This is a genomic window from Streptomyces sp. NPDC007095 (assembly GCF_040634475.1).
GTDB lineage: Bacteria > Actinomycetota > Actinomycetes > Streptomycetales > Streptomycetaceae > Streptomyces.
On sequence record NZ_JBEYFS010000045.1, the window covers coordinates 1 to 57,671 of the forward strand.

The window sequence follows — 57,671 nt, forward strand, 5'->3', positions numbered from 1 at the left end:
GATACGCGACGACATCCACGAAGCCTTCCTCAGCCTGGCCTGCAGCATCATCTGCTGGCGACGACTGAGGAACCTCTCACTTTGTTAGGAGTTCTAAGTGCCTCCGTTCGATGTGCTCTGTCCGTCGCGGTCTTGGGATTGCGTCAGGCCAAGGAGCGATGGCCGCGCTCCCGTGTCTCCGGAATCGGAAGGGATGGCGAGAAAGTGGACGAGTCCGGCTGCCCTCTAAGGCAGTTCGATCGGTCCGTAGCGAGCGTGCGACTCCTGCCGCATCAGCGCGTCGTACCGGTCCGCCACCGAGAAGTGCCAGAACTCGGTTCCATAGTTCGTAAAGCCCGCGTTCTCCATGGCGTTGAGCAGCAGCGTGCGGTGGTGACGCGCCTGATCGCTGAGGTTCGGGGCGTGCGTGAAGCAGGCCCCGTCGCTCTCCTCGGGGGAGGCATTGACACGGGTGCCGAGGTCGAGTTCGTGGCCGTCCTGGTCGACGAGGGTGACGTCCACGGCCGCGCCCGCGGAGTGGGGCGCGATCTCCGGCGGTGACACGTAGCGGCTGGCGGCGTGGTGCAGTTGCTCAGCTGTCCAGCCGGGCTGAGCGGCGGCCAGCTCGTCCCGGTACTCGGTGAAGTAACGATGCTGGAGGGAGAGCGGCCGGTAGCCCTCGATGAACAGCAGGTCGGTGCCAGCGGGCAGGAGCGAGCGGGCGTGCTTCAGCCGGGCCAGGACGCCCTCGCGGACGTGGGTGAACGCGCCCAGCGGATCCTGCTTGCGGGGATCGACGCGGAAGTTGTAATCGCGCACGTCGACGAGCGGCTCCCCGCACTCGCGCACCGGGATCGCGGCGACCCGCGGATCGGACATCAACACCAGAGGCTTCATCGAGTCTCCCTGTGACGGCTGGCACTGCGGTGGCGGGACGGGAGAGGCAGAGGCCAGGTCGGTTTCGCGCAGGATGCGCGCGACGGTGTCCTGCAGCGTGCTGGCGGCCGGGATCACGGTCTCCAGACCGCCGGGCAACAGATCCAGCTCGCGGTACCAGGAGGCGAGGTGGGTGTCGGTGACTTGCTCCAGGTACGCGGCATCCGCCTTCGACGCGTGTCGGACAAATGTCGTTTCCAGCGGCACGTTCAGGTAGTAGCAGCTGGAGACGCCGCGGTGGTCCCGTACCAGGGACGTGATCATGTGGCCGTAACGGTCGGCGTACAGGATCCCTTCGAGTACGACGTGAAAGCCGGCGTCCAGGGCGTCACGCGCGATCCTGCCCAGCAGAGCGATGTTGGCGCCGCGCGCGGTGTCGTGTTCCCTGAGCACGTTCCGGCGGATCACGTCCTGGCCCACGATCGCGATACCGCGGCCGTAGTGGTCTCGCAGGCCCTGGGCCACGCTTGACTTGCCTGACGCCGAGTTGCCGCGGATCACCACGAGGCGAGTGCCCGGACGTCCGGCCGCAGTTGCAGCGGACACGTGACAGGGTGCGCCGCTCGGTGTGCCGGTCATGCGGGCCAGCCCGTCTCGCTGTACAGCTCCCCGTTCTGGATCTTTCCGATGGCCACCCGGGTGTAGGAGACGAGGTTGTCGGGGAGCGCGACCGGGTCCCAGAATCTCCACTGGGTGCACTTGTCCGGCTCACGCAACTCCGGCTCGCCGCTCCAGATTCGGGTGCGGAAGAACAGGCCCATGCGGGGCCGGTCCCCGGCCTTGTCGATGTGGTGGACGACGTGCACGAGTTCGACGTCCTGGCGCTCGATGTGCAGGCCGGCTTCCTCCCGGGCCTCCCTGATCAGGCTGGCGATGGCGTTCTCCTGCTCGCAGTGGCCGGCCAGGACGTGCCAGGTGGACGGCGCGAACGCGGAGTCGGGGTGGCGCAGCCCGAGCAGCACCGTCCCGTCGGGCCGCTCCAGGTAGAGGTGGACGCCGATGACGTTGAGGACCGTGCCGTGCGGGGAGGTAGACCGGCACTCCTCGTGGGATGAGAGCCCGCTCTGTGGCGCGGTGCCGGCGGGGCGGCTGGCGGCGTGGCGCCGTACGAGGTCGCTGGTGGTGTCTGCGATACGGAGGCGGTGGAGGTCGTCGGGGGTGAACCAGGCCAGCATCACCCCTTCCGTCAGGTGGAGTTCGCGGGGATCGCCGTTCCAGCGGCCCGCGTAGATGGCGATGGGCACGGTCGCGCCGGCGTCGTCGGTGGCGTACTCGGTGCCGAACGGGGTGAGATCAGCGATGTCGAGGCCGGCTTCCTCGACCAGTTCGCGCCGCACGGTGTGTTCCAGGGTGGCGTCCTGGGGCTCTCGGCCGCCGCCCAGCAGGGACCACATGCCCGGCTCCCAGATCCGGCCGGGGAAGTAGTCGCGCAGGTGGAGCAGGTACTCGCCGCGGTCGTTGTAGATCAGGGCGGAGGCATTGGCCGTATCCGGTTCGGTCTTCGGCGGGAGCTTGAGCAGCTTCTCGCGCAGGGACGGGGAGGTCACCCTGTCCACGGGCCGCCACTCGATGCCGCCGACCTCTTCTTCCTGCAGCACCACCGGCACATCTGTCGCAGTGTGCAGGCGGAAGAGGAACCGGAGGTCGAAGTGCTGGTGTCCGGGTTCGCCTTTGCCCGGGTGGGCGTCGATGTCGTGGATGTCGATGTCGAACGGCACGGCCTCGTAGCCGGGCCACGGCGTGACGGCCTGGGGCGGGATCCCGGTCTCCTCGTGCAGCTCCCGCAGCGCCGCTGCTGCCAGGGACTCGTCGGCGGGCTCGGTGTGTCCTCCGTTAGGAACAGTTCGCATGTCTCAGTTCCCCACCTGTCTCACTGACACCCTGTGGAGGCGCCTGAACGATCTACTGCTGAACCATGCGGCAACTGTCTCAGGAAGAGACAGCAAGTTTTGCCTGTTTGTGACCTTAGTGCGGGGGTGGCCCGGTCAGTCCTCTGTTCCGACGTCACCAGGCGGGTCGCGTCGAGGCCGGCCGGTGCGCACTCGGCCCCTGTGCCTGATCCCGGGCCGGCCTCACGGGGCAGAACACCTAGGCTGCCTCGTCCGTTCGAGGGCTGTCCTCCGCCCGGTCCCCCACCGGTAATGGCACGTTCACGTACACCGGCGCGCTCGCATCGTCGCGTCCACGCCAACGTGCGTACCTGCCCGCCCTCGCCCAACCTCGTGATCAGGCGCTTCCCCCCTCATCACTTCAGCCTTGCCACCGAAATCCAGCCGCATTTCGTACCGCGCGTTACTTCGGACGCTTTTTGGATCAACATCACCGAGTCTCTGCGCACTGCTGCCTGACAGGTAATTCACCATGTGCACACAAGCGCGAAGACTCGTCACGGCCTTCCTGGCCTTCATTCTCCTTGCGATATCGGCTGCCGCCCCGTCCTGGGCGGCTCCCCGGGACCAGCCGGGCGGTGCTGCGGCAGGCGTCGCCCAGGTCAAGGCCCGTACGGCCGAGGACCTGCCCGATCCACCCAAGGCGATGACGCTGGCCGAGCGCCGCAAGCAGGTCGCGAAGGACCGGCACGAACTGTCGCCCATGCGGGGCTACATGAACGCGCCGGAGCGGAAAGCCAAGGGCACGCCTCACGGTCGGCCGGACACGGAGCGCATCAAGCGTGGCCCCGCCGCCGAGACGGGCGCGGCCGCGCAGCGCCTCGCCGCCGCGCCCGGGAACCCGGTTTCGGTGTCGGCCTGGGCGGAGGCGTACCCCGGCATGCTGTCGATCGGCGGACAGGTGAAGCTGCCGCAGCGGGGATCGACGTACACCGGGATGTGGCTGTATGTCCTGGACGAAGCGGGCTCCCCCGTCGTCCAGCAAGAGATCAAGAAGTCCACCGATGACCCCAGCGGGGACACCCCGGACACCGGCGCCTGGTGCTACGACTGGTGGTCGAGTAACTCCTACCCCGCCGACCAGTGCTTCTGGTGGGCCGGCAGTGAACTGGGCGGAATCCTGGAGGACGGCAAGAAGTACTACGCCTGGGTCTTCCTGAACAACGCCGACGGCTCAAGCCCGGGCGGGACTACCTCGCCACTGGTGGAGGCCTTCTACACGCCCGGCATTCCCGGCGCGGCGGCGGGCATCTGCACCTGTTACGCCCAGGTCCACCGCGCCGACCCGGTCAACACGGCGACCGGCATGTTCTACGAGCAACTCACCGATGCCGCGCTGACGGGTCCGGGGGTGCCGCTGACCCTGGAGCGCACGTATCGGTCCGACTCGACCTCCACCGGTCTGCTGGGGCGCGGCTGGGCAATGCCGTTCGACGCGCGGCTGACCCTCGCGACGGGGAAGGTAACGTACCGGACGGGCGACGGGGCGTCGTTCGTGTTCACGCAGGCGAGCGACGGCACGTACACCGCCCCGGCGGGCACGACGGCCAAGCTGGTCAAGGGGACGACTACGTACACGGTCACCACCCCGGACCACACTGTGCGGACCTTCGACAGCGCCGGTCTGCTGACGGCCGTGGTCGGCGCGGCGGGCAAGGGCCTGAGCCTGACGTACGCTTCGGGCAAGCTCGCCTCCGTCAAGGACGCCGCCGGTCGCACCACCTCCTTCACACCCGGCGCCGACGGACTGCTGTCCAAGGTGAGCCTGCCGGACGGCGCGTCGGTCTCATACGGATACACCGACGGTCTGCTGACCTCGGTCACCGACCCGGCCGGCAGGACGTCCTCGTACGCGTACGACACGAGCAAGCGGCTGTCGTCCTACACCGACCCGGCGGGCGGCAAAGTCAGCAACGTCTACGACAGCGCGGGCCGCATCAAGTCCCAGACCGACCAGAACACCAAGACCACCACGTTCACCTGGGACGGCAAGAGCGAGTCTCACACCACCGCGCCCGACGGCGGCGTGTGGACCGACGTCTACGCCAGCAACGTCCTGATGGAGACGATCGACCCGTACGGCAAGAGCATCACCTACGACTACGACCGTCAGCTGCGCCCCGCCGCCATCACCGACCAGCGCGGCAACACCACGGAGATGACGTACGACACCGCGGGGCGGATGCTCACTCGCACCGCACCGGCCGCGCTCGGTTACAAGGAGAGCTGGGGCTACGACACCGCGGGCAACCTCACCAGCCACACCGACGGCCGCGGCAACAAGACGACGTACGCGTACACCGCGAACCGGCTGACGTCGGCGACGGACCCGACGGCTGGCAAGACCGTCTACACGTACACCGCGCTCGGCTCGCTGGAGACCGTGACGAGCCCGCGCGGCAAGGTCACCACATACGGGTACGACACTGCGGGCAACCGGACGTCGGTCACCACGCCACTGGGTGAGAAGACGACGTTCACGTACGACAAGGCGGGCCGCGTCCTGACCAGGACGGACCCGCGCGGGAACGTCTCAGGCGCCGACCCGGCCGCGTACACGACGAAGTACACCTACGACGGCCGCGGTCTGCTCAACTCGGCCACAGACGCCCCGGGCCGTACGACGACCTACGAGTACAACGGCGCCGAGCAGTTGACGTCGGTGCGCAACCCTGCGGGCGACACCGCCACGCTCGGTTACGACGACACGGGGAACCTGACCCGGACCACCGACCAGGCAGGCAAGTCCCTCACTCGCACCTACGACGCGAGCGGACGGCTCGCCTCCGAGACCGACGCGGCCGGCGGCCAAACCACCTACACGTACGACAAGGTCGGCCGGCTGCTCAGCAGCGTCTCGCCGCGCGGGAATGTCTCCGGCGCCGACCCGGCCGCCTACACCACGTCCTACGTGTATGACGCGGCCGGCAACGTCACGGAGACCACCGGTCCCACCGGCGCGACGACGAAGACGACCTACGACGCGATCAACCGGCCGCTCATGGTCACCGACCCTCTGGGCCACACCACCGGTTACACCTACGACGCCAACGACAACGTCACCAAGACCACTGACACCGCAGGCAGGACGACCACCGCCGTCTACGACAAGAACAACCGCCTGAGCAGCAGTACCGATCAGCTGGGCAAGACCACGACCTACGCCTACGACGCCGACGGCAATCTGCTCAGCCGCGTCTCCCCGCTCGGCCACAAGTCGAGCTGGACCTATGACGGCGACGGCCACCAGGCCACCGCGGTCGATGCGCGCGGCAATGCCACCGGCGCCGATCCCGCCCAGTACACGACGACGTACGGCTACGACCCGGCGGGCTACCCCACCAAGGTCACCGACCCGCTCGGCGGGATGACCACCACCGCCTACGACGCCATCGGCAAGGTCGTCGAGCGCAAGGACGCCGACGGACGCACCACCTCCTACGGCTACGACGACCTGGACCGACTGACCAGAGTCACCGCCCCCGACGGCGCGGTCACCACCTACGGTTACGACAAGCTCGGCAACCTCACCGAGCGCACCGATGCCAACGGCCACGTCACCGCGTACGGCTACGACGCGGTGCACCGCCTCACCTCGGTCACCGACCCGCTGGAACGGAAGACGGCCTACGCGTACGACGCAGAGGGCAATGTCACCGGGAAGACCACCCCCCGCGGCACCACCGGCTACGCGTACGACCCGCGCGGTCTGCTCACCAAGATCGACTACTCGGACACCACCCCCGACGCGACCTTCGGCTACGACGACGCCGGACAGCTGACCGCCCGCGCGAACTCCAAGATCTCCGAGGACTTCGTCTACGACACGGTCGGCAATCTGACCAAGACGCGCGGCTTCGCCTACACCTATGACGCCGCCGGGCAGATGCTCACCCGCAAGTACTCCGACGGCAACACGATCACGTACACGTACGACGCCGACGGCCGCACCGCGACGATGGCGGCCGACGGCAAGACCACCACGTACACCTGGGACCCGGCGGGCAACCTGGTCACATCGGCCCTGCCCAACACCGAGACCGAGAACCGCACCTACGACCGGGCGGGCCGGGTCACCTCGGTGACCGCCACCAAGGCGGGCACCACGGTCACCAAGACGGCGCTGACACTGTCCGCGGCGGGCCAGCCCTCGCGCGTCGACGTCACCCGGGCCGGCGTCGGCACCGGCGGCTACGACCTCACCTATGACCCGGCCGGCCGGCTCACCTCCGGCTGCGCGCCGCAGCCCTGGGTTACCGGCTGCGCCGCCAGCCGCATCACGTCCTACACCTACGACAAGGTCGGCAACCGGCTGACCTCCACCCTGGGCACCGCCTCGACCAGCTACGCCTACGACGCGGCCGACCAGCTCACCGCGACCACCACCGGCACCGCGACCACCGCCTACGACCACGACGCCGAGGGCAACCGGACCAAAGCCGGCGCCGACACCTACACCTACGACCTGGCCGGACAGATCTCCGCCGCCACCGTCGGGGGCGCCGCCTACACCTACGACCACGACGCGAGCGGCAACCAGGTCACCACTGTCAAGGACGGCGCGGTCACCAACCGCACCCAGTGGGACCCCAACGCACCCCTGCCCATCCTGGCCACCGAGTACGACAGCGCCTGGGCCGTCAAGCAGTCCTACCGCTACGACCCCCTCGGCCAGCCCACCGCCACCAAAACGGGCGCCGGGGCGCTCTTCTACTACCACCACGACACCCAGGGCTCCCCGGTCGACGTCGCCGACAGCACCGGGACCCTCTACCAGCGCTGGGCCTACGACTCGTTCGGCACCCGCGTCCTGAACACCACCACCAGCGGCGCGCCCGGGAGCACCCCGTCGTACACCGGCGCCCGGTACGAGACCAGCACCGGCAATCTCGATCTGCACGCCCGCCAGTACGACACCGCCACCGGCCGCTTCACGCGGTCCGACCCGGCCGACAGGGACCTGTCGACGCCGTATGTCTCCGCGTACGCCTACGCCGACAACGTGCCCAGCGTGCTCACCGACCCCAGCGGTCTGACCCCCGACGACCCGAACAATGACCGAGTCGACAGCCTCGGCGAAGCGCTCGGCATCTTCGGCGATGCCTTCGTGGACGTCGCCAAGTCGCCGTTCGTGTTCCTCGGGGATTTGGAGGACGCGTTCACAGGTGAAAACGGTGGCGCGGGCGCGTTCATCGACAAGTACCTTCCCGTCCGCCCCGCCTACCGGCTCTACCGCGCCGAGTACATGCTCCGGCAACAGGGCTGCGACGCGCTCGCCGACCTGTACGCAGAGACCGCCGACGAACTCGCCCAGCAGCTGGTCCTCACCGGGGTCGGCGGGCTGACCGGGTGGCGGCGGACCGCGGTGGCCACGGAGCGGGAGCTGCAGTCCGGCGGTTCGGCCTTCCGGCGGCCGCGCAGCGAGATGGACTTCGAGCTGGAATGGGCGGACCACGCCTACGACGCGATCCGCGCCGACGCCCAGCTCGACCGCGTGGCGCAGACTGCGGCGTCGCATGGCTATTCCGCGGCCGACATCAATCAGATCTACAACCACCTGTTCGTCGAATCGCATCAGCTCGACGCGGGAATGCTGCGATTCGACGCTAATCCGCGTATCGCCAGGGCCTGGGAACGCCTTCAGAACGGAAATCCGCATCCCAGCGATTTCGATCTGCTCGCGCATGAACTGTACGAGTCGAACTGGATGCGTCAGCACGGCGACCAGAACTATCGCCGCGCCCATCAGGCGACCCTGGACGCTGGCCACACTTGGGACGAGTATGCACCCGCGGCGGACGGTATAGGATTCCGGTGATCAAACCCCCTGGCGCGAGCGAATTGGTGGAAATCCCCGTGACAGCATCACTGACGTGCAGGAAGACCGCTTCTCTCGAAGTGGGATCCGTCTACGTCTGGGAAACTGCAGAAGGTGTCACCGGGAACGTCCTGATCGACCCGGAGGGATCAGTCGCCCGCCCCTGCACGCTGGAGGGAATAACCTTCGGCGACATGCTCCTCGACAAAAACGTCGGGAATGTGGAAAATCCCGACCCGGACCCGAATCTCCGTCGCGCTTTCCTGATCGCGGCATCAGCGATCTTCCAGGAAGGAGAGCGGCAGGGGCGACTGCCTGACAAGATCACGCGCACCTACTGGTAGGCGCCACGTCACCACCCGAGAGGCCGTGCTCTCCCCAGAGCCCGGCCTCTCGGCATTTCACTGGGGATGTGCTTCGGCTCAGTGGACTTCCCACCTGCGGAGTTACTCCAGCCAGGGGTCCGACGCAGGCAGGACGGCGATGCGGCGCTGTCCCTGGACGGACGTCTTCTTCTTCAGCTCAAGGTTTTCGTAGTAGAGGTTCGCCGTCACCGTGGCGAGCGCGTCGAGCTTGCCCTGCAGCTCTGTCGCCCTGGTGGTGGCCTCGCGGAGCCTTTTGCGCAAGTCAGCGATGGTTTCGTCGCGCTGGACCTCTCCTGGCGTACGGAGCACAGGCCGGGAGATCTTGGAGTTCCACTCAGTCAGGATCTCCTCGGCCCGGTGCACCGTGGCGTGGCTGACCTTCGCCTCGCGTGCCAGGTTCTCCTTGGTCAGCGCGCCGTCGGTGTGCAGCGGCTCGCCGGCCAGCAGTCGAGCCATGGCCTCGCGGAGCTTGGTCTCTGTGGCGGCGGACACCGGCATCAGGCGTTCTCCCTCATCTTGTCGAACTGCATGGTTGCCGAGCGGACCTCAGCGAGCCGGGTCAGGGCTTGCTCGCGCAGCGGCTTGGACAGCTTCTTCTTCAGCAGAGACACGAGGTCAGCCTCCTCCATCCGCCAGATCCGCTCGTGGGCGAGTGTCAGCACCGAGTTGCGGCATCGGGCGGGCTGGCACGCCCCCAGGAGTGGGGTCTGGCCACGCTGTTCGGGCGGGAGTTGGTTCTGACACTCGGCCGTGGGGGCGTTCCATAGGCAGTGGTTGACCGTGCCCAGGTGTAGATCAGCGAACTCGTCCCGCAACAGGGTGATCTCCAGACGTTCGTCGGCAAGTTGGGCACGGAGCACGGTGCTCTGCTCGATGACGTCGTTGACCTTGTCGAGCCCGGCGTGGAAACGTGCGGCGCCGGGACCGACCGCGATGACCTTCCCGGCCCGGCGGGCCTGAAGCAGGGAGACCAGCTTCTTGGCCGCGGCGACCTGCAGCTGGTTGTCGAACTCTTTGGCCCATCGCGCGTCGGGCTTGCCGTAGGCGAGGGTGGTGCGGTTCGCCATCGCTCGCCGGGCGGCGTGTTTGAGCTGCAGTCCGAGCGCGATCTCGCCATCGGGCTCCTGGGCCGCGATGATCGACATGGTGTGCCGGAACATGTGGGGTCGCACCAGCGCTTCGGGAATCTCTTCCAGGCCGGTGTGCTCGCGGTTGGCATTGACGGTGGCGATGAAGTCGTCGATGTCGCGAGCGGCGTCGAAGCCGCCGTCGCCGCCCTGGGCCAACCCGGCGGTGACGGCGGTGAAGACTCTGGTGTCGTGCCAGGTGAGCTGTTCGGCAACCGCGATGGCTTGTGCGACGGGCGCGATGATCCACCAGTAACCGCGGGGCCGGGAGTCGTCGCCCTTCACTTTCCGGGAGGCGAGTGCAGGGGCGCCGTAGTACTGGGCGAGGGCCCCGCGTTCGATCTCGTGGATCTCGCTGTCGCGCATGGCGGTCAGCGCGGCGACGAAGACGTAGCAAGCAGCCCTCAGCATCCGGGGGTTGAGCCCATGATCAGTCGCGATGGTGCGGTTCGGATCACGGGCCACCTCACACACCCACTGACGGCGGAGCTTGGCCTTGTCCTTGCTGCCGAGCGCGAAGACGTTGATGTGCCGGCCGTAGACCAGTCGGGCGAGTTCCGTCCAGTTCGGCTCTCCGGCCCACGCGACCTGATCGTCTGCCGGGTGGACGGGAATCAAGTTGTCCGGGCTGTCCAGCCACTCGAGCAGGACTCGGTCGCGGTGGGTGAGTTGCTTCTCGGCAGGCGGGGTGAAGGACGGTTCACGTACCGGGCCGATGTGACTGCGTCCGGTCTCGGCGAGCCATTCGAGCACTCGCCGGCGCCGCTTGAGGCCATGGGGTTTCTCGGCGGCGAACAGCACCGGGGTGTGGCCGTTGGTGGCGAGCTTGCTGGCCCGCCGCCAGTTCACCTCGCCGCGGCGGGCCTGGCCGCGGTTACGTGGGTTGAGCGGGATGCTTGTGCCGGGATTCGCCAGCCACGCCTCCAGCTCGCGGTCGCTGTCCATCTGCGGCGGCGGTCCGCTGACTGGTTCGGCCTGGCGACGGTCGCGTTCGACCAGGATGTCGGGGGCGAAACTGTCGATGTACGCCCAGGCCGCCCGCAGCAGCGGCCACCAGACCTCGGGTGGGATCGCCGGGGTGGACAGCTCGTCGGTCCATACCGATTCGGCGACCTGGGCGCTCGACTTCCCCGGCCAGGGATCCTCCAACGTGGGGACGCCGGTGAGAACCGGCGAGAAGATCATCAGGTGCCGTACCGAGGAGACCACCTTGCGTACGGACGAGGGCTCGGTGACGCGTGAACGCGAATCGATGAACGCCTGCCAGTCCGCCGGATCCCACAGGCCGAAATCGTCCGGCATGTCCTGCTCCTGGGCCCAGGTCCTCAATCTCGCCAGGTCAAAGCAGCTCTGCGCGGTCCTACGCAGTCCCCACTTTCCAGGAGGCAGGAAGATCCCGGCCTCCTGCAGCGCGGAATGTGTGGGGTGGAGCATGCAGAAAGCCACCTCCCGTATGAGCAGGTTCCCTGTCGGATCGCCGGGGAAGTCGCACCGCCACGCGGCCTTCACGGTGTTGGCAGGTCGGCGGACGTTGTCCCCCGGCCACATGTCGGGACGGCCGAACGTCGGCCCGGTCACGCCGGGGATCTGGCCGGGAAGATCGGAGTAGACCGGTTCATGGTCGGCGAAGGTCGCGGACTTGAGCGCGAGCGGGCGGGCGGGCGTGTTCAACGGTCGTACTCCGTTCGCATCCCCAGGGGAAGGTTCAGGGTGAGGGACTGCTTTTCGATGGTCTTGCGCGCGTCCTCGATGTGGTCGGTGCACTCCTCGAAGACCTGCCTCAGCGCGGCGTCTTGCCGCCCCCAGACGCTGTGCCAGGTCTTCGGCGGCAGCACGTCGCGCATGTGCTGGATGTGGTCGAAGAGCATCAGCTGCTGGGGCAGTTGGGAGACGAAGACGACGGCGTTGTCGCAGACCATGCACATCGCCGGGGCGACGTGGCAGAGCTTTCCCGGCACCGAGTGGGGAGAATTGTGCGGGTCCTTGCAGTTCGACACGCCCATGTCGAGCTCACCGTCGCGCAGCTCGGCGCCTTGCTCCGGAGTGACTCCGAGCGCGGTGGCGACTTCGGGCTCGCCCAGGCGGGTTTCGTCCTCTGGCCGCACCAAGGTCGCTCTTCCGGTGACCGTGGCGAAGACTTTCGACTGGGCGCGGTTCATTGCGGCGCCCGCCAGTACGTGGGCTGTGGTGCCGTGGGCGTAGTACTGCTGGAAAACACGGACGCTGTGGTCGTCGCCGGCCAGGTCGGTCAGGGTGCCGCCGAGCGCGACCACCCGGGTCGTCTTCGCGGTCTTCCGCAGCCGCCGGACGTCGTGGGGCTGTGAGACTCCCTTCGGGAACGGCCGTTCAGGACCGCTGTGGCCACCGAGCCAGTGGGTGAAGCGCCGGCCCGGGTCGGCGAAGGCGGCCAGCGCGGCTTCCATGCGCACGCTCCTGCGGGACTCCACCGCGGTGAACAACCACGGCTCGCTGTCGAACACCGTGCGCGTCAGCGCGTTGACCTCAAGGAGGCGTCGCAGCAGGCCCGGCACATCCCATGCGCCGCGGCCCGGATACTCCTTGTCGCCGGGCTCCTCGGGCATGCCGTAGGAGGCATCGGTCAGGTGGAAGTCCGCGCGGATGCGTTCGGCGCGCTCCTTGGACTGGACGATGCGCACGCCCTCGGCGCTGAACTCCAGATCGGGCACCTGAAGGGCGTGCAGTTCCTCCGAGGTGCAGTCGGTCATCGCGAGCAGAAGCAGGACGCGGAACGGATGAAGGTCGATCTCCCGGGGAAACAGCATGCGGTGCAGACAGCCCATCAGGCCGATGCCGGGCCAGATACCGGTGCTTTGGGCGAACTCACGGAGTTGCGAAGGCCAGTTGCGGGTCAGCGGAAGGTTTTCGCCCAGAGTCTGGCTGTCCACCAGCCCGTTTCGGGTGGCCCAGATCAGGTTCGGCAGTTCCAGCCATCCGTGTTGGTGCGGATCCTGCCCGGCCTCCAGGAGCTCACGCCCTTGGGCGAGCCGCTTCTCGAGCGAGCGGACATCGTCCTGAGCGGCCTTGCGCATGGCCACCCGTTCGGCGTTGCTGAACTCGTCCAGGACCTGCCCGGTGGCCTTACGTACGCCGGGAGGGGCCGCAGCGCGGCGCCGCACACGATCGGGAATGTTCAGATCGCGTTCGGCCCCGTGGCTGAGCAGGGCGAGCAAAGCGCGCTCCAAGCCCCAGGGGCGCCGGGAATACTCGGGGTACTCCTGGAGGAGGCTCTGCCCCCAGGCATGGAGCAAGGCCGGCAGATCAAGCCGCTCGTCTTCCAACCGGGCCTGTGCTGGGTCGATGCCCTGCGCCGACAGGCGCTTGTCGAGGAACTTCGCGAAGGAGCGGATGGCGGTCGGGTAGGCGTGAACGGTCTTGAGTGCGTTCTTGCGGTGGTAGTCGATCCACAGATCCGCGAGCTGCCCGGCCAAGGTGGAGCAGTCGAACTGGGACGGGTCAAGTCGCGCATGGACAGGGCGATCTCGTTGGCGAAAGACGATCTCACGTATCCCGATCCGATTCGGCGAGGGCTCGACGGACCGGGGCCGACGGACGCCGGAGGTGCTGCGGCGTTCTCCTCGGCGGGGCATCAGCCGTTCCCCCGTCCACCGTGCCGTGCGGCCAACTCCGCGTATGTGACGTCCTGTTCGTTCCACTCCCTGATGGCCTGCGCGACCAGGAGGTTCGACTTCTTCTTGTACGTCAGGTACCGCATCGTCGACTCTGGGCGGCGGTGTCCGAGAAGCCGCATCACGGTCAGGAAGGGGTTCCGTGACTGGTGGTCGGCTGCGTAAGCCGGGACACGGCCTGAGCGCGCGAACTCCTCCGCGTCCTGCTTGCGCAGCCGCTCGGTCAGCAGTTCCAGCATGTAGATCGCGAACGTGTGCCGTAGGTCGTGGATCCGGACCTGATTCGGCATCTCCAGTTCCAGGCCGTACTCCTCGATGATCCGCAGCGTGCGCGCATGCGCGTCGAGGAATATCTGCTCCCACCGCTGGTTGGAGATCATCCGTCCATGGCGGCCTACGAACAGAGCCATCGGCTCCAGCCCGTGCTCTCCCTCGATCATGGTCCGCGCTCGCAGGTCCACGCCCATCGCTTTGATGCTTCGGGTCCGGCGCCTGCCGTGCTCGACACCACGCAATTTCATCTGTCGCTTGTCGACGTCATCGACGACGAAGAACTCCTCGCGGCGCCGCCACAGATTCCTCGATGCTCGGCGCACCATGGCGGCGCGCTCGGTCCGGCGATACCAGTCGATCTCCCGAAGCATCTCGTTCTGAATCTCGACGGTCCGCGGCAAACCGAACTTGGCGATGGCCTGTAGCTCCACCTCCTTCGCCGTATCGTCTCGGCGTGGTGGGCCGACCTCGATGTCAAGCAGGGCACGGAACTCACGCAGCCGCAGGCCGGTAGTGATGGACAGATTGCCGCCAGCGCTGTCGCGCAGCGTGTGCGCGGAGCGGAACGACGGGTCGGCCGTGCCGTCCGGAAGGAGCCCGCGAAGGCCGACACGATCCAGGAACCACCACTGCTCGTAAGTGAGATGCCGTACGTCGAGCGTCGCGGTGGCGCCCCAGCTCAGAACGTCCCGACCATTGGGGCGCCGGTAGTAAGGGCGCCTCACCAGCAGCTTGGCTTCGTCAACTGCCCAGTCGTAGAAGCTGCCAATCGTCACGCGGCGGCGCTTCCAGGTGGCTGGCGACATGGGCTCGTCCCGGTGCTCGGTGCAGTGCTCCCGGTACGCGAGCAGGTCGTCCTCCACCGCCGACAGCACGTCACTCGGCGGATCGAGGCTCTCCAGGAAGTTGCTGAAGTCCAGGAAGTCGTAGGTGTAGTCCTGCAACGACTTCGCCTTGAGCGTCTTGGCCAGATCCAGGAAGTAGGAGCAGTGCGGCTCCAAGGGCCGCATGTCCGAACCGAGGAAGAACGGGGTGCCGTCCTTGAGCGCCCGCTCCCGGGTTACGTACCGCAGGCCGTCAAGGTCGGTGCCGTCGGGCGCCGCACCGTAGCGGCGGACCTTGTCGCGGGAGGTAAAGAAGTAGTCCACAGGGCTCCTTGAGACAGGTGGGAAGCCCTGAACCTAACCGTCTGCTGGACACAAAGAAACCCTCCGCGAAGGGAGGGTGAGACAGTCTCAAATACTTGGCCTAACCGCCGGGGGCGAGGACCTTCCCGCTCGCCAGGTGCAGCACGTGCAGGACGCGGCCGAGCGGGTCGACGACGATCGCGCCGCAGGTGACGTGTCCGGTGAAGGTGGAGCGGCCGGCGATGTCGGTGGGACGGTCGAGGGCGTCCAGGAGGCCGCCGAGCTGCTCGCGCTCGTGAGGGTGGCGAGCGAGGTAGGTCTCGACGGTGGTGCGGATGTGGTCGTGCGACAACGGCATGGGGCTACCTCAGAGGGACGTGGAGCGGGACGAGTCGAGGCGGGGCGGTCGTTCGGGTCAGCTCAGCCGCATCCCCTCCGCCGGGATCTCCTCGATGGAGGCGGCACGGGCCGTGGGCAGGCCCCACCGATCCCGTGCTGTTTCCCCTGCGAGCTGGGCTTGCCGCGCGCCGGGCGGGCCCCAGCCCAGCAGGGCGGCTGCCTGGGTGGGGGTGGTGAGCAGGCGGGCGAAGGGGTGGCCGGTGGCGGGGTCGACGGCCGCCGGCCCGATGGCGGTGACCCGGGCGGCCAGGCGCAGCCGGGCGTTGGGCCCCACGCCGCCGTAGACCTCGCCGGTCTCGTCCAGCACCCAGCCCAGTCGCACCGGATCGGCCAGGGTGAGCTGGGCTTCCTCGGCGGCTTCGCGGTGCAGGGTGTCCTCGGGCGTCGCGTCGGTGCTCTCCACGGTGCCGCCGGGCAGCATCGGCAGCGCGCCCCGCGGGCCGGGGTCGGCCACGAGGACGACCCGGCCGTCGGGGACGAAGCACCACGCCCAGGCTTGCTGTACGGGCAGCTGCCCGGGGACGGGGCCGCGGTTGAGAGGGCTGTCCCACAAGGGCCGGTAGCGGACGTGCACGTCGTGGCGGTCCAGCGCCGGGACGTCGAGGATGTGCCGGCCGTCGGCGAGGTGAGCGGTGGCGGTGTTCCCGAGCCGGGCACGGTAGGCGGCGAGCATGATCTGCCCGTCCACGGGGCGCAGCCGCTGCACCGCTTCCCGGCTCTCCAGGAAGGCGTACTCGGACAGCTCCTCGTGCGGCAGGCGGATCGCCTCCGCCTGGTCGGGGGTGAGGGTTCCCCCGTCGAAGACGAACCGGACCTCTCCGGGGCAGGGCGTGCCGGGTTGGAGGTCGGGGTGGCGCGGGGAGAAGGAGTGGACGGCGAGCACGGCCGACAGGGGCAGATCCAGGCCCAGTTCCTCGGTGATCTCGCGCCGGCAGGTGATGTGCGGGTGTTCGCCGGGTTCGACGACGCCTCCGGGCAGCAGCCACGAGTCGTCCTTGCGGTAGGTGGGGTGCACCAGCAGGACCCGGCCGACCTCGTCGGTGATGATCGCGGCGGCGCCGAGCCACGCCGCATGCCGGGATGCGGCGTACTGCGCTGCGGGCAGAGCCGTACGCGGTGTGACGTGATCCGAAGGGGAGACGGGAGAGGTCACGTATCTCTGCCTTTCGCGACGGTGGACGGGCGAGTGCGCAGCGCGGACCGGCGAGCGGTGATCAGGAGGCAACACCGCTCATTCGGCGCTGCAGCTCCCACAGGGTCCGGAACAGACCGGGCTCCTGGGTGAGTTGGGCGTAGGTGCCCTCCTGGACGATCCGCCCTTCATCCAGGACCACGATCCGGTCGGCGACAGCCACGTTCTCTGGGGGTTCCCCGGCTGTGGTGTGACGTCTTACCAAGCCCTCTCGTTGGGGAGGTGGTGACGGTTCTCAGGGGGTGTGGCTCTGCGGTGGATCGTTGCGATCGACTCGTGGAGTAGGGGTACCAAGTGCGTGCATTCCCTGTACAGATGCCGTCGGGCACCCGGTACTGGACCGTGGTGGACGACGAGTTGGGGGTGGTGGAGGAAGTCGACTGCTTCCTGCGGGAGTTGAGGTTGGCCCGGGGGCGGGCGGAGACGACGACGAAGGCGTACGCCGAGGCCGTGGTGCTGTTCCTGGTGTGGTGCGTGAGCACCGGGCGGGAGTGGCGGACCGCCGCCCGGGACATGGGCCTGTTCATGCTCTGGCTGAAGTGGACCCCGCGGAGCGACGGCCGACTGCGCGTCGTGGTGCCCGGACCGGGCGCGAGGCCGGTCCGGGGCGAGAGCCGGATCAACAAGGTGCTGACGGCAGTGCGGATGTTCCTGGTGCACGCCGTGGTGAACAAGGCCGCGCCGACCTGGGTGCTGGAGCAGATCTACGAGCTCGGCGACGTCCGTGACCTGCCCCAGGAGGCTCGCGGCGAGAGCGGCGCCATGCGGGTACCGGATGCGGGCCCGCCACCGGCTCCAGGAGCCCGAGACCGCCATTGACCGGGCCAGCGACGAGGAGATCGTCGCCATGTTCCTGCAGTGCCGCTCCGCCCGCGACCGGCTCATTCTCCTGCTGCTGTCGCGGGTCGGACTGCGCCCGGGGCAGGCTGCGGGCCTGCGCCGCTGCGATCCGCACCTGCTGATGGACTCCCGCTCGCTGGGCTGCGACGCCGAGGGCGCCCACGTGCACGTCGTCCGGCGTGAAAACGAGAACCGTGCCTGGTCGAAGTCGAAGAAGTCCTGGGCCATGCCCGTCGACTTCCTCGTGGTGCAGGCTTTCGACCACTACGCGCTGGAGCGCCACGAGCGCCTGGGAGCCAGCGGCAGCGACTTCCTGCTGGTCAACCTGTTCCGGCCGCCCTACGGGGCACCGATGACGACGGATGCGATCGGCGAACTGTGTGAGTCGCTGTCCCGGCGGGCCGGGCTGGGCCGGAAGATCGGCCCGCGGATGTGCCGGCATGCGATGGCCAGCAACGTCGCCGATGCCGGCGGCAAACTGGACGAGATCCAGGCCCTGTTGGGTCAGAAGAGCGCGGAATCGCCGCGCCCCTACCTGCACCCCAAGCCCTCGCGGCTTCGCGAGGCGGTTGAGCGGGTGCCTCTTCCGCGTGTGAACGCCAAGGAGGGCGATCGATGACGCTCGCCCCTGTCGAGAATCTGCCAGCAGAGCAGGACGACGTCACCGACGCTCTCATGAGGGCGGTGACAGTGGAATTCCAGCAGTTCATGAGCTGGGATGGCGAGGACCGCCAGCTGGTCTTCCCCCGTGACCATCCTCTGCTCGGTGGCCCGGAGTGCCTGGTGACGGGCTGCGACAAGGTCGTCTTCCATACCAAGGACCATGGGCTGTGCGTGGGCTGCGCGAAGCGACTGAAGGCCAGCGGGCAGAGCTTCGAGGAGTTCGTGTCCACCGTCAAACGGCACTGGCGCTCGATCGGCGTCGCTGACTGCCGCGTTCCGGAGTGCGGGCGCCCGTCAAAGACGTCACGCGTCGGGTTGTGCAGCGCCCACCTGGGCCAGAAGAAGTCCTTGGGCCTGCCGGTGGAGGAGTTCATCTGCCATCCGTCCGTCAAGGCGCTGCCCGGCTTCGGCCCCTGTGAGGTCGCTTCGTGCCCCCGGTCCCGTGACGGGCACAGTCGCCGGTACTGCATGGCCCACTACCAGCGCCGACTGCTGGAGATCAGCAAGGGCAGCACCCTCGATGAGGAGACCTGGCGGCTGACCACCCCGGCCATCGCCCAGGCCGGGAGGGTGAGCCTGCTCGGCCTGCCCGACCGGGTCGTGGCCGAGATCCTCTACGGGCTGCAGGAACGCGTCGCCGCCGGCATCCGGCACAAGGACCACCACATCCGCCCGTTCTGCGATCTCCTCCGCTCCCGGCAGGTCGGCTCGCTGGCCGAACTCGACCTCTCCGGCCTGGGCAGGATGAACGCCGCGCTGGCGAAGGGGTTCCTCAAGCACGTCATGCGTTGGGGCATGTCGCCGGAGACTGAGCGGCACAAGGACACCTGGGACGGTGCCGCCTTCGGCATGACCGGCTACCTCCACTTCGAGAAGATCAGCCAGCCGTGGCTGCGCAGAGCCGCCCAGGACTGGGCGGTCGACGATGCTCCCCGCCGCCGGGGCACCAACCCCCGTGGAGCGATGCAGACGCAGATCAACTGCATCGTCAGGCTCTCCGACAGCCTCCGGCTGAACCGGCCGGACCAGGGCACGGACCCGCGGCGGCTCGGCCGCGACGACATCGTGGCCTTTCTCAACCGGATGCGCTACCTGGTGCAGCGGGGAGAGGTCGCCGCCGCGCGCCACGTCGTCGATGTCCGGCACCTGCGGCGCATGCTCAGCCGCATGAGAAGTCTCGGGCTGACGCAGCCCGGACAGCCCCTGCACGGCCTGTCCGAACAGTTTACGCTCCGGCCCGAGGACATCCCGGATGACCCGGAGGACACCGACGCCGGTCGCGACCTCCCGCTGGAGGTGATGCGGCAACTCTGCGACCACCTGGATACGTTGGGAGCTGGTGACCCGCAGGCCCGCACCGCGGTCGAACTGCTGATGGACACCGGCCGCCGCCCGGACGAGATCTGCAAGCTGCCCTTCGACTGCCTCGAACGGGACGGCGACGGCGAGCCCGTCCTGGTCTACGACAACCGCAAGGCGTTCAGGAACGGCCGGCGGCTGCCGATCGCCAAGGCCACCGCGGCCCTCGTCGTCGAACAGCAGCAGTGCGTCCGGGACCGATTCCCGAAGGCCCCGGCCAAGGACCTCGTCCTCATGCCGTCACCGGTGGCGAACCCGCACGGCACGAAGTCGCTGACCGCCAGTTGGCTCGGGGACCGCCACCGAGGTTGGGTTGATTCCCTGCCGGACTTCCTCGTCCCCACCGTCGTCGAGGTTGCCGGTGCACGCGTCACGAAGATGCTGCCCTTCGACAAGGCGAAGATCTTCCCCTACGCCTACCGCCACACTTATGCGCAGCGTCACGCCGACGCCGGTGTCCCCGTCGACGCCCTCCGGATTTTGATGGACCATCGCCAGCTCGACACTACACAGCGTTACTACCGGGTCAGCGAGAAGCGCCAACGCGAAGCAGTCGATCGTGTTACTGCGATGCAGTTCGACCGGCGCGGTAACCGTGTCTGGCGGCAGGCCAAGGTTGTCCTCGACGCCGAGCACGCCCGCCGGGCGATCGGCGAGACCCAGGTTCCCTACGGTACCTGCACCGAACCGTCGAACGTCGCCGCCGGCGGTCAGGACTGCCCGGTCCGGTTCCGCTGCGTCGGCTGCAGTCACTTCCGCACCGACGTGTCCTATCTGCCCGATCTGGAAGCCTATCTGGCCGATCTCCTGCGCAACCGCGAGCGCCTGGCCGCGTTCACCGACGCCGACGACTGGGCCAAGGGAGAGGCGATGCCCTCGGACGACGAGATCAGCCGAGTGCGCCGCCTGGTCAAACGCGTCCGCGAGGAACTCGGTGACCTCACCGACGAGGACCGGGCCCAGATCCAGCAGGCCGTCACCGTCGTCCGCAGGACGCGGGCGGGCGCCGTCTCGCTCGGCATGCCGACGGTGCGGCAGCCCCGGCCCGACCTGCGCCCCGGGAGGACCTCATGACTTCCAGCATGATCGACGGCAAGCGAGCCGACTCCGCACGGCGCCGACAGCGTGTGATCAAGGCCCTGGATGCGGCTCTGCGCACCGGAGGCGACATCACCGTGTCAGCCCTGGCCCGGGACGCCCGAGTCGACCGCAGCTTCCTCTACCGTCACCGTGACCTGCTCGAACGCGTTCACGCAGCTGCCAACACGCCAGTCGAGGATGGCCAGCTGGCCGCAGTCAGCCGAGCCTCCCTGCAGACCGACCTGGCCAACGCGCTGCAGCGCAACACCCGTCTGGCCACACGAGTACGCCAGCTGGAAAAGAGGCTCTCCGGGCAGCTTGGCCAGCAGGCATGGAACGAATCCGGACTCGGGGTCCAACCGGACATCGAGCAATTCCAGCGACGCATCACCATGTTGGAACAGGAAATCGCCGAGACACGTGGTGAGCTTGAGGAAAGGACGGAAGAACTCGAAGCATCTCGGGCCGCTAACAGGGAGCTCACCCGTGCCTTGAACCAGCCTCACTGAGCCGCGTTTCATCTTGAAATTGCGGGTCACGGCGTCGAGATGGGCTGGTCACAGGGGGTCGCTTTCCGGAAACGCGCATCACCCATGTCGTCGACGGCTACGGTCCTCAGGACGAAGAGAGATTGCAGGGTGGGAAGAGAGACGCTGGTGGCTGACGTGCCGATCTGCCCGATGCAGCGGCGCAGCGCTGTCCTGGCATGTGGCGTAGCAGTGCAAGAAGCTGGCGCGTGTAGGAGACCGGGATGGCCCGGATGTAGTGAAAATGGCCACCAATATGCGAGTGTCACCTTCATCTTATCGGTGACCAGTTGAGGCAGGTCACACCGCCCTGGCAGCCGGGGCAAGCCCGGCATGCGCGATCAGATTCGGGGCGTCGAACGCGGCGAACCCCGCACCGGGTTGTGGGAATATTTCACTTACGAGGCGCTTTGCTGGCCCTGACGAAAGCGTGAGAACTCCCATCATTACAGGTAAGCAGACACATCTTCTCGTTTCCCCACTCGCAGCCCGGCCATTACGAGGTGGATCGAGGCTCAGGCTTCGCTCTTCGCCGTCATTTCACGGAAGGAGCGGCTGATCCGCTGGTCGATTCCCCGCCTCGCCGTCAAAGGTCAAGATTCCGTGTATGCGGCGCAGGGGCTGGGTATTCGCCTCGCGATTCGCAAAAACATCCAGAAGTTCGTATCCAGCGACCAGTACTACCTCGTTCCCCTCGTACGACTCCAGGTTAATCACTGCGGCTTCAAGTAGGCCAACCTCGCTGACAAGCAGGGGGATATTGTCACCGCCTTTCGTCAAGGTCAATCCAGCTCGCGCATACAGTGATGGGATGAGTGAGGTTCCGCTGGCGCGGGCGATAGTCTCGTCGTTGACATCGCTCAACTCTGCGATTCTATTATGGGCATGCTCAAGAACTCCCACAAGGGCAATTAGCTCCCGAACGGTAATCTGGATAACATCCGAGGCCGTCGAAGAATTCGAAGGCGGTTGAGGATCATCACGATGACGGCGGCGTATCAAAAGGTACTCCCGGAAGGGCCTGCGGCGGGGCCACTGAATCCCCGCTGGTATTCCCGGTTTGCCACAGGACAGTTGACGGGATGGGGCTGCGCCCCAGTAGTCGTGGGTCGCCCTGGGGCCGCCCCTGAAAGGCTCGGAGACCCGCGAAAAACTCGGCCAACAACTATCAAGTCCACATTCCGATACACCTCGGGCTGCTGGCCGATATCTGAAGTATAGCGAAAGCGCCTTTCCTTGTCGACCCAATCAGTCACGCTTTGCTTCGGCATGTCCTATCTTTACCATCGGTAATGCCGGCGCAGGCCCGTCTGCGTGACTCGCCGACTAGATGCCGTATGCCACGCCCGCACTGACCGAAACGATACCCACGCGGTGGCGTGCTGCGCTTCTTTCAAGGGACAGCGAGCTGTCGGATGCCGGGGTTATCTGCTCGCAGTAATCGGCCCCGCCGAGCCGAAGCCGGCGGGGCCGAGAAGAGCCTGCCTCCGAATTGACCAACAGTGTCAAAGAAGGTTTCTCCGGGGGGCGCCTGTTGCCGTGCGCAATATTTCGCTACATGGCTATCAGGCGGCTTCTAAGGTATTCCCCGGTCACGCTATTTCGTTCTCCGCGGTTTGCGTATCGCGATCGCGATAGCTGCCCCGACAATAATTCCAGGGATGACCAGGATTCCGAGTGACAATTTTGGCATCACGAGGTGAGCCAGATAGATGCTGCTCACGCTGGCGATGGCAGCGATGATGGACCCGATACGGTCGGGTTTACGATCCGGGGAGTGCATTTGTGTCACCTTTTTCAGCCCCATCGATAACTGCCCATTCCGGCTGCACAGCCGAAGGCGCCGTTGAACCCGGCCGCGGCCCAGTCGACTGGCCCAGCCCACCAGCCATACGCGAGAGTCGCTCCACCTGCACCTCCGCCCCACCACCCGCACTGTCTGACGTAGTGATTGCGCGACACGCGGCCGCCCCAGCGCCGCAAAGCGTAATAGGTGTGACGCACAAAGCGGTGGCGTCTCCCCCAGTTTCTGAGATGTTGTCTCACATGCCGCCAATAATGGTGCCCCCACCACCAGCGTCCGTCGAGGTCGTAGTGGTTGAGCGGGTCGCCGTTGCAGTAGTCGTAGGCGTTGGCGCTGCCGCCGGGGACGGGGTCGACGGACAGGAAGCGTCCGGTGGTTGAGTCGTAAAGGCGGACGCCCATGAGGGTCACGTTGTCGGGGGTTTCGGTGGAGCGTTGTTTGCCGCCGAGCCAGCCGTAGCGGGTGGGGTCGGTGCCGGGCAGCAGGTTGCCGTATTCGTCGTAGGTGTTGACCACCGGGGTGGTGTTGTCCACGAGCGGGATCTGGGTGGCGATGTCGCCGTGGAGGTTGGCGAGTTGCAGGACGACGTCACCGGTCGCGCTGGTGGTGGCGATCAGGCTGCCGGTCAGGTCCTCCAAGCTTCGGCTGATGGCGCCGTTGCCCTCGTCCGTCCAGCCCGCGCTGTCGCCGTCGCCGCCGAAGTGACTGGTCTGGGTGGTGTCCGTGCTCCAGGTCCCGTCCTCGGCCTGCTTCTCGGTGGTCCACGAGGCGAGTCGTCCGGACGCGTCCAGGTTCCAGGTCGTGCGCTTGTCGCTCGCGGTGATCTGGCGGACGAGGTCGTTGGAGTAGTAGGCGTTCTGGGCGCCGCTGGCCTGCGCGGTGGTGCGGCCGAAGGCGTCGTAGACGGTGCCGGAGGCGATCAGCCGGTCGGCGCTGTCGTAGTTGTAGTTGACGGTGTTGGTGGTGGGGGTGCCTCCGTCGACGTCGTCGACCGTCGTGGTCAGGGAGTTGCGATTGGTGTTGTCGTCGAACGCGTAGGCGCGATGGGTGGTGACGCCAGCTTCGGAGTCGTCGACCTTGGTCAGACGACCCGCCGCGTCGTAGCTGTAGTCCTGATAGGCACCGCCGCCGGTGTAGACGGTACGGCTGACGACCTGGTCGTGAATGTTCTGACTGGTGGACTCGCCCTGGACGGTCCAGCCGGATTCCCAGTGCCAGTACCGGGAGGTCTCACTGCCGGTGGGGTCGAGGTCGAACTCGACGTTCATGTTCCACGGCAGCACCTCCTTGTACAGGCGGCCGTCGGAGTCGTAGGAACCGGTGACGTCACCGATAGTGCCCATGACCGAGTCGTGCATGCGGCTGGGCAGGCCAGCGGGGTTGTCGTAGTCGTAAGTGACCGTCGACGGGGCCGAGTCGGTGACCCGGACCTTGCGGTCGCGGTTGTCGTACTCGGTGCGCGTGACGTTGCCCGCGCCGTCGTCGTAGGCGATCTCCCGACCGAGCAGGTCGGTGGTGTGGGTGATGGTGGCGGTACCCTCGGAGACGGTCGCCACGTCGCCGCTTGCCGAGTCATAGGTGGTGGTCTGGGCCGGAACTACCGTACCGACACCGCCCGTGACTTGGGTCTGCTTCAAGCGGCCTGCAGCATCGTAGGTGTTGGTCGTGGTGCGGGTGACGCTGTTGGCCGTCTCGGTGACCTTGGCCGGGTTGCCCCAGCGGTCCAACTCGGTGGTCTTGACCGGCAGCTCGGTCGGGTTGGAACCGCCCCCGGTGATCGCACCAGCCGGACCCGTGGAGCATACGAGGTCAGCCCATTCCGGACGCCCGTTACAGGTGCCGGTTCCGGTGGCCGACCAGTAGCTGGTCACCGTGGCCCCGGCGTCGGTTCCGGTGGACTTGGGCAGCGTGGTCTTGATAACTCGGCCCTGGGCGTCGTAGCTGGTGGTCTTGGCCAGCTTCAGCCCGTTCGGGTCGGTCGTCACGCTGGTGGGCAAGCCCTTGACCCAGTCGTAGGCGGTAGCCGTGGTACGCACGTCACCGTCCGTCGGATAACCGTCGATCGTGGCACCCACCTTGGTGGTGGTCACCTGGTCGGCCACCGTGGCGGTGCCGTCGGTGGGGCGGCCTTCGTCGTAGCTGTTGACGGTGTGCTCACGCGCGGCGACCTGGACACCGGCCGGGAGGTCAGGGCTGTCCGCATCGCCGCTCAGGGCGTGGGTGAGGGTGACCAGGTGCAGCGGCCCGGATTCCTCCAGCTCCCGCTTGCCGTCGGCCGAGTACACCGAGACGGTGCCGAGCTGTCGGGCCCGTTCGGCCGGTGAGTCGGAGAGGATGTCGAGCTGGCTCTGGGTGTTGACCTGATAGTCCGCGTTGCCCAGCGCCAGTTCGCGGTTGGTTGCGGTCAGCTCGAAGACCGTGTTGCCGAACCGGTCGTACTGCTTGGTGGTCAGGTGCCGGCCGGGCAGGCCGGTGTTGACCGTGCGTCCGGAGGCGTCGGTGTAGGTGACGGTCGCCTTGTCGTAGTCGGCTGCGCCCAGATCGCTTCCGGTGTGGGAGAGGGGAACCTGGTCGGCGGGGAAGATGGCGGCGGCGTCCGTGGGAGCGTCCGTCTGGCCCCACGTCGTGGCGTCGCCGGGCGCGACCTGGTTGGGGGCCTTGTCACCGGAAAGCGGCACGTCGTAGACAAGCGAGGTGGTGGCCTTGCCGCCGTCCTGCGTGTCCTTCGTGCCCGCCGTCAGGGTCGGGCGGGAAGCCGACAGCAGCATGCCGTCGCCGGCCACCGAACTGCTGCCCGCCTTGCCGTACTCGAACGTCCACGGCAGTTCACCCGGCGGGGTCAGCGTCGTGACCCGCCCGGCGGAGTCGTAGCCGTAGGCCGTCTTGAGTGCCGGGGAGATGCGTGGGTCCCACTGCTCACGCAGGAGGCCCTGGGTGTCGTAGGCGTACTGGGAGACGACCGTGGCCGTGGCGGCCGAGGCACCGGGGTCGGTGGCCCACAGGCGGATCTGCGTGACCTGCCCGGTGTAGTCGCCGAAGGCCGAACTCGTGGCCGTGGTGGAGGTCGCGTACACGTACTCCAGTACCCGGCAGCCCTTGGTCGACGGCGTGGCCGCACAGGTGTCGGCCGCGACGGCCGAGGTCGGGGCGATCACGTACTTGGGCCGGGCCAGCGTCTTGCTGTCCACCGTGGTCTTCTCCGAGATCACGGTGGTAGTGGACTTGTCCGTGGGCAGGAAGGTGGTGGCCAGCTGCCAGGTGGTGGCGGTGGAGTCGACCTTGCTGAACACCGACGTGGTGCCCTCGGTATCCTTCAGCGTGAAGGAGCCTGTCAGCGAGCCGGTCAGCGTCAGGTCCTCCGCCCCTGTCTCCGGCTTCCAGCCGCCACTGCTGGCCGCGGTGAAGCCGGTCTCGTCGCCGTCCACGTCCACGACCGCCACGGAAGTGGCCGACGTCTTGCGCACGTATGCCCAGTCGCTGTCGGAGATCTCCGCGGTCGTGCCAGCAGTCCACTGCGGCCCGAAGATCGCCGCCTGCCCCTCCTGCTGGGCGCCGTTGGACGGACGCCGGGAGGAGAACGTCCGCGAGACGCTCATGTCGAAGACCGAGGCGTCCGTGGCCGACAGGCCGTAGTCACCGGTCAGCGTGTTCACACTGCCCGGACCGACCTTCTCGCTGGGCGCCTGGCCGGCGTTGCGGTCCACCGTGATCCGGGTGGCCGGGGAGGCGTCGGTGGTCGTGCCGTCGGTGAACACCGCACGGACGTCCACCGGGCCGTCTTCGCTGAGGGTGTCGGTGACATTCCAGGTCAGTGCCTCGGCGTTGCCGCTGGTGACGGTCGCCGGCCAGGCTGTGAGGGTCGATTCGTCGGCCTTGCGGCGGACGTCCTGTGCGGGGATGTCCTGCCAGGTGTCGGTCTCGCCGCGCCGGTACTGGTACCGCACTCCGGTGTCACTCGTCTTGCCCTGGCCCGTCAGCTCCGCACGCCGGGCGGGACGGTCCCCGTCACGGGGGGTGAGCAGGGCGGCGCCGGAACCGGCGTAGAAGGTGTAGCTCGTGGAGGCGGAGACGTTGCCCGCCGCGTCCTTGGTGCGCGCGGTCACGGTGTGCTTGCCCGCGCGGAAGACCGGCTTGGCGGCGACTGCGCTGCCGGTGGTGGCCACCGACTGCCAGGTGCCGCTGTCCAGGTTCCACTGGACTTCCTTCACGTCGCTGGTCGGCGGGGTGAAGGTGAATGAGCCGGTGAAGTCGCCGTTGGCGTCCGGCGTGCCCGACCACTGCCCGGCTGGGAAGTCGGTGGAGGACGCCGTTGTCGTCGCCGGGGCCGTGGTGTCGACCGTGAGGGTGCGGAAGGCCGACCAGGCGCTGTTCGCCGAGCCGTCCCCGGACCGCACCCGCCACTTGTAGGTGCCCTGTGCCAGCGCCGTCGGCGTCCAGGTGGCCGTCGCGCCGGAGGCTACGCTGCTGCTGGAGCCGGACTGCAGCGCGGAGGTGCCGTTGGAGGCCCAGACCTCGTAGTCCAGCGTGACCTGCGAGCCGTCGCCGTCCAGGGCCTTCGCCGACAGAGTCGGCGTGGTGTCGTTGGTGGCGCCCTTGTCCGCCGGGGATATCAGCGTCGGAACGTCCGGGATGGAGTTGTAGCTCACCGACAGGTACGGCGTGTTGGAGGCGGCGTTGCCCGAGTTGAACCGCTTCCAGCCATACGGATCGGTCTCGTCCGAGGCTTGCAGCCCCAGGTGGTTGGTGCCGTTGCCGTTGGCGGCCCATGCCTTGGCCAGCGAGGTGACGTCCGCGTTGACCCAGCCGTCGTTGCAGGAGCTGGAGAAACCCTTGGTCAGCGTGCTGGTGGCGTACTTCGTGCCCCAACTCGGCTGGCTCGTCCAACGCGTGCTGGTGCTGGCCGCACCCGTGCTGTACACGTCCCAACCCTTGGCCGTGCACGACCAGGAGTGGAACTCGTACAGGTTCAGCTTCGCCGCGGTGATCTGCTTCCCGGTGATGTTCTTCATCGGGAACGACAGGAACGAACGGGCCACTTGACTGGAGCCGTTGTTGCCGATCTTCAGCTCCGTCGCGGCCGACTCGTCGGTGGTGTAACCCTGCTCGACGAACGTGTCGAAGCTGCTGCCGACATTGATCGACGGGTCGATGGTGACCGGGAACTGCGTCTTCTCATCAGCAAGGAATTCGGCGTCCGGAGTCAGCGTGATGGTGATGGTGTCGCCGACCTGCACGACCTTCACCCCCACCTTCGCCTGATGGGTGTGCTCCCCGGAGTTCTTGTCCGTTTGGGCGTCCCACATCACCGGCGACGGCAAAACCCCCGCAGTCTTGCCCTTGGCGTCGGTAAAGGTGACCGACCCGTCCGCGTGGGCCTTCGCGGTCAGCCCCTTGGCCTTCAGGCTGTAGGCGACCTGGCCGTTGGCGTCGACGGCGGAACGGTTCTTCAGCTCCAGGAACTGCTCATAGCCCGTGCGCGTGGACTCGATCAGCAGGTCGGTGGCCGGCAGCGCATCCTTGTACCGGGCGACCGTGTCATCGGCCCCCTCGATCGTGGGCTCCGGCAGTGCGCCGTACCAGCCGAGCTGAAGTTGCCGACCCGCACGATCGTCCACCGTGACCAGCGGCACCGGCGCCGCTGCACTCTTCTCGCCGGCAGCCTTCAGGCCCTTCGGTGCGGCATGCTTGCCGGCGAGAGTCAGCCCGTGGGGATGCCCCTTCGCCCTGATCGACCCGTCACTGGCCTGTTCCAGCGACGGGTCGACGCTGTGCCAGGAGCCGTCGTCGTCCTTGAAGCGGATCGGTCCGGCGTACGCCTTCTCCGTGACCGTTCCGTCCGGGTTGACGTAAGTGGTCGAGGTCTCCGTGCGAGCGTCGGTGGCCTCGATGCGGCGGTTCTGGATCTTGGCCTTCAACCGCGCAGCGGCTTCCGAGGCGGCGGTGGCGGGGCCGAGCTTCTTGGGTTTCTTACCTGAGGCCGTCGCGCTCTTGGCGGGCACTTCCCGTGGCAGAGCCACGGCCTGGCCCGTCGACTCGATGACCACGGCAGCCTCAACGGCCATCAGCAACGTCAACGCCGCAGCGACCGGGCGCAGACGATGCAGGGAGGACAGCGGTAGATAGGGCTGCTCGGACCCTGCGGCTCTGTGCCGCGTGGGTCTGTGCCGCGTGGCTCTGTGAAACAGAAATGGCATGTGAAGTCCTCTCCGGCGCAGTTTTCTCCCTGCACCAGTCGGTGATCTTCACACTCAAATCACAACCCGTCATGACCCTATCTATGGCCAGCACTTGGACAACGGCACCTTCTTAAGGTGCCCATATGCCCCCTATTTCCCAATGAGTGTCATATATACTTTACTGTCGCGTGGCAACAAGGCAAGCGCATACTCGATGAAATAGTCCTCAATTAAACTCTTATGCCTTGGGTAAGTTTTTGCCGATCTCGATCAGGTGTGCAGGTTGTATTTCAGCAACGGAGGTTGTTTTAGCGCCACTCTCACATGCGATCGCGCTGGTCTCGCCTGCCACGGCGCCCGCCAATCGCCACGCCAGTTGATGCAGCAGCGTCTTGACTATCGCGCCCGATCCCGACGAGTGAGGCGCCTCGTCGCGGCGTAGCGAGAAGACCGGAGTCTCCGCGAGGACTTCGCCACCGACTTCCTCGCCGACGGGTCGCCTTCCCCGAGAGGCAAGGCCGGAACCAGTAGGAGCCGCCGGCCGTGACGTCACCCGATCCAGCGATACACCACACCTGTTGCGATGGATAAGCTCAAGGACACCGGCGCTGAGCTGCATCAAACCTGAGCATCCTGCCGTCGCCACAGCCTGGACCCCCGGAGAAGTCACGTTGGTGAGCCGGTGCGTGATCAGCAGGACGGCGCGGTCCTTGGCCAGTTCCCGCAGGCCGGCGAAGATCCGGTGCTCCGCACGGGCGTCGAGGGCGGCCGTGGGTTCATCCATCACCAGCAGCGCCGCCTGCCGGTGGAACGCGCGAGTGAGGACCAGGCGCTGCCACTGCCCGCCGGAGAGCTGCTGCCCGCCGAACCACTCACTGGTCAGGAGGGTATTCAGGCCGGAGCGGAGGCCCGGCAGCATCTCCGCAGCGCCGGACGCCTCGCATGCGGCGAGCAGAGCCGCGTCACTGGTGTCGCCCTGCCCGAACGTGATGTTGTCACGCATCGTCAGCGGCAGGTACGTGAACTTCTGCGGCACCAGCGCGACGTGCTCCCACGACCCCCACGGGTCCAGGTCCGCGGTGGAGGCGTGGTCCCAGGCCACGTCGCCCTCGGTGGGCAGCAGCAGCCCGCACAGCAGGCGCGAGAGGGTTGTCTTGCCGGAGCCGTTCTCCCCGACCAGCGCCACGATCTCCCCGCGCCGCACGTGCAGGGAGACGTTGCTCAGGCTGTCCTTCGGGGCGCCGTCGTAGCGGTAGGTGACGTCGCGGACCTCGAAACGCTCCGGGGGCACGGCCACGGGCGCGGTGCCGCGGGAGTCGGTCATGGCCTGGCCGTGGGCGTTGTCGAGGAAGTTCTGCCAGTCCTGCACGTACCAGCCGGTGCGCACCAGGCGGGCCCCGCCGTTGATGATGCCGCGCACCGAGCCGGTGGCGGTCTGGAGAGCGAAGACGGCGCCGCCGCCGGCCGCCAGACTCATCCGCCCGGAGGCCAGGAGCCACAGCAGCGCCGCCCACACCGCGGTCGAGGCGATCCCGCCGGCCACGGCTCCGGCCAGGCCCATCCAGGCACCGGTGTTCGCGGCCTTTCGTTCGGCCGCGTTGACCGAGGCGGCCAGCCGCCGGTACCGGCCGATCAGGAAGGGGCCGGCCAGGCAGGCGCGCATCTCCTCGCTGGACTCCTGATAGGCCATGTGCCAGCGCAGCTTGCCCAGCATCCGGCGCCGCCCGGAGGTCTCCAGCGCGGCGAGGTAGAGCACGCGGGCGGAGCGGACGTAGGCGGCGGCCTGCGGCAGGCAGGCGAGGAAGAGCAGGGGAAGGAGCAGGGGGTGCAGGACGGTCAGGACGGTGGCGCCGGCCGCGAGCGTGGCGGTGGCCGCGAGGACGTCCTGCGCTTCTTCGACGAGGTCGGGGGTGACCTGGGCGCCGCGGTCGGCGATGTCGTAGGCGTCGTTGTAGCCGGGCTTGTTGTTGGCGGCCAATTCCGCGCCGAGCGCGGCCTCGATCATCGTCAGCTCCGCTGCCCGGCCGAGCACCGGGCGCAGACGGCCGGTCAGCCAGACGACGATGATGCCCAGCAGGGCGCGCAGGCCGGCGGCGGCGGCGATCACGGCCAGCTGCGGGGCGGCGTCCCACAGCCGCTCGGTGATGTCGCCCGAGGAGATCAGCGCGGTGATCGTGCCCGTGACGGCCAGGAGGCCGAGGGCCGCGAGGACGCCGGTCCCGATCTGGCACACCAGCAGGCCGATGGTCGCGCCGCGGTCCACGCGCCAGGCCATCTGCACCGAGCGCCGCACGAGTGAGGGAAGGCGCCGCGCCATGGTGCGGGAGGTCAGCAGGGAGCCGGCCTGGAGCCGTGACTCGTCGCGGTAGAGGTATTCCTCTTCTCGAACACCGGCCTCCTGCGGTTCGTTGTCCGGCGCGGTTTCCTTGGGCGGTTGTGGCGGCTGGTCCTGTGTAATGGCCGAGGTCATCGTTCCCCCTAGGACGGTCGCTGCGGCAGAGTCGTGAGGTCTAACGACACGGCTGCGATATCGAACACACGTCATTCGGTCGTGCTGGGGAGCCCGCTATTTCCTGCGTCAGGGAACCCCGCGGGCGCGGGATCCCTGGTCTGGCTTGGATCGGCTGCGGGCAGGAAATGGCCGAAACGCCGACACCGCCAAACAGCGTGGGCAGTACGGCGGGGCATCCCGGGGCGTCCCCTCTTAGCTGGGATCTGGTTCGGCCTGCAGGAGCCTTTCCAGTTCTGTCTCGGCGTGGCCGACCGCGCCCGTCAGAGCCTCCTGGTGGTGGGCGGACAGGACGCCGGATCCCAGTCCGGCCGTGGCGATCACCGCGTTGAGCGCGTCTGTCGCCCGGTCGTCCAGGGTGGACGCGGCGACGGGGTGGTGCAGTGCGTCTCGTGCGGCGTAGGCGTCGAGTCGGGCGACGCTGACGAGGGAGTCGAGTACGCGGGCGGCATGGCGTCCGGTGCGGTCCAGTTCCAGGGCTGACAGGCCCGTCCGGGTCTGGAAGGCGGCGGTCGGCGGATCGGGGTGGGCAAGGAGTTGGACGGCTGCACCAAGGGTGCGGTCGAGGTCGGGTTCAGGGACGGGGGCGTCTGCGGGTCGGCAGTGGGCGTGCAGGAGGAGGGCGATGGCTCTGTCCCAAGGCTCGGCGGGCTGGGTGGTGTCGATCAGGTCGCGGGCCTGCTGGTCCAGGCCCTGCTCCATCAGGGCCATGATCTTGATCTGGCGGCCGTCGAGGAGCCGGTTGCCGATGCCGCGGTGCTGGGCCATGGCGTCGGCGGCCTCGGTCCACCGCCCGATCTGGGCGAGGGCGCGGGCGCCGTCCACGAGCAGGGTGACGTACAGCTCCTGGCACACCGTGCGGTGGTCCTCGTCCGTGCCGGTCAGAGCAGACAGGTCGACGGTGCGGCCGTCGATGTCAGTCTTGTTCCGGTGTCGGGCAGCGTCGTTGAGGCAGTACAACAAGCCGTAGGCGAGTTCGCCGTGGCCGGCGCGAGTCTGCAACCGGGAGAGGTTGACGAGCGGCATCAGCGACATGACGGCGTGAAGTCGGCCGGCCGTACCATCTGGCGGGGATCGACTGGCGACAGATACTCGTGGAGCAGACCCGCGACGGGACGCAGCGCACGTGGTGGCTGCCGCGCGCTGTGGTCAGGCTGCTGGATGCCGCCGAGCACACCGAAACGCAGTGGGTGCAAGCCGCGCGGACCCGCCAGGCAGGCGCAGCCGTCACCGAGCCGCCCTCCTACCCCCGGCAGGCTCGAGAGGCCGGCGGTCGGCAGACGACGAGCCCCGAGGGCCCCACCGCCTCACTGCGCCCGTACAACAAAGAGCTGGAAGGCCAGCTGTACTCGGTGCTCAGCAGGAAGCCCGGTACCTCCCGCAGGGTGGCTGGGTGGGCGTGCGCTGTCTGCCGCACTGCGCCCGCCACAGTCCTCGACCACTGCCACGAACACGGCTACGTCCGCGCCCCCTTCTCCGAACTACTGAGGTTTGATGCGTGATGTCGCCGGGTCGACGCCTTGAACGGTGAAGAGGAGGGCCCGCCCCGCGGCATCACTCGAAGATCACCAGTAACACCCCGATGTCCCCAACCGCGACCAAGATCGCAAATCGCGGAAGAGCCCGTACCCCAGGCGTCCCCTCCCGACCGCCCTGGTAGCGTCCGCCGGCATGACATCGGACCTGGAACGCCCCCCGCGCCAAGCGGACGAACGCACCGCGCTCATCGGCTGGCTGGACCTGCAGCGGCAGATCCTGCGCTGGAAATGCGAAGGGCTGAGCGACGAGGACGCGCGCCGCCCGGTCATCCCGACCTCACCGGCGATGACGATGGCCGGTCTCATCTCCCACATGCGCTGGACCGAGCACATTTGGCTGGAAGTGCTGTTCCTCGGCGGCGACAAGAAGCAGAACCCCGCATTCGACGAGTCACGCGAGCACGCCGACTGGCACACCGACGGCCGCCCCCTCGCAGAGCTCCTAGCGGAGTACGAGGCTCAGTGCGCCCGCAGCAACGAGATCGTTGCCGCGGCCGACCTGGACGACGCCGGCCGCCACCCCGACTTCCGCGACGGCAGCGCCAACCTCCGCTGGGTGCTGATCCACCTCGTCGAGGAGACGGGGCGACACGCGGGGCACGCGGACATCGTCCGGGAGCTACTCGACGGCACGAAGGGCTACTACTAGCGCAGCTCCGCGAAGCGGGCCCTTGCCTCAGGAGCCAGGCCAACACGCCTCACGACCAATTGCGGGAGAGCCCGTTACTGGTGATCTTCGCATGATGCCGCGCGGCGAACCCTCGTCTTCGCAGTTCAAGACGTCGACCCAGCGACACCACGCATCAAATCTCAGTAAGCCGTCACGCCGCTTGATGACTTGTGTAGCCTGCGGTCGGTGGAAATGGGACTGAACGCAGATGACTGGTTGGCGGATACGCGGACGTCTTATGACACCGTAGCTGCAAGCTACGCAGAGCTGACACGTCACCTCTTGGACGAAACACCCGCGGAACGCGCGGTCTTGGCCCTGTTTGCCGACCTGGTGCGTGCCCAAGGCGGCGGGCTGGTCGCGGACGTGGGGTGTGGGACAGGCAGGATCACAGGCCACCTGCGGAACCTTGGCCTGGACGCGTTCGGCATCGATCTGTCACCTGGAATGATCGATGTGGCCCGTCGTGAACACCCCGGTGTGCGGTTCGATCTCGGTTCCATGACGGACCTCGCCTTGGCCGACGCCTCCGTGACTGGCCTGGTCGCCTGGTACTCACTGATCCACATTCCTGACGACGAGATCAGCTCGGTTCTTGCGCATTTCCGTCGAGTACTTCGGCCCGGTGGGCCGTTGCTGCTCAGCTTCCATGTCGGCGATGAGTCGCGGTTGAAGACTGAGGGCTATGGCGGGCACCCGATGAAGGTCTATGTTCATCGCCGGCAGCATGACCAGACGATTGAGTGGCTGAACGAAGCTGGCTTCGCCGTCGAGACGCACAAGACTCTCACCTCTGCCGAGAGCAAGCTGGGAGGGATCATCCTCGCGCGTCGTCAACCTTGAGCGGCTCCGCCAGTCGCGTGGCGGAGCCGATCAGGTGGTCCGTGCGGCGATCTCGCCGAAGGTGGGCAGGCCCAGGTGGATGACTGAGGGCTTGAGAGCGGCATCGAGCTGGGTCGACTTGTCCTCGGCGCCGGCCAGGCTGATCTCCAGACCCTCGACCTCTCCGAGCCAGCCCTCCCGCTGAGCTTCGGCGATCCGGTCGAGCAGGTTGTCGCGGATCTCGGTCAGACGGTCTCGCTGGGACGGCTCGGACCGGAGGAGCGAACATCGGACGCAAGCGTGCTCGTGGATGCACGACGTTCCGAAGGCCCGAGCGCAGGTTCCCAGAGAGAGCTTGCGCTTCTCGAAGTGAGCGAGGAAGGCGTCCCACTCCTCGTTCGTCGGGGTCCGGTATTCCTCGCTGGGACGAAGCGATCGACGGCGGGCGATGAACGCGCGGTGGGCTTCGATGGCGTCCGCCGGGTAGATGGCGTTGTAGCCCATCGTGGTGTTGATGTCGGAGTGACCTGCGAGGACCTGCGTGATGTGGGGCGGCAGGCCACTGCGGATCGCGTCGGTGATGAAGATCCTTCGGAAGTCGTGCGGAGCGAAGTCGAGGGGCTGGCCCGCGGAGTCGGTGAGCCCGGTTCGTTCCAGGACCTCGTTGAGACCGTTGCGGATCAGTTGGCGGGACACCGGTGTGTGCTGGCCTCCGTATGTCCACTGGAACAGCAGCGGCATCGGCGGGTTCCAGATCTTCTCCGCGACGTCGTAGTTGGGCAGCATCGGGATCGCGCCTGTTCGAGGGTCACGGACGCGGGCGATGATCGTGCTGAGGACGTCGGCCAGTTCTGGGCTGACGAGGAGAAGGCGTTCCTCGTCGGTTTTCGAGGGAGCGACCTGGAGCAGAGGTACTACTTCACCGCTGGTGGGCAGCTTGTACTGGATCAGGGCATGATGGCTGGCCTCCAGCATCTCCTCGATCCGGACGCCGGTGTGCTGCAGGAATTCGATCGTGGCCCAGGCCCAGAACGCCCGTTCCTCGAGCAGCCCCAGATGGACGCGTCGGCCGGACTCGTCGTAGGCCCGGAACGGAGTCGACGAGTCCTTCTTCTGGCGCGTGTAGGTTCTGCCCCTGAACGTGAACTGGCCACCGAGTGGGGCGGCCTGCAGGGCGTCCATCCCCTCCCGGGCCTCCGTCCAGTTCGCCCTGGCGGCGCGGACAACGGTGGACAGCGCGGGCAGTCGTTCACGGGTGCGCTGGTCCATCTTGGCCTTGCGGCGCTTCTGGTGCTTGGAGGTACTCGCATCGGCGGCGCTGACCGGGCAGGAAGCAACCCACGGGCCCCAGCGTTCTGGTTCCTCGACGGCCCAGTGAGCCAGATCGAGGTACAGGGCTCGAACTCCGATCATGAGGCTGCCGTAGTTGGCACGCTCCGTCACTGCCTCATGGACCGTGCCATCGGGCAGCCGGCGGCGCGTGACTTTCGTCCGGCTGACATGCTTCCATGCGCTCACGACTTCGGACGGCAGCCGAAGTGTGTCAATGCCGGGCTGGATGCGCTCAATCTGCAGCCAGAAGTTCCTCACGAGCGTCCGTGACGCGTCCTCCAAGGACGTGTAGTCCATGGTGGGCTGGCGTTCCTTGAGGTACTCGACCCGCAGGTCCCGGATCGGCTTGGACTGCGGCCGGTAGCGGTCGACGAGCTGCTCGACCGAGACCTGGCCGGACGTTCGGTGCAGGAGCCTCAGCGACACGGGCGCGTCGGACGGCAGGTGCCCCAGTTCCTTCAGCCAGGAATAGAACAGGCTTTGACCGCCCGACGTGGCCCGCTGAGCTCGATGCGCCTCCATGTACTCAATGGCGTCTCCGACATTGATGTCGGCCAAGCCGCCGCCCTTGGCGATGACCAGCTTGACCAGCACGTTCTTGGCGAGGATGCCGAGGTGAGAGGACCACGCGTCTGGGCCCACCAACTCCTGAAGGCGGGCAAATCCCTCAGGGTCACGGTACTGGCAGATGATGGCACGCAGGTTGGTCGAGGTCCGGGTGAGCTGCCAGTGGAGCGATGGCCGGAGCACATCGGCGCAGACCAGGGCGAACAGGCCGGTGTTCAGGATGCCGTTCGCATTCGCCGCGTCGTAGCCGACCCAGCTGGCGTTGAGCTTGTTCCACTTTGCCCCGGTCGAGCTTGCGGCGGGAGTCGCGTTCCACCGTTGTTGCCAGGTGGTGCCCGGCTGGTCCAGGAGCCAGCGGAGAATGAGCGTTGCCCCCCGGCGCCGGTAGAAGTGGGTGGACTCGCTCGCGGCCCGAAGCGGAGGCCGGTTCAGCCGGGCCACGACCTCCTCGTAGGACTGGCTGGTGGCAGGCCAGGCGTCCTCATAAGGCCGCGGCGGGAAACGCTTCTTGGCGGCCCGGAGAGCCTCGCCGACGAGTGGCTGAGCATCTCGGATGGCAGCCGGAGCGTCCAAGGTCTCAGTGTTCGTCACCATGAGCTCCCAAAGAGAGTCTTCAGCGAGTCGGAGTTGTAGCCGGGGGCCGGTGGCGCGGGCGGCCGGTCACGCTGCTCTGCCCGGCGTGCGTGATGAGCACGGACGCGTTCGATTACCTCGTCCTGGCTGGACGGCAGGTAGAGCTGTGTGGTCGTCAAATGTGCATGACCGAGGACCCATTGGACGTCGGTCAGAGGCATGTTGGGGTCGCGGGCGAATCGGTAGGACGCGGTGTGGCGTAGATCGTGGAGCGTCCAGTTCGCCCCGAGGAGATCGTTGGCCCGGTTGAACATCGCCCGCGCCGCGTCGTAGTTCAGGGGACGCCAGGGCCGCCTCAGCGTCCACCACAACGGCAGGGACTTGCCCCGCGGGATGCCGTCTCGCCGTGTCTCCTCCTGGTAGAGGCGCAGCCAGACGAAGGCGTCGGTTGAGCAAGGAAGCTGCTGGTAGGCGCGGGTTCCCTTTCGGATCACGCCGACCAACTGCTGACCGGGTAGCGCATCGCGCTGCCGGCTGGTGAGCAGTTCTTCGGCGCGGGCACCGTTGGAAACCCAGAAGGCCAGTAGAGCGCGATCTCGATTGTGCCGGAGGGCGGCGAACAGCGCGTTGAACATCTCGTCTGGGATGCGCCGGGGCGCACGTTTCGGGATGGTCGGCCGGTAGCGGCCTGTCCGCTCTTGGTTAAAGGGCCGGTCAGGCTTGTGGTGGGCGTTCGCGCGGCCGCCGCGATGCGAACGGTCGAGCGGAAACGGGTTGATGATCGGCCCGGTGCCCTCGTCCCGGTGGAAGTCGTAGAACGTGCGGAGCACGGTTTCGCAGTGTGCGCGCGTCCTCACGGCGTACTGCGGGCCGGGTGAGACCTTGCCCGTGATGGCGTTCGGCGTACCGGGGATCTTCTTCCGCGTCATCCGTAGCTTCGGCGCCGTCTCCTCGGAGTGGCCCGCCCTCCGGTGTCTCCAGCGCAGGCGCTGCGACTTGTTCGCGATCTGCATCCACCGAATGAAGTCCCGCGCATCCGCACGGGTTGCCCGGTTCCACTCGATGTCGAGAGCCCACAGGAACCGCCACCAGCGCAGCAGGTCCATGTCGTCGAGCGGACCGTGGAAGCCGGTTTGTTCTCTGCCTGCAGCTCTGCGAAGAAGACGCGGACGGGGTCGACGACAACGCCATCCTGGTCGAGTAACTGGTACGGCGCCCACTGATCACCAGACTCCTGCAGCCGGCCTATCTCGGGCAGGCCGAACTCTGCCAAGTTCCGCTCGGGGACATCACCTTGAAGCATCCCGAGAAGCTAGCGGAGAGGCCATCTGACCTGCAAGAACTCATGAGTTAGTTCGGTTAACGGCCCCTCTGCCAGTCCTGCAACACACTGGAACGCCCCGACCACCTGTACAGCAACGACATCCGCGTGGCGAACCGCTACACACGCCTCTTCCACACCGACACCGACGACTGGCTCCGCCACTGGCACCGCTGCCCCGGCTGCCGCGCACGCACCACCCTGCCCCTGCCGCACCTCGCCGCATGGACCGCCCACATAGCCTGCCGATCACTGCGCCCGACCCACCGCGACCCCCGCGGCTCCCGCGGACGCAAGCCCTGTGGTGCGCTGCGCCTGTCCTGGACAGGCAGTCACAACGCGCCCCGTTCCTGCCTGCTCACCGTCGCCGTCGACTCCTGTCCCTCCGGCGAGCACCGTGTCCTGGCGCGAGTCCCCTACCGCGAAGCCGCCGAGCGGTTTCGCACCTGGCTGGCCGAGACGGCCCCTGCCGTGGCCGCCGCGGCCGGTCCTGACCGCCTGGACGGCCTCCCTGCCCAGTTCCGGCCAGTCATCGTGGACACCAGCGGCGAGGGCCCAGCACTGTTCTGAGCGAGCACCGGGAGACCTGACGCCCCCACGTCACCTCGCAGCTGCCGGCCCCGACAGGGTCACCCCGCACGCCCCAGCGAAATGCGCAGCAGAGTCCGTACGGAACGGACGTCACCGAGTGGGAGGGATACGAGCTTCTCGCTGGGGCTCGCGAGTTACGCATGACGACCTACACAGCCCAGCACGCGTCCATGCGACCTGACTCGCAGGCAGAGGCTCAGTACCGTGTCGACTGCCTGCGTGGCCGTGCAGAGCAGTGACCCTGGCACTGGAAAGGGATCATGTAGCCCTCGCGAACGCCGCGACACTCAGGCGTTGTAGCCCTTCCGTTTCACTCCGGGCCCCGATTCCCAGCGATCTGCGCCACCCGCAGGTCTGTCCGCAGTACAGCCAGCGACTTCCGCGCCGCCTCTTTCTCGGAGGCTGTCGGCTTCTCGTCCGGGCTGGCCGCCGGCGCCGGGCGCACCGGTTTCACGGTGCGCCCGAGCCAGGCGAAGGCGGAGCATGCCCTGCCGCTCTTCTCCGACGGAAAGCCCCTGACGTTTTCCGGTTGGACTTCCCTCGGCCCGGCATTCGCCCACGGCAGACGAGAAATAGCCCCGAAGGACTGGAACCTTCTCTGGGACTATGTCAACGTACAACGTCCCCGAAAAACACCAGGTCAGTGATGGGATTCAGGATTCCGGGCCGACCTGCAGGTCGGCCATGCCGGAGGCCGGTGCCTCGTGCTGCTCGGCCTCATCGCAGAGGCCCGACCCAAGGAGTACCCCCTGTCGAATGCCGCTCTCCGATCCGTCCGATTCAACGCCGCCATCCGCTTGGCACTTGATGCCCTGAACGTATGGACCACATCGGAGCGAGAGGATTACGACGCTCATCCACGGCGCTGTTTCTTTGCGTCTGTGCGACCGGGTTGGTCGGCGAGGACTTGCTGCAACGTAGCTATCGCCGGGACCGAGTGGTCCTCGCGCGCATCGCGACACGCCTGGAGCCCCACCCTGGTACATAGCCCGAGCCGTCGGCGCTCCCGAGTGCATCGTTGCGCACGATTTGGACTGGCTAATCGACGGCGGGCTCCGGGTGCTCGTGACGGACGGCGCGACCCCGTTGTCCGATCGCACCGGCTGGTCCCTGAGTTTCGTCCGCTAGCGATCGTCCGTGAATTTCCCTGTGGGGGCGCACAACATAGACCACGATCGCCGGTTGGCCAAACCGGCGATCATGAAGACCATTGAGGGTGTTCGCAGCGGCTGTGCTTGGCGGTGGAGCCGTTCGGACACTATGGCCCTTCATGTCGGCGCCCTGCAGCCCCTGTAACTGACAGCGCCTGCCCATCAGCTGTGGCGGAGTGGGTACAAGTCGCGCTGCCGCTTGGGTGGCCGACAAATCCGGAATGCCCGAGGAAGACATCAATGGCTCGCCCACCTGCGCTCAAGCTTGCCGAAGTCCTAGCGGAAATCCGCATGAGCGCATCGGCCTTCTACCGCCTACGCGCTCGCGGTCAGGCACCCCGAATGATCAAGCTACCGAATGGTGAACTGCGCTGCCGCCGCGCCGATCTGGATGCGTGGTGGGAGGCGTGTGAAAGGGATACGCCTGGATGGCGATGAGTTATACGTCCGCTTCTGGGACATACGCGAGCGTTCTGATCGGCGCAAGCCTTTCCAGATCCGGTGGACGGTCAACGGGCGCGAGAAGTCCGCGTCCTTCATCACATTCGCGCTTGCTGATAGCCGGCGCGCGAAGCTGATGACAGCGGCGCGCGAGGGTGAGCCTTTTGATGAGCACACCGGTCTGCCCGCATCTGAGTTGCGGGCCATCAAGCAGCGGACTACGTGGTACGACCTGGCGCACGAATACATCGAGCAAAGATGGGAGCGTACGCCAGGGAACACCCGCCGCACCCTGGCCGATGCCTTCGCTACCATCACGCCCGCCCTGGTGCACCCCGGCGCAACGTATTCCGATCCGCGGGTACTGAGGCGTGCCCTGTACTCCTGGGCATTCAACAAGAACGCCTGGCAGCGCGAACCCGACGAGGAGTGGCTCCACGCGCTGGACTGGATGAAGCGGAACTCTCTGCCTGTCAGCGCCCTTGCGGATGCGGATGTTCTGCGCAGGTCCCTCGATGCTATGTGCCGCAAGCTGGACGGCAAGGCGGCTGCGGCCAAGACAGCCCGACGCAAGAGGGCTGCGTTCAACGAAACTCTCAACACTGCGGTGGAGAAGAGGTACTTCGCGGAGAACCCCCTCAACGGGCTCCGGTGGAATGCGCCGGCGGTCAATGAGGAGGTGGATCCGGCTGCCGTTCCGAATCCGGCCCAGGTGCTTCGGCTACTCGAGGCTGTTGCCGGCCAGTCGGGGCGGGGGCGTCATCTTGAGGCGTTCTTCGGCTGCATGTACTTCGCGGCCATGCGGCCCGCTGAGGTCATCCATCTCCGGATCGAGCAATGCCACTTGCCGAAGACCGGATGGGGAATGCTCAACCTTTCGGGCGGGGTCGTCACGTCCGGCAAGGAGTGGACTGACGACGGTGAGGTGCACGAGGTGCACTCGCTCAAGCGCCGCGCGGCAAGCGCGACGCGGCCTGTGCCCATCCCACCGCAGTTCGTACGCATGCTGCGTGCCCACGTGGAACGCTTCGACGTGGCACCTGATGGCCGACTCTTCCGGAACGAGGCTGGCAACTACGTCGACGCTGCCGCATACGGCAAGACGTGGGCGCGGGCCCGGGAACACGCCCTGACTCGCCCGGAGCGCACCTCTGGCCTGGCTAAGCGACCTTACGATCTCCGGCACGCGGGGATCTCGTTCTGGCTCTACTCCGGAGTGGACCCGGCCGAATGCGCCCGCCGCGCCGGCCAAAGCATCGAGGTTCTCTTCCGTCACTACGCCAAGTTCCTCGACGGCGTTCGAGAACAGGCGAACCGCCTCATCGAGCAGTCGATGCAGGAGTGGGGGCGTGTCAGCCAAGGCGAAGCAACCGAGGGCTGAAGCGTGGGTTTGGTCCGTGACTGGTCCGGAAGTACTGGTCAGGAGCGGTACAGGTGTGGGAGGAACTGGGAGTTAGCACGCAAGCCGGGCTCGGCCGAGAGCAAGCTGAGGGAAAGGCGCCTGACGGGTGAAAGACCAGGTCAGGCGCCTTTTTTCGTGCGCCTAGAAGAAGCCCAGCTTCTTCGGCGAGTACGACACCAGAAGATTCTTGGTCTGCTGGTAGTGCTCCAGCATCATCTTGTGCGTCTCGCGGCCGATGCCGGACTGCTTGTAGCCGCCGAACGCCGCGTGCGCGGGGTAGGCGTGGTAGCAGTTCGTCCACACCCGACCCGCCTGGATCGCACGGCCCGCGCGGTACGCGGTGTTGATGTCGCGCGTCCATACGCCGGCCCCGAGGCCGTACAGCGTGTCGTTGGCGGTCTTGATGGCGTCGTCGAAGTCGTCGAACGACGTGACCGAGACGACCGGGCCGAAGATCTCCTCCTGGAAGATCCGCATCCGGTTGTCACCCTCGAAGATCGTCGGCTGGACGTAGTAGCCGCCCTTCAACTCCCCGTAGTGCTCGACACGTTCACCACCGGTGAGGATCCTGGCGCCCTCCTGCCGACCGATGTCCAGGTAGGAGAGGATCTTTTCCAACTGGTCGTTGGAGGCCTGCGCGCCGATCATCGTGTCGGTGTCGAGCGGGTGGCCCGGCTTGATCAGCTCGGTGCGGGCGACGGCGGCTTCCATGAACTCGCCGTAGTGACCGCGCTGCACGAGAGCCCGTGACGGGCAGGTACAGACCTCGCCCTGGTTGAGGGCGAACATCGTGAAGCCCTCGAGCGCCTTGTCCCTGAAGTCGTCGTTCTGCGCCCAGACGTCATCGAAGAAGATGTTCGGTGACTTGCCGCCGAGCTCCAGTGTGACCGGCTTGATGTTCTCCGAGGCGTACTGCATGATCAGCCGCCCGGTCGTGGTCTCACCCGTGAACGCCACCTTCGCCACCCGCGGACTGGACGCGAGCGGCTTGCCCGCCTCCACGCCGAAGCCGTTGACGATGTTGACGACGCCCGGCGGCAGCAGGTCCGCGATCAGGCTCATCCAGTAGTGAATGGACGCCGGGGTCTGCTCGGCGGGCTTGATGACGACCGCGTTGCCCGCCGCCAGCGCCGGGGCAAGCTTCCAGACCGCCATCAGGATCGGGAAGTTCCAGGGAATGATCTGCGCGACGACCCCGAGCGGCTCGTGGAAGTGGTAGGCGACGGTGTCGTCGTCGACCTCGCCGAGCGAACCCTCCTGGGCGCGGATCGCCCCCGCGAAGTAGCGGAAGTGGTCGATGGCCAGCGGGATGTCGGCGGCCAGGGTCTCGCGCACCGGCTTGCCGTTCTCCCAGCTCTCGGCGACCGCCAGCTTCTCCAGGTTCGCCTCCATCCGGTCGGCGATCTTCAGCAGGATGTCGCCGCGCGCGGTGACGGAGGTGCGGCCCCAGCCGGGTGCGGCCGCGTGCGCCGCGTCCAGCGCGCGCTCCACGTCCTCAGCGGTGCCCCGCGCGATCTCCGTGAACGGCTGCCCGTTCACCGGGCTCGGGTTCTCGAAGTACTGCCCACGAGCCGGCGGCACGTACTCGCCGCCGATGAAGTGGTCGTAACGCGCCTGGTAGGAGACGATCGCGCCCTCGGTGCCGGGCGCCGCGTAACGGGTCATGCTGGTCTGCCTCCCGGAGAAGCGCTGCCCGCCGTTGGACAGCTCTCGCCGCGAGGCTAGGAGCGCGGACGTTGCAAAGACGTTGCGGACGCGGCAGGTCAGCCCTGCCCGATGGCCGGCCGACGCCGCGCCGCGAACGCCGCGGGGTGCAGTCGGCCCGGTGGCGCGGCCTGTTCGCGCTCCAGCCCCTCCAGCCGGGCCCACACCGTCGCCGTCGGGCGTACGGCGGCCAGCGCCCGCCATACGTCGAGATCGTCCTCGCCCCACGGCGCGCGCGCCCAGTCCGCCAACAGGTCGGGGTCGCGACGGGCGATGAGCGCCGTACGCAGCCCGTCGGCGAGGCGGCGCCGCAACCGCACCACGGCCGGGGCCTCCGAACCCGGCAACAGCGGACCGGCGTACGCCGCCGCGGCCGCGGTGACCGCGCCCGTACCGAGCCGCCGTTCGACGACCGCAACGTCGGACTCGACCGGCGCCATGAGCCGGTAGGGCCGCGAGCCCAGCAGGCCGGGGCCGAGCACCCGGCGCAGTCGGGTCAGCTCGGCGCGCAGGGTCACCGGCGTCACCGACTCGTCCTCGTACAGCGCGCACAGCAACTCGTCGCCCGACAGCCCCTCCGGGTGTCTTGCCAGCAGCACCAGGATCTCGCTGTGTCTGCGGCTGAGCCTGACCTTCCGGCCGCCCGCGACCAGTTGGGCCTCGTCGCGGCCGAGCGCGGTCAGCTCGAGCGTGTCCGCTGCCGATTCCACCGGTGCGAGCAGTGCCAACTGGGACTCGGCGGCCCGCGCAACCGCCTGCACGAAACCGAGACTGTGCGGATGCGCGAGCCCGTCCCCACCCGTGATGTCCACCGCGCCGAGCACCCGTCCCGTGCGCGGATCGTGCACCGGCGCCGCAGCGCACGTCCAGGGCTGGACCCGGCGGATGAAGTGCTCGGCCGCGAACACCTGCACCGGTCGGTCCACGGCGACCGCCGTTCCCGGCGCGTTGGTGCCGACCGAGGCCTCCGACCACCGCGCGCCCGGTACGAAGTTCATCCGCCCCGCCTGCCGCCGCGTCGCCGGATGTCCCTCCACCCACAACAGCCGACCTTGCGCGTCGCACACCGCGAGAAGGTGTTCGCCGTCCGTCGCGAACGTCCCCATGAGCTCCCGGAAGAGCGGCATCACCCGGGCCAGCGGATGCTCCGCCCGGTAGGAGCCCAGGTCGCCGTCCGTGAGCTCCACCCGTGCCGTGCCGTCCGGTGCGACACCGGCCCGTGCCGACCGCCGCCATGAATCGGCCACTACGGAGCGCACCGGCCGCGGCACCGTGCCCGCCTCGGTGAACGCCTCGTGCGCGCGGCGCAGTATCCGCACCCGCTCGACGGGGTCGGCTCCTGGTTCGAGGGCCACCCACGGTTCGGTCAACTCGGCCTCCCGGTAGGCGATGCGACTGGGACCATCGTCACTCCCGGTGCGGGCGCGGACAAGCACCGTGACGGAGCTCCTCACGTGGAGCTCACATCGGCGTGGGTCGTCGGGGAGCCGCGGCGGGCGCTCCGTCAGGCGAAGTTGACGAGCCTTATGTACCGCGTCCAGTCCCAGTTCGGCCCCGGATCCGTGTGGTCGGTGCCCGGCACCTCGTAGTGGCCGATGATGTGAGCCCGGTCCTTGGGGATGCCGTGCTTCGCGCAGATCGCGGCGGTCAGCTTGGCCGATTCCTCATAGAGCGCGTTGGTGAAATAGGCGGGCCGGTCCACCCAGCCCTCGTGTTCGATGCCGATGCTGCGGGTGTTGTAGTCCCAGTTCCCCGCGTGCCAGGCGATGTCGCGCTCCCTGACACACTGGGCGACATGCCCGTCCGCCGATCGCACGAGGTAGTGCGCGGAAACCTTCTTCTCGGGGTTCTGGAAGATGGCCACGGTCTTGGAATAGGTCTCCTGCGTGACGTGAATGACCACGTAGTCGAGCGGATAGGCCGTCGGCCGACTGGACGCCGTGTAGTTGGAGGTGCTCGCCGGTGCCCATTCGGCGAGCGGATAGTCGACGGCCGCCGTCTCCGCCTTCGCCTCTGTACCGGGCAATAACGCGTAAGGGAGGGCGGCGAGGGCGGCGCCGCCCTTGAGCAGGCGTCGTCGGCTCGGGAACGAACTGGCCCGTTCCATGGGGGAGTTGCCTTTCGGTGTTGGGGGACGAGGGGCAGCCGCTCTCAGCGGCGCAGCACCGCGGCGGTGTCACGCAGTCGCGCGTGCAGGCCGCGGTGTGTCTCGCGCGCGGGCAGCCACTCCTTGCGGATCTTGGCGACGCACGTGTAGTTGGTGTCGCAGACGTTGGCGAGCGGCGATTCGACCGCCTGGGTCGCGAACTGGTAGGCGTCCAGCTCGCTGAACCCGTAGTCGCGCACCAGCCACTGCACCAGGTCGAGCTGCGATATGCGGAACGCGTCCTCCAGTGGGCGTGCCGAGCCGGTCGAGATGATGTGCGTGTCGGACTCGATACGCGGCCAAGGGGTGGCGACTGCCTTGAGCAACTCCACGATCACCACCGTGTTCATCGCGCACTCGACGGCCACACCGCACGTCTCGCCCTCGCCCTGCCGCGCATGCCCGTCACCGAGGCTCAACAGGGCGCCCTCGACGTTCACCCCGAGGAAGCAGGTGACGCCGGCCCGCATCTCCGGAGTGTCCATGTTCCCGCCGTGCGCGTCGGGCACCAGTGCGGAGCGCACTTCGAGGTTCGCGGGCGCCACTCCGACAGTGCCGTGCATCGGGTCCATGGGCAACTCGATCCGGATGTCGCTGTCCCGGGCGCTGAACAGGGCGGTGCGCCGCTCCCGGTCGAGCTGCCAGATCCACACGGTCTCCGGCAGCGGAGGCTGCAGCGTGGCCGTGGTGTGTGTGGAGGTGAGCGCGCCGAACAGCGGGACCGTCGTCGAGGCCGCCCAGTCGCGGGCAGGCTCGATCGACACGAAGTGCACCGCCACGGTGTCGCCCGGCTCCGCGCCCTCCACGTGGAAGGGACCGGTCTGCGGATTGAGGAACGGGAACTCGCACACCTCGGACACCAGGTCCTTCTCCGAGCGCACCCGCCCGGCGAAGCAGTCCTCCGTGTACAGATCGAGGACGGTGCCCGGCGCGATGCGTGCCACGGGCGGCGCGCCGCCGAACGTCCAGGCGTACTCTCCCGGTTCGGGGCGCACGGTCAGGATGCGGGGGTCACTCATGGCTGCACGGCTCCGCTCTGCCGAAGGTCGGGGGGCTCGGGGGACGAGGTCTCGTCGAGGTGGACCCGGGCGGTCTCGGCTATGCGCCCGGGGTGGCGGCGCGACAGGACGATCAATACCACGACTCCGGCCGCCATCCAGACTCCGACAACCGGTCCCGCGTACGAAACGGGCGTGGTGAGTTCGGAAACGAAGTCGAAGACGGGCAGGCCAGCGGCCGTCAGCAGCGCGGGGACGAAGGCGACGATGCCCAGCAGAGGGAAGAGCAGATGCCGCACCGGTTTGAACAACCCGCGTCTGCGGCGCAGGAAATAGCCCGCACAGGCGAGGTTCACCACGATGTACACGCCGATGACGACCGTGACGATCACCGTCGCGAGCAGCAGGAACGCCGTGACGGGGTTGTAGTACAGACCGAGGCCCAGCACAGCCGCGACCGCCACGGCGCACTGCGCGGCGACGCCGGCGACGGGGGAGCGGTGCCTCGGATGCAGGTGTGCGAAGAGCCGTGGGAACACCTTGATCCGGGCCAGGGCGAAGGCCGTGCGGGTGGAGACCGTCGCGCAGGCGTTGGCGTTGGCGATCGTGGAGTTGACCACCGCGAGGAACACCAGCACCCAGAACAGTCCGAAGGAAGCGCGGGCCACGCCTTCCCAGGACGCCGCGCCGGAGGCTCCGAAGCCCCCGAAGCGGTCGGGGCCGAAGTGCACCGACATGGCGTACGTGGTGAGAACGTAGAAGAGACCGATCCCCAGTGCCGCGCCGAGGACCGCGCGGTGCATGGTCCGGCGGGGATCCTTCGTCTCCTCGGCGAGCGGTGCCGCCGCCTCGAATCCGGCGAAGGCCAGCACCGTGTAGACCGATCCCGCGAACACGCCGCTGACGCCTTCGTATCCCTTGGCCGTGTGAGAGGTCCCGAACACCGACAGCGTGTTGTCCCCTCCGGCCTTGGCGATCAGCCATACCGCGAAGACAAGGAAGACCAGCACCTCGAAGACGCCGAGGACGGTGCCGAAGCGAGCCGAGGCGCGCACTCCGAAGTATCCGGCGACCGCGATGATCGCAGCGCCCGCGAGCGACCACGGCCACCACAGGTCGTCCGGGTAGGAGGACCACTCCTGGTGCAGTGTGCCCGCCGTGGTGAACCCGAGTTGCAGGAGCAGCAGCGGTGGCACCAGCGCCTCGACGAACACATAGCCCCAGCCGACGAGAAACCCCACAGCCGGGTGCAGCCCCTGGGCCGCGTACGTGGCCACCGAGCCCGCGGTGGGCAACTGTCGTGCCAGCTCGGCCACGCAGGACGCGGTGAAGAGGCAGGCGACGAGGGCTATCAGTACGGAAAGGGGCAGACTGCCGCCCGCGAAGGCCGCGCCCGACGGAATGGACGCGGCGACCGCCGCGGCCGGCGCCATGGCCGTGATGCTCTGGAACAGGACCTCCCGCAGCCCGACAGCCTCGCGCCGCAGTCCTGGAACCGTCTCCCCCGACATCTGAACCCTCCGATCCCCCGATTCGCCCGGACAGCCGGCCATCGGCCCGACGGCTGCGCCTCGCGTGAATTACGGTACGGCGCTTGCCGGTTGGGCGGGAGGGCACAGCGTTCGTCGGTGGACAACTCCGGGACTGTGGACAACTCGGTCACCCGTGAGGGGCAAAGGGACCCTGAGTACCGTGCCGCCGACCGCGATGACCGCGCTACGCCCGCTCCGCGAAACCCGCCGGATCGTCGAGCACCGCCCGCACCACCGAGTGGGCGGCCCCCAGCAGGGGCCCCTCGGGTCCCAGCGGTGACACGGACACGGCACAGGCGGGGCCCGCCGTGCGCCGCGACAATTCCTCCTCCAGCGAAGGCAGCAGCCACGGTGCGAGACCGGACAGCGCTCCACCCAGCACGACCGTCTCCGGATCGAGGAGGTTGACCGCGCCCGTGAGCGCGATACCGAACGCGGTTCCGGCGTCGCGCAGGGCACGCCGTACCTCCGGATCGCCCTGGGCGGCACGCTCGGCCAGCAGCCCGACACGGTCCTCACGCGGCTCCAGACCGGCCGCGCGCAGCACGGCCTCCTCACCCGCGTACTGCTCGAGGCAGCCCCGTCCGCCGCACGGGCAACGAGTCCCGTCCGGCCACACCGGTACATGCCCCAGCTCGCCCGCGAAACCGCGGGTTCCACGCAGCAACCGTCCGTCCACGACCACGGCCGCACCGATGCCGATCTCCGCGGACACATGCAGGAAGTCGCGTGGGGTGGCATCGCCGAGCCAGAGTTCCGCCAGACCGCCGAAGTTGGCCTCGTTGTCCACGGTCAGCGGGAGGTTCCCGGGCAGCAGCACGCCCAGATCCGTGTCGTGCCAGTCGAGGTTGGGGGCACTAACCACGGTCCGGGCGTCGCGGGCCACCAGACCGGGCACCGCGACCGCGAGGCCCGCGGGCCACAGTCCCTCCCGTTCGGCCTCGGCGACGACCTGCCGCACCAGCGCGGTCAGCTCCTTGAGCACCGGCTCGGGCGGCCGGCCGCGGTTCGTGCCGTGCCGCACCGCCCGCGCCCGTATGTCACCGCGCAGATCAACGGCGCACACCGCCAGATGGTCGACGCCGACCTCCGCGCCTATCCCGGCGGGGCCGTGCCCGCTGACGGCGAGTGCCGAGCCCGGTCGCCCCACCCGTCCGGGCCGCTCGGGGCCCAGCTCTTCGAGGAGCCCCGAGCGGATCAGTTCGTCCACCAGCGTCGAGACCGCCGCCCGCGTCAGACCGATGCGCGAGGCGACGGCGGCACGCGACAGCGGCCCCTCCGCGCTCACGGTGTGCATGACACGAGAGAGGTTGCGGCGGCGCATGCCCTGTTGGGTGTCGGGCAGTCGACGGCCGGAACCGGTCGGGTGGGCCTCGTGCAGTGGTGCGGTCATGCCTCCGTCAGTCCTCGTCCGGCCGGTCCCTCTCGGGGCTGTCCTCGTCCGTGCTCGCTCAGTCCTTGTTCGGTTCCCGTTCCAGAAGCGGGGCCGCGTCGGAGAGTACCCCGGCGATCCTGGCGAGCGTCTCCTCGTCCCGGTCCACGGCGTCGAGCACCGGCCCGTGGGCCGTTCCCCAGCGGCGGGCCACCGCGGCCGGGTCCTCGCCGGTCAGCAGGCCCGCGGCCTGCGCGGCGGCACCCAGCGCGACCAGTTCCTTGGCCTCGGGCACCTGAACCGGACGTCCCGACAGCCGGCGTACGGTCTGCTGCCAGGCCGTTCCCCGGGCGCCTCCGCCGATGAGCAGCAGCGGCGCGGAGCGGTCCGCGTCCGGGTCGAGCACCAGGTCGAGGGCGCCGAGGAGCGAGTGGACCGCTCCGTCGTACGCCGCCTGCAGCAACTGCCCGCCAGTCGTGTCGTGCCTGAGGCCGTGCAGCAGCCCCGAGGCATGGGGCAGGTTCGGGGTGCGCTCGCCGTCCAGGTAGGGGAGCAGCGTCACGCCGACGCCCGGTTCGACGGCCTCGCGGTCGAGGCCCAGCAGCGCTGCGACACGATCGACGGCGAGCGTGCAGTTCAAGGTGCAGGCCAGCGGAAGCCAGTCGCCGCGTGCGTCGGCGAAGCCCGCGACGGTGCCGGTCGGGTCGGCGGGGCGCCGTGTCGAGACGGCGTACACCGTGCCGGAGGTGCCGAGGCTCAGTACGGCGGTGCCGGGGCGCAGTCCGAGGCCGAGCGCGGCGGCGGCGTTGTCGCCGGTGCCGGCGGCGACCAGCGTGCCCTTGGAGAAGGGCAGCTCATCGCGGGCGTGCACCGTTCCGGCCACCTCGCCGGGCCGGGCGATGCGGGGGAGGAGCGCCGGGTCGAGTCCGACGTGCGCGAGGACTTCCTCGTCGTACCTCTCCGTACCGGACGCCCACCAGCCGGTACCGGAGGCATCGCCGCGGTCGGTCGTGCCCTCTCCCGTGAGGCGTTCCGTGAGGTAGTCGTGGGGCAGTCGTACGGCCGTGGTCGCGCGGACGGCGTCGGGCTCGTTCTCGGCCAGCCAGGCCCACTTCGTGACCGTGAAAGAGGGGCCGGGCACGCTGCCGGTGCGCTCGGCCCAGGCCTTCGGGCCGCCCAGTTCCTCGACCAGCCGACGGGCCTGCGGCGCCGAGCGCACGTCGTTCCACAGCATGGCCGGGCGTACGGGATCGCCCTGGGCGTCGAGGGTGACGAGCCCGTGCTGCTGGCCGCCGATCGACACCGCGGCGGCCTCGTGAGCCGCCTCGCCGCACTGGTGCAGCGCCTCGCGGAGCGCGTCCCACCACTGCCGCGGGTCGCTCTCGCGGCCCGCCCCGGTGGAGACGGTGTGCGGCGCCTGCCCACTCGCCACCACCTGTCCGGTCGACGCGTCGACGACCAGGGCCTTGGTGGACTGGGTGGATGTGTCCACCCCGACGACGAGCGGACCCTCGGCTGCTGACATCGGGCTCTCCCTCTTCCGCGGCTCCGCGGGATCTGTCCTGGTGGTGGGGCTTGTGGACCGGTGTGGCCCAGGTTTCACACTTCGTCTCTTCCCAGAGATGCCTCCGCATACTAATTTGTTAATCGCCATGACGAAATAGTCGGAGCTAGCAAGGAGCCGCGGCATGAACTACCAGCCCACCCCCGAGGACAGGTTCACCTTCGGCCTGTGGACCGTCGGCTGGCAGGGAAGGGACCCGTTCGGCGATGCCACCCGGCGCGCCCTGGACCCGGTCGAGTCGGTACAGCGCCTGGCCGAGCTCGGCGCCTACGGTGTGACCTTCCACGACGACGACCTGATTCCCTTCGGATCCTCGGACAGCGAGCGCGAGTCGCACATCAAGCGCTTCCGCCAGGCCCTGGACGCGACCGGCATGCGGGTGCCGATGGCCACCACCAACCTGTTCACGCACCCCGTTTTCAAGGACGGCGCGTTCACCGCGAACGACAGGGGCGTGCGTCGCTACGCGCTGCGCAAGACGATCCGCAACATCGACCTCGCGGTCGAACTCGGCGCGCAGACGTATGTCGCCTGGGGCGGCCGTGAGGGCGCCGAGTCCGGCGCCGCCAAGGACGTGCGCGTCGCCCTCGACCGGATGAAGGAGGCCTTCGACCTCCTCGGCGAGTACGTGACCTCCCAGGGCTACGACCTGAAGTTCGCGATCGAGCCGAAGCCGAACGAGCCGCGCGGCGACATCCTGCTCCCGACCGTCGGCCACGCGCTCGCCTTCATCGAGCGTCTGGAGCGCCCGGAGCTGTACGGCGTCAATCCCGAGGTGGGCCACGAGCAGATGGCCGGGCTGAACTTCCCGCACGGCATCGCGCAGGCCCTGTGGGCGGGCAAGCTCTTCCACATCGACCTCAACGGCCAGTCCGGCATCAAGTACGACCAGGACCTGCGCTTCGGTGCCGGTGACCTGCGCTCGGCGTTCTGGCTGGTCGACCTCCTGGAGAGCGCCGGGTACGCGGGGCCGAAGCACTTCGACTTCAAGCCCCCGCGGACCGAGGACTTCGACGGGGTGTGGGCGTCGGCAGCGGGCTGCATGCGCAACTACCTGATCCTGCGGGAGCGCACGGCAGCCTTCCGTGCCGACCCCGAGGTCCAGGAGGCGCTGCGCGCGTCGCGCCTCGACGAGCTGGCGCAGCCCACCGCGGCGGACGGCCTGGCAGGGCTGCTCGCGGACCGTGTGGCCTTCGAGGAGTTCGACGTGGAGGCGGCCGCCGCGCGCGGGATGGCCTTCGAGCAGCTGGACCAGCTCGCCATGGACCACCTGCTGGGCGCGCGGGGCTGATCGTGCCCCGGTGAGGCCTGGCCCGTCTCCTGGCGGGCCAGGCCTCACATCTCGCTGCGTGGACCAGGCGGGGAATGCTCCGGAATCATGCGATCCACGGCATGAGTCCGTATCAACTTCGGCACAGGGGTCGCCCCATGACCGGTCCGAGGCGAGTCTTGACGGTATGGCCACCCCGCCCTTACCGCCCCAGCCTCCCCGGCCGCCGGGAGACACGCCCCCTTCGGGAAACGGTGGCTTCGGCCCGCCGCCCGGAGGCTACGGGCCTCCTTCGGGAGGCCAAGGTCCCCCTTTCGAGGGCTACGGTCCCCCTCCGGGGGGTGATGGGCCCGAACCTCCCGCTGGATTTCCCGGCGGTCCGGGAGGCCCTGGTGGCGGGCGGCGCCGTACTCCGCTGTTCCTCGCGCTCGCCGCGCTCGTGGCCGTCGTCGCTGTCGTCGCCGTGGTGCTGATGGTCCGCGGCGGCAGCAACACGCCCGACAAGAAGGGGCCCACCGAGAGCGGCGGCACTCAGGGATCGTCTTCCCCGTCGCTGAGCATTCCGTCCGAACTGCCCAGCGAGCTGCCTTCGTCGCTGCCCTCGGCCCTGCCTTCGTCCTTGCCCTCGGAGCTGCCGAGCGATCTGCGCAGCATCCTGCCGAGCGACCTGCAGTCGCTCCTCCCGACCTAGGGAACGGCGCGCTGCCGTAAGCCACTTAGGTGACGTGCACGCGCGCGTGGACGCCGTTTCGCGACTCACGCACGCGTGCCCGACGAAAAGGGTGGCGAGGTCAGATCCCGTGCGGCAGCCGTACGTACGTGACCGTCGTCTCGATACCGCTGTCCACCAGCCGGCCCTGCGCGTCGAACGCGCCCGCCCCGTCGGTCATCCCGAAGTCGTTGTCGTTGATCAGCGCGAGTGTGTCGTGGTCCACGCGCGCGATGCCCTCGATCTTCCCGGGTACCCCCGCGACCGTCCCCAGGTCCACGACCAGACGCTTGGCGAGCACCGGGACGCCGGAGGCGGCCGGATCGGCGAGCTGTTCCAGCGACGGGGACGTCGTGTCGCTGCCCCAGGGACCACCGAGGATGTTCGCGCCACGCGTGAGCTCCACCACCTGCAACCGCGCCGCCTTGTCCGTGCGTTCCTCCACCAGCAGCCGATCGCGACCGACAGCCACCACGGAGGAGATCTTCAGCTCCGACGTGTCGTCCTCGCTGGGGTCGACCACGTTCACCGGGTCGAAGCGGTAGGCGTACTCGGCGGTGACGGCCCGCTTCTTCGGGGAGAAGCGCAGCAGCCGTGTCGTGCGCGAGACGTCCCCCGCGTCGCTGTCCGGCAGGGAGAGCGGGCTCTGCACGGCCATCACCAGGTCGCCGCCGGGCAGCTGCGCGAGCCCTTCGAAGCCGCGATTGATCTTCCGGTGCAGCAGGACGGCGGGCAGCGCCTCGACCACCGGATAGTCGGTGCCGGTCAGGTTCAGCCCCTTGGGCACATAGCGCGTGAGGACCTTCCCGCGCGCGGAGACATGGATCAACGAGGGACCGTACTCGTCGACGAGCCAGAAACTGCCGTCCGCGAAGCGGACGATGCCTTCGGTGTCAACGCCGTTCGGGTTGTACGTGAGGGGGGTCTGCGCGTCATAGGAGTACGGCGCCTCGTCGCGCCCCGCCTGGTTGGACAGCCCGGTGACGGGCTTCCCGGAGGATGTGGTGATCGGGAGCGCGTCCAGCACCTTCACGGCGTCACCGGACACCCTGATCTTCACGATCGCCGGGTCGAAGCCGGGCACCGGGAACGTGCGGCGCTTCTTGCCGGCCACCTTGATCTGCCCATTGGGACCGCGGTCGGTGACCGTCCAGAACTCGCCCCGACGCCCGGCCGGGTAGATGTCGCTGCCGATCCCACCGAGGTCCACGCCCCGGTCGTCTCCCACCGTGCCGGGCAACAGCGCGTTGCTGAACGTGCCCAGGGGGATGTCGCCGAGGTTCGCGGTGCGTGTGACCCTCGGCTGCGACGGGTAGCCCTGAGCGCTCGCGGTGCCGACCGCCACGAGGGCAGCCAGCATCGCGAGCGGTACACCCGCGGCGACGGTTCGGTGGACGTGGCGCCGGCCGACGGCGTGCGGGGACATCGGGCCTCCTGAGGCACAAGTTCGTTGACAGCGGCCAGAGTTGGCCGCTGCACCGAACGTCGTACGACTTCGAGGTGAACGTGGGGCGTCAACCACTCATCGGGTCGCCGCCAGGGGCTCCCTGCGCCATCGCGAAGGCGGTGGCCGGATCCGCTGTCGCCTGCCCCGCGGGCGTCCAACGACCCCGCTCCTTGCGGTACGGCCACCATCGACCGTCTCGCCCCAGGCGCAGCTGGGCAGGTGTGCCGACGGCGGTCCAACGGTTGCGGGTGGCACGCAGTCGCGGCCGCTCGTCCTCGTCCCAGGCCGCCTCCAGGGAGGCACGCGCGCGTGCGAGTGCCTCCGCCTCCACGGCCCACTCGTCCTCCAGCACGGCCAGCGCGACCACACCCCCGTGGTGCCAGGCACGTACGGCGAGCGCCAGTTCCTGCCGGTCGCGCCCCGATCCGCCGGCCAGCCGCTCGACGATCGCACCCTCGGTGCCGGACGCAGCAAGCCGAACCGCGTCCTGCTCGACCGTCAACTCCGCCGCCGGTGCTTCCTGCCCGTGAGTCGGCCTGAGCGCTTCGGCGAGCAGCCGGTGCGCCTCGGCCGCGGTCGCGGCAGCGAGGAACTCCAGGGCGGGCGGGTCGACGCCGGGTGCGGGCGCGGTCTCGGTGTCCAGGGAGGGCGGCCGACCGGGCACCTCGGGCAGATCCGGAGGAGCGGGCAGGGACGGCAGGATGCCCCCGGCCGCGTACGCCTCGCCGGCGTCCACGCCCTGCTGGGCGGGTTCCGGGGCGTCCGCCCGATCCTTCGCGGTCGCGCTGCCGCGCGACTGAAGCTCGTCCAGCAATCTGCGTTCGGCGCGGCCGCGCATCAGCAGCAGGGCGAACGGATCCTGGTCGAGCAGCCGCGCCATCTGATAGCAGAGCGCCGCGGTGTGCCCACAGTGGTCCCAGGCCCCGCAGTCGCACTCGGCCTCCAAGTCACCCAACCCCGGCAGCAGTTCGACTCCCGAGGCCGCCGCATCCTCGACCAGATATGGGGGCATCTCGCGGTCGAGCAACGCCGCGACATGCCCGGCCCGTTCGACGGCCATGTCCAGGAAACGGTCCCACTGCTCCTCGGACAGTTCCTGAAGCAGCACGTCCGAGCGGTGTGCGGTGCCGTCCCGGTCCCGAACGACGGCGGTGATGCGCCCCGGCCGCACCGACACGGCTCCCACCGCATTCGCGCGCGCGAGTCTGCGGCCCGTCTTCACCTGCTCCGAGTCCAGCGCCGCGTCCTCCAGAGCCTTCAGCCAGGCCCGGCCCCACCACGTCTCAGCGAAGCCCCGCCCCAGTGCGGGCGGCAGCGCCGCGAACGTACGCTCCTCGTTCCGATCCGTCATCGTGCGTCCCCTCGCAGCTCCACCAGGTCGGCCAGTTCGGCGTCCGTCAGCTCCGTGAGCGCCGCCTCTCCGGCGCCGAGGACCGCGTCGGCCAACTGCTGCTTGCGCCGCAGCATCTCGGCGATGCGGTCCTCGATGGTCCCCTCGGCGATCAGTCGGTGCACCTGCACGGGCCGGGTCTGGCCGATGCGGTACGCGCGGTCCGTGGCCTGCGCCTCCACGGCAGGGTTCCACCAGCGGTCGTAGTGCACGACGTGCTCGGCCCGGGTCAGGTTCAGGCCCGTGCCCGCGGCCTTCAACGACAACAAGAAGACAGGGATTTCGCCCTCCTGGAAGCGTTCCACCATCGCCTCGCGCGCTTGGACGGGCGTCCCGCCGTGCAGGAACTGCGTCGCGACGCCGCGCACCGCGAGATGGCGCTCGATGAGGCGCGCCATCCGCACGTACTGCGTGAAGACCAGAACGCTCGCTCCCTCGGAGAGGATGGTGTCGAGCAGTTCGTCCAGCAGCTCCAGCTTCCCGGACCTGCCCGGGATCTTCGGCCGGTCCTCCTTGAGGAACTGTGCCGGGTGGTTGCAGATCTGCTTCAGGCCGGTGAGCAGCTTCACGATCAGACCGCGCCGCGCCATGCTGTCCGCGCCCGAGATCTCTGCGAGGGTCTCACGCACCACCGCCTCGTACAGCCCCGCCTGCTCCTTGGTGAGCGAGACGGCACGGTCGGTCTCGGTCTTCGGCGGCAGCTCGGGCGCGATACCGGGGTCCGACTTGCGCCGCCGCAGCAGGAACGGCCGGACCAACTGGGTGAGCCGCTCGGCCGCCGCGGGATCCTGAGCGCCTTCGACGGCCTGCGCATAACGCGTCCGGAAGGAGCCGAGACTCCCGAGCAGGCCCGGTGTCGTCCAGTCGAGGATCGCCCACAGCTCCGAGAGATTGTTCTCCACCGGCGTGCCGGTGAGCGCCACACGCGCGCGTGCGCCGACGGTGCGCAGTGCCCGCGCCGTCGCAGAGTAGGGGTTCTTCACGTGCTGCGCCTCGTCCGCGACGACCATGCCCCACGGGACCTCGGTCAGTCGCGGCGCGTCGAGCCGCATCGTGCCGTACGTGGTGAGCACGAACTCCCCGTCCGTCAGGCTTTCCAGACTGCGCCGTGAGCCGTGGAATCGGCGAACCGGCGTGCCGGGCGCGAACTTCTCGATCTCGCGCTGCCAGTTGCCCATCAAGGAGGCCGGGCAGACCACGAGGGTGGGGCCCGCCGCCGACGTGTCGGTCTGCCGGTGCAGATGCAGGGCGATCAGCGTGATCGTCTTGCCCAGGCCCATGTCGTCGGCCAGACAGCCGCCCAGTCCCAAGGAGGTCATCCGGGCGAGCCAGTTGAGGCCCCGCACCTGGTAGTCCCGCAGCGTCGCGGTGAGCGCGGCGGGCTGCCCGACCGGCTCCTGCCCCTCCGGGTCCGAGAGCCG

At 68.2% G+C, this 57,671-nt stretch carries 39 protein-coding genes (1 of these 39 running past the window's edge); 14 read left to right on the forward strand and 25 right to left on the reverse strand.

The genetic code is table 11. The annotated features are described in order from the left end of the window. Positions 1–225 precede the first annotated feature (225 nt). A complete protein-coding gene (locus tag ABZ656_RS17490; RefSeq protein ID WP_360268872.1) occupies positions 226–1,461 on the reverse strand; it encodes a M15 family metallopeptidase in 1,236 nt (411 codons plus the stop codon). 29 nt (positions 1,462–1,490) lie between these two features. Further along, positions 1,491–2,765, reverse strand: coding sequence for an NUDIX domain-containing protein (locus tag ABZ656_RS17495; protein ID WP_360268875.1), 1,275 nt, complete (start codon positions 2,763–2,765; stop codon positions 1,491–1,493). A 685-nt stretch (positions 2,766–3,450) separates the two neighbouring features. Between ABZ656_RS17495 and ABZ656_RS17500 the strand changes: the two genes are divergently transcribed. Next, positions 3,451–8,622: a DUF6531 domain-containing protein gene (locus ABZ656_RS17500; RefSeq protein ID WP_360268955.1), complete on the forward strand. Its 5,172-nt coding sequence runs from the start codon at positions 3,451–3,453 to the stop codon at positions 8,620–8,622. A gap of 38 nt (positions 8,623–8,660) precedes the next feature. Beyond that, positions 8,661–8,966 carry a hypothetical protein gene (locus tag ABZ656_RS17505; RefSeq protein ID WP_360268878.1) on the forward strand — a complete coding sequence of 102 codons (306 nt, stop codon included), beginning with the start codon at positions 8,661–8,663 and terminating at the stop codon, positions 8,964–8,966. A gap of 102 nt (positions 8,967–9,068) precedes the next feature. Here ABZ656_RS17505 and ABZ656_RS17510 read toward each other — a convergent pair whose 3' ends face one another. The 7 genes from ABZ656_RS17510 to ABZ656_RS17540 form a co-directional block, all read right to left on the reverse strand. Next, a complete protein-coding gene (locus tag ABZ656_RS17510) occupies positions 9,069–9,485 on the reverse strand; it encodes a hypothetical protein (RefSeq protein WP_101407693.1) in 417 nt (138 codons plus the stop codon). Further along, positions 9,485–11,785 (reverse strand): hypothetical protein, encoded by a 2,301-nt coding sequence (locus ABZ656_RS17515; protein ID WP_360268881.1) that lies wholly within the window; start codon positions 11,783–11,785, stop codon positions 9,485–9,487. The genes ABZ656_RS17510 and ABZ656_RS17515 overlap by 1 nt, the downstream gene beginning before the upstream one ends. Continuing rightward, positions 11,782–13,563, reverse strand: coding sequence for a hypothetical protein (locus tag ABZ656_RS17520; RefSeq protein WP_360268884.1), 1,782 nt, complete (start codon positions 13,561–13,563; stop codon positions 11,782–11,784). Before ABZ656_RS17520 ends, ABZ656_RS17515 begins: the two co-directional genes overlap by 4 nt. A 158-nt stretch (positions 13,564–13,721) precedes the next feature. Then, positions 13,722–15,182 (reverse strand): site-specific integrase, encoded by a 1,461-nt coding sequence (locus ABZ656_RS17525; RefSeq protein WP_101407690.1) that lies wholly within the window; start codon positions 15,180–15,182, stop codon positions 13,722–13,724. Between the two features lie 100 nt (positions 15,183–15,282). After that, a complete protein-coding gene (locus tag ABZ656_RS17530) occupies positions 15,283–15,519 on the reverse strand; it encodes a hypothetical protein (RefSeq protein ID WP_360268888.1) in 237 nt (78 codons plus the stop codon). Between the two features lie 57 nt (positions 15,520–15,576). Beyond that, entirely contained in the window at positions 15,577–16,713 is a 1,137-nt protein-coding gene (locus ABZ656_RS17535; RefSeq protein WP_360268891.1) for an NUDIX hydrolase, read from the reverse strand. Between the two features lie 61 nt (positions 16,714–16,774). Beyond that, positions 16,775–16,915 (reverse strand): hypothetical protein, encoded by a 141-nt coding sequence (locus tag ABZ656_RS17540; RefSeq protein ID WP_360268894.1) that lies wholly within the window; start codon positions 16,913–16,915, stop codon positions 16,775–16,777. A gap of 152 nt (positions 16,916–17,067) precedes the next feature. Between ABZ656_RS17540 and ABZ656_RS17545 the strand changes: the two genes are divergently transcribed. Genes ABZ656_RS17545 through ABZ656_RS17560 form a run of 4 tightly spaced genes read left to right on the forward strand, consistent with a single transcriptional unit; the run spans position 17,068 to position 21,203 of the window. Continuing rightward, positions 17,068–17,571, forward strand: coding sequence for a hypothetical protein (locus ABZ656_RS17545; RefSeq protein ID WP_360268897.1), 504 nt, complete (start codon positions 17,068–17,070; stop codon positions 17,569–17,571). Next, a complete protein-coding gene (locus ABZ656_RS17550; protein WP_360268900.1) occupies positions 17,528–18,211 on the forward strand; it encodes a tyrosine-type recombinase/integrase in 684 nt (227 codons plus the stop codon). The genes ABZ656_RS17545 and ABZ656_RS17550 overlap by 44 nt, the downstream gene beginning before the upstream one ends. Beyond that, positions 18,208–20,688, forward strand: coding sequence for a site-specific integrase (locus ABZ656_RS17555; protein ID WP_360268902.1), 2,481 nt, complete (start codon positions 18,208–18,210; stop codon positions 20,686–20,688). Before ABZ656_RS17550 ends, ABZ656_RS17555 begins: the two co-directional genes overlap by 4 nt. After that, entirely contained in the window at positions 20,685–21,203 is a 519-nt protein-coding gene (locus tag ABZ656_RS17560) for a DUF6262 family protein (RefSeq protein WP_360268904.1), read from the forward strand. The genes ABZ656_RS17555 and ABZ656_RS17560 overlap by 4 nt, the downstream gene beginning before the upstream one ends. 558 nt (positions 21,204–21,761) lie before the next feature. On the opposite strand, the gene ABZ656_RS17565 is transcribed toward ABZ656_RS17560, so the two are convergent. The 4 genes from ABZ656_RS17565 to ABZ656_RS17580 all read right to left on the reverse strand — a co-directional run bounded on the left by ABZ656_RS17565 (position 21,762) and on the right by ABZ656_RS17580 (position 32,736). Next, complete coding sequence (locus ABZ656_RS17565) at positions 21,762–22,085, reverse strand: hypothetical protein (protein WP_360268905.1); 324 nt, start codon at positions 22,083–22,085, stop codon at positions 21,762–21,764. Positions 22,086–23,018: 933 nt separating this feature from the next. After that, complete coding sequence (locus ABZ656_RS17570; RefSeq protein WP_360268907.1) at positions 23,019–29,087, reverse strand: DNRLRE domain-containing protein; 6,069 nt, start codon at positions 29,085–29,087, stop codon at positions 23,019–23,021. Positions 29,088–29,439: 352 nt separating this feature from the next. After that, positions 29,440–31,671, reverse strand: a complete 2,232-nt coding sequence (locus tag ABZ656_RS17575; protein WP_360268910.1) for an ABC transporter ATP-binding protein — start codon at positions 31,669–31,671, stop codon at positions 29,440–29,442. Positions 31,672–31,905: 234 nt separating this feature from the next. Continuing rightward, positions 31,906–32,736 carry a hypothetical protein gene (locus ABZ656_RS17580; RefSeq protein ID WP_129592396.1) on the reverse strand — a complete coding sequence of 277 codons (831 nt, stop codon included), beginning with the start codon at positions 32,734–32,736 and terminating at the stop codon, positions 31,906–31,908. A 68-nt stretch (positions 32,737–32,804) separates the two neighbouring features. Here ABZ656_RS17580 and ABZ656_RS17585 point away from each other — a divergent pair, with 68 nt between their 5' ends. The 3 genes from ABZ656_RS17585 (at position 32,805) to ABZ656_RS17595 (ending at position 34,761) form a co-directional block, all read left to right on the forward strand. Further along, the gene (locus tag ABZ656_RS17585; protein ID WP_360268913.1) at positions 32,805–33,212 is read left to right on the forward strand and encodes an endonuclease domain-containing protein; all 408 of its coding nucleotides are present in this window, start codon (positions 32,805–32,807) and stop codon (positions 33,210–33,212) included. Between the two features lie 169 nt (positions 33,213–33,381). Further along, positions 33,382–33,897 (forward strand): DinB family protein, encoded by a 516-nt coding sequence (locus ABZ656_RS17590; protein WP_101407686.1) that lies wholly within the window; start codon positions 33,382–33,384, stop codon positions 33,895–33,897. A gap of 219 nt (positions 33,898–34,116) precedes the next feature. Beyond that, entirely contained in the window at positions 34,117–34,761 is a 645-nt protein-coding gene (locus tag ABZ656_RS17595; RefSeq protein WP_101408461.1) for a class I SAM-dependent methyltransferase, read from the forward strand. Between the two features lie 30 nt (positions 34,762–34,791). Here ABZ656_RS17595 and ABZ656_RS17600 read toward each other — a convergent pair whose 3' ends face one another. Both ABZ656_RS17600 and ABZ656_RS17605 read right to left on the reverse strand, forming a co-directional pair. After that, positions 34,792–37,233, reverse strand: coding sequence for a site-specific integrase (locus ABZ656_RS17600; RefSeq protein WP_360268917.1), 2,442 nt, complete (start codon positions 37,231–37,233; stop codon positions 34,792–34,794). After that, positions 37,227–38,318, reverse strand: a complete 1,092-nt coding sequence (locus tag ABZ656_RS17605; protein ID WP_360268920.1) for a site-specific integrase — start codon at positions 38,316–38,318, stop codon at positions 37,227–37,229. The genes ABZ656_RS17600 and ABZ656_RS17605 overlap by 7 nt, the downstream gene beginning before the upstream one ends. 323 nt (positions 38,319–38,641) lie before the next feature. Between ABZ656_RS17605 and ABZ656_RS17610 the strand changes: the two genes are divergently transcribed. The 3 genes from ABZ656_RS17610 (at position 38,642) to ABZ656_RS17620 (ending at position 42,097) form a co-directional block, all read left to right on the forward strand. Further along, on the forward strand, positions 38,642–39,103 hold the full coding sequence (locus tag ABZ656_RS17610; RefSeq protein WP_360268923.1) for a hypothetical protein: 462 nt from the start codon (positions 38,642–38,644) through the stop codon (positions 39,101–39,103). A 1,412-nt stretch (positions 39,104–40,515) separates the two neighbouring features. After that, positions 40,516–40,713 (forward strand): helix-turn-helix domain-containing protein, encoded by a 198-nt coding sequence (locus ABZ656_RS17615; RefSeq protein WP_099939993.1) that lies wholly within the window; start codon positions 40,516–40,518, stop codon positions 40,711–40,713. Continuing rightward, positions 40,685–42,097: an integrase gene (locus ABZ656_RS17620; RefSeq protein WP_360268926.1), complete on the forward strand. Its 1,413-nt coding sequence runs from the start codon at positions 40,685–40,687 to the stop codon at positions 42,095–42,097. Before ABZ656_RS17615 ends, ABZ656_RS17620 begins: the two co-directional genes overlap by 29 nt. A 162-nt stretch (positions 42,098–42,259) precedes the next feature. On the opposite strand, the gene ABZ656_RS17625 is transcribed toward ABZ656_RS17620, so the two are convergent. The 7 genes from ABZ656_RS17625 to xylB form a co-directional block, all read right to left on the reverse strand. Further along, a complete protein-coding gene (locus ABZ656_RS17625; RefSeq protein ID WP_101407682.1) occupies positions 42,260–43,783 on the reverse strand; it encodes an aldehyde dehydrogenase family protein in 1,524 nt (507 codons plus the stop codon). 98 nt (positions 43,784–43,881) lie between these two features. After that, positions 43,882–45,192 carry a GAF domain-containing protein gene (locus ABZ656_RS17630; protein ID WP_180362784.1) on the reverse strand — a complete coding sequence of 437 codons (1,311 nt, stop codon included), beginning with the start codon at positions 45,190–45,192 and terminating at the stop codon, positions 43,882–43,884. A 134-nt stretch (positions 45,193–45,326) separates the two neighbouring features. After that, a complete protein-coding gene (locus ABZ656_RS17635) occupies positions 45,327–45,929 on the reverse strand; it encodes an N-acetylmuramoyl-L-alanine amidase (protein WP_101407681.1) in 603 nt (200 codons plus the stop codon). A gap of 44 nt (positions 45,930–45,973) precedes the next feature. Beyond that, positions 45,974–46,987, reverse strand: a complete 1,014-nt coding sequence (locus tag ABZ656_RS17640; RefSeq protein WP_101407680.1) for an acetamidase/formamidase family protein — start codon at positions 46,985–46,987, stop codon at positions 45,974–45,976. Continuing rightward, positions 46,984–48,477, reverse strand: a complete 1,494-nt coding sequence (locus ABZ656_RS17645) for an APC family permease (protein ID WP_360268931.1) — start codon at positions 48,475–48,477, stop codon at positions 46,984–46,986. Before ABZ656_RS17645 ends, ABZ656_RS17640 begins: the two co-directional genes overlap by 4 nt. Positions 48,478–48,682: 205 nt before the next feature. Further along, positions 48,683–49,891 (reverse strand): ROK family transcriptional regulator, encoded by a 1,209-nt coding sequence (locus ABZ656_RS17650; RefSeq protein WP_101407678.1) that lies wholly within the window; start codon positions 49,889–49,891, stop codon positions 48,683–48,685. Between the two features lie 58 nt (positions 49,892–49,949). Continuing rightward, on the reverse strand, positions 49,950–51,395 hold the full coding sequence (xylB, locus tag ABZ656_RS17655) for a xylulokinase (RefSeq protein WP_360268934.1): 1,446 nt from the start codon (positions 51,393–51,395) through the stop codon (positions 49,950–49,952). A 163-nt stretch (positions 51,396–51,558) separates the two neighbouring features. On the opposite strand from xylB, the gene xylA reads away from it, so the two are divergent. Then, the gene (xylA, locus tag ABZ656_RS17660; RefSeq protein ID WP_360268937.1) at positions 51,559–52,725 is read left to right on the forward strand and encodes a xylose isomerase; all 1,167 of its coding nucleotides are present in this window, start codon (positions 51,559–51,561) and stop codon (positions 52,723–52,725) included. Positions 52,726–53,143: 418 nt separating this feature from the next. Then, a complete protein-coding gene (locus ABZ656_RS17665; RefSeq protein WP_360268940.1) occupies positions 53,144–53,395 on the forward strand; it encodes a hypothetical protein in 252 nt (83 codons plus the stop codon). A 100-nt stretch (positions 53,396–53,495) separates the two neighbouring features. Here ABZ656_RS17665 and ABZ656_RS17670 read toward each other — a convergent pair whose 3' ends face one another. From ABZ656_RS17670 to ABZ656_RS17680, 3 genes are all read right to left on the reverse strand, one after another. After that, positions 53,496–54,839: an esterase-like activity of phytase family protein gene (locus ABZ656_RS17670; protein ID WP_360268943.1), complete on the reverse strand. Its 1,344-nt coding sequence runs from the start codon at positions 54,837–54,839 to the stop codon at positions 53,496–53,498. A gap of 88 nt (positions 54,840–54,927) precedes the next feature. Next, entirely contained in the window at positions 54,928–56,211 is a 1,284-nt protein-coding gene (locus ABZ656_RS17675) for an SWF or SNF family helicase (protein WP_360268946.1), read from the reverse strand. After that, positions 56,208–57,671, reverse strand: partial view of a DEAD/DEAH box helicase gene (locus ABZ656_RS17680; protein WP_360268949.1) — the 3' portion only. It continues 1,389 nt past the right edge of the window; 1,464 of the gene's 2,853 nt are visible here — the last part of the coding sequence; its start codon lies beyond the right edge, outside the window; it ends in the stop codon at positions 56,208–56,210. The genes ABZ656_RS17675 and ABZ656_RS17680 overlap by 4 nt, the downstream gene beginning before the upstream one ends.

Bases quoted from the DNA above. Each gene is read 5' to 3' on its own strand.
- ABZ656_RS17670 (WP_360268943.1), bottom strand. From the start codon at position 54,839: ATGTCCCCGCACGCCGTCGGCCGGCGCCACGTCCACCGAACCGTCGCC.
- ABZ656_RS17495 (WP_360268875.1), bottom strand. From the start codon at position 2,765: ATGCGAACTGTTCCTAACGGAGGACACACCGAGCCCGCCGACGAGTCC.
- ABZ656_RS17600 (WP_360268917.1), bottom strand. From the start codon at position 37,233: ATGGTGACGAACACTGAGACCTTGGACGCTCCGGCTGCCATCCGAGAT.
- ABZ656_RS17635 (WP_101407681.1), bottom strand. From the start codon at position 45,929: ATGGAACGGGCCAGTTCGTTCCCGAGCCGACGACGCCTGCTCAAGGGC.
- ABZ656_RS17555 (WP_360268902.1), top strand. From the start codon at position 18,208: ATGACGCTCGCCCCTGTCGAGAATCTGCCAGCAGAGCAGGACGACGTC.
- ABZ656_RS17590 (WP_101407686.1), top strand. From the start codon at position 33,382: ATGACATCGGACCTGGAACGCCCCCCGCGCCAAGCGGACGAACGCACC.
- ABZ656_RS17550 (WP_360268900.1), top strand. From the start codon at position 17,528: ATGCGGGCCCGCCACCGGCTCCAGGAGCCCGAGACCGCCATTGACCGG.
- ABZ656_RS17645 (WP_360268931.1), bottom strand. From the start codon at position 48,477: ATGTCGGGGGAGACGGTTCCAGGACTGCGGCGCGAGGCTGTCGGGCTG.
- ABZ656_RS17545 (WP_360268897.1), top strand. From the start codon at position 17,068: ATGCCGTCGGGCACCCGGTACTGGACCGTGGTGGACGACGAGTTGGGG.
- ABZ656_RS17580 (WP_129592396.1), bottom strand. From the start codon at position 32,736: ATGCCGCTCGTCAACCTCTCCCGGTTGCAGACTCGCGCCGGCCACGGC.
- xylB (WP_360268934.1), bottom strand. From the start codon at position 51,395: ATGTCAGCAGCCGAGGGTCCGCTCGTCGTCGGGGTGGACACATCCACC.
- xylA (WP_360268937.1), top strand. From the start codon at position 51,559: ATGAACTACCAGCCCACCCCCGAGGACAGGTTCACCTTCGGCCTGTGG.
- ABZ656_RS17605 (WP_360268920.1), bottom strand. From the start codon at position 38,318: ATGGACCTGCTGCGCTGGTGGCGGTTCCTGTGGGCTCTCGACATCGAG.
- ABZ656_RS17530 (WP_360268888.1), bottom strand. From the start codon at position 15,519: ATGCCGTTGTCGCACGACCACATCCGCACCACCGTCGAGACCTACCTC.
- ABZ656_RS17570 (WP_360268907.1), bottom strand. From the start codon at position 29,087: ATGGCCGTTGAGGCTGCCGTGGTCATCGAGTCGACGGGCCAGGCCGTG.
- ABZ656_RS17510 (WP_101407693.1), bottom strand. From the start codon at position 9,485: ATGCCGGTGTCCGCCGCCACAGAGACCAAGCTCCGCGAGGCCATGGCT.
- ABZ656_RS17675 (WP_360268946.1), bottom strand. From the start codon at position 56,211: ATGACGGATCGGAACGAGGAGCGTACGTTCGCGGCGCTGCCGCCCGCA.
- ABZ656_RS17650 (WP_101407678.1), bottom strand. From the start codon at position 49,891: ATGACCGCACCACTGCACGAGGCCCACCCGACCGGTTCCGGCCGTCGA.
- ABZ656_RS17615 (WP_099939993.1), top strand. From the start codon at position 40,516: ATGGCTCGCCCACCTGCGCTCAAGCTTGCCGAAGTCCTAGCGGAAATC.
- ABZ656_RS17625 (WP_101407682.1), bottom strand. From the start codon at position 43,783: ATGACCCGTTACGCGGCGCCCGGCACCGAGGGCGCGATCGTCTCCTAC.
- ABZ656_RS17575 (WP_360268910.1), bottom strand. From the start codon at position 31,671: ATGACCTCGGCCATTACACAGGACCAGCCGCCACAACCGCCCAAGGAA.
- ABZ656_RS17500 (WP_360268955.1), top strand. From the start codon at position 3,451: ATGACGCTGGCCGAGCGCCGCAAGCAGGTCGCGAAGGACCGGCACGAA.
- ABZ656_RS17640 (WP_101407680.1), bottom strand. From the start codon at position 46,987: ATGAGTGACCCCCGCATCCTGACCGTGCGCCCCGAACCGGGAGAGTAC.
- ABZ656_RS17560 (WP_360268904.1), top strand. From the start codon at position 20,685: ATGACTTCCAGCATGATCGACGGCAAGCGAGCCGACTCCGCACGGCGC.